Below are 57,671 nucleotides of genomic sequence, written 5' to 3'. Positions count from 1 at the left end.
CCGGGCTGGCGGTATTCCAGGTAACCATTGAGCTCCGCGGCATCCAGGTTGGCGCGCCACGTGGTGCCGTCGCGCAACACGCCGGCGACGACGTTGTGCAGCGTGCGGCCTTGCAATGTGATCTCTCGGGCGCGCAATGCCAACGTGCTGGGCAGGTAGTCCAGCGTCGCCGGGGCTATGGTTGTGGACGCGGCAGGCCCCGGTGTCTTGCGTGGGGGCGCTGGCGGCGTGCCTGTGGCCTGCGCCAGAACATCCTCCCAGGCATCGACGTCGACCTTGTTCTGGTTGATGTTGGCAGCCACGCCCTGTGCAGGCATCGGAGCCGACTCGCCACTTGCCAGCCCGATGCCAATGGCGCCCCTGAGTACCCGCGGCTGGGGCCCGTCCAGTGCGCGCGCATACGTCGCAAAACCCAGTTCGCCCATATCCAGCGTGGCCTGATCGCGCAAGGCCGAGGCACCTGCACTGCCCGCAGCACTGGCCAGACCAGCGAGAGACTCGCGCGTCACCTGGTTTTCAAAGCGTATCGGCAGCGTGGCATCCGCCGGTTTGCCCAGCGGCGCTGGCAGTGCCAACGCCAGTCCTTGCAAGGTGGTTGCGACCTGCAATTCGGGCACCCCGCCGCGAAATGCCAGATTCAGGGTGTAAGCGGTGCTGCCCGTTGCGCGGCTTGCCAGCTGCGAAACCATGCCCAGCTGCGGCGTTTGTTGCAGGCCTTCGGCGGTGGCCGTGCCCTGCGCGCGCACCTGAATGGCCGACTCGGTTGCCGGGGTATTGGGGGCCAGTGCCCGCATGCCGCCGTCCAGCTTGACCGCCCCACCCAGCGCCTGCGCCTGCACGTTGTTGAGCGTGAACCCCGTGTCGCTGAATTGCACGGCGCCGCGCACACGGCTGAGCGTGGGGGTGTCCGGGGTGATGCGCAGCTCGTTGCCTGCCAGGGTGACGTTGCCTTGCACCTTGGATTTGTTGATATCGCTGATGGGCAGGCTCAGGCGCAGCTGGACGTCGGCATTGCCGGTGCCTGTGGCCTGGCCCAGTGCGTTGCTGGTCATGCCCCCGAGCGGAGAGGTGGCCATCAAGGCCAGCAGCTCGGTCAGCGGCCCGCGCGCATCGGCCGTCACGCCCACCACGGTATGGGCGAGGTCGGGAATCTTTGCTTCCACCTTGGACACCCGAAGGCTCTTGCTTCCCGCAAACCCGCCGCTGGCGCCGCGCACCTGCATGGACGACCGTTCGAAGATCAATTCGCCGCCCAGTTCCGTCAGGGCCGGCCATGGCAGGGCCCCCGCGGGCTGCAGGCTGGGCGGCACGTAGGCATAGGTCACATCCTTGACGCGCGCGGCGATGCGGAACTCACCCAGCTTGGGGTCGTTGAACGGCAGGTTGTGCAGATCACCCTTGACCTGGAACTGCACATTGCTGGCGGTGCCCGCCACCACGGCGTCGCGCACATAGTGGCGTGAGTCCTCCGGAATCGTCAGAGGCAGGTAGCGGTGCACCCGCGTGCCATCGGCGCGGCTCAGGTGGCCCGTTAAATCCAGCACCCCCGGGAACCGCGATTGGTGGGGCACTTTGGCCGCATCGCTGGTGTGCCAGCTGGCACGTGCCTGCCCTTGAGCATCTGCGTTGGCAAACAACACATCACCGGTTTGCACCGCGATGCGGTCGCCGTCGATCTGCCAGCGCACATCGGCGCTGAGCCGGTCAAGTGGCAGCACCGGGTCGTCAAAAACGCCGGGCAGGAAGAGCGCGCCAGCGCTGATCGCCACCGTGGCCTTCCCACCGCCCTGTGTCATGTCGATGTCTACGCTGGCCCCGCGCAGCCCCAGGTGAGCGGCTGTCGCATCGGTGATCTCGCCCGCCAGTGCAAGGTCGCGTATCTTGCTTTTGACCTGGTATTGCACAAGGCGATCAAGGGGGCCTCGCCAGGTAGCCTGTATCTCGTCCACCAGCCCTTGGGGGGTGTAGGTCTGCAGGGCCGTGTGGACGGTGGGCCCGAGCGGCAGACGGCTTGCAATTTGAGCGAGTGCGGCCAGGTCCAGCCGGTCTGCGCGAAACTCTCCCTGCTCGGGGGCCTTGCCCGTCGCCGCGCTATGCACCAGCCGCAGGTTGCCGCCGGGCCAGGTCAGACCATCATCGGTCTGGAACTGCAAGCCCTGGGTAGAGAACTCGAAGCCGCCGCTCAGTCGCCGCGCGCCCAGGCGCCCTTCGATGGAGCGCAGCGTCAGCGCTTGCAAGCCCGCGCCCAGGGTGGTGTTCACCTCGGCAAGCGCCAGATCTGCCGTGCCGCCAACTACTTCGCCGCTGCGCACATCGGCCCAGGCGCGCAGTGCGCCATGGCCCTGTGTCACCTCAATGCCCACGTCGGCATGGTGGCGCAGCTGCGAGACATCCACGCGCGAAAAGTCGGCGAAGACCTGGCCATTCCAGTGCTTCCAGTTGCCGTCCCGCGCACGAAGCAGGGGGGCACGGAACAGGCCCACCACGGTGAACCGGTCGCCCCAGGCCGCAGGAGGGGTGGCATCAAGCCGCATATGGTGGTGCCAATTGCCGTTTCGCAGCACAAGGTCTACCTTCTGCAGGGCCAGCTCGGGGGCGCCGCGTTGCTCGTCCGTCCACCGGACGGTGCCGCCGCGGATGAACACCTCGCCTTGCGAGAAAAGCCAGTCCGCCGCAGCGCTGCTGTCGCCTTCGGTCTGCGCAAACGCAAGGCCCGCCACATAGATACGCCCGTCTGCGGTGCGCCTGATATCAAGGTCAGGCCCTTCAATGTAGAGTTGCTCGAACCCTCCGTTGAGCAGTGAGCGCGGCGACAGAGCCACCACCACCCGGGGCAGGTGCAACGCGGTGCGACCGGTTGCGTCGAGCAGCGCAACGTCCGACAGCTCGATCGAGGGGATCAGGCCTTCGGTATGCGCGGCAATGGCGCCGATCTTCACGGGAACCCCCAGAGCCCGTGTGGCATGGGCCTCCAGTTGCGGGCGGAAATCACCGATTCGCGGCACAATCCAGCCATGAAGTCCGCCCCACGCGATGGTCAGCAGCAGCCAGAAAGCCAGCAGCAACCCCAGCAACCACCGCGCAAGACCTGCCATTGTTTTGAGCAGGCGTGAGGGGTGCGTAGTGGGATCGATCATGTTGGGATTGAATGTGGCAGGAATTATGACCCGGGGCATCGGCTTGGGTTCACACCAAACGAGTGCCCCTATGTGTGCTGCGCCTTGCCGTGACTGCCATGCAGACGCCTGGCTCTAGCCCCCTGTGCAACCAGCCCCCGCCTGCCGGGCCCCTGGCTGAACACTCACGCTTTTACCAGCGCCTGCAACGCCGTTACGCCAGCGACCTGGTGTTGCTGCCACCGGGTGCGCCTGTGTTGGCGACCATGGTGCAGGCTTATGACGCGCTGCGTGCCCGGGGCTGCGACACTGGCACGGCGCTGCGGGTGTTGCGGCAATTGGTGATGGAGCGGCTCATTGAGCTCGATTGCGACGCCCACGCCCCGCTCGGTGACATCACCCGTGCCGTTACCGAGCTGGCCGAACTGGCGCTGGACCGCGCATGCAGTCATGCACGCCACGAGCTCGACGAGCGCCACGGCGCCCCGCGCGGGTCCGAGGGGCAGCCTGTGTCGTTGTGGATCATCGGCATGGGCAAACTCGGGGCGCGCGAGCTCAATGTGTCGAGCGACATCGACCTGATCTACGTGTATGAACACGACGGCGACACCACCGGCGCGCCCGATGGTCGCGGCCGCATCTCCAACCACGAGTACTTTGCGCGCGCCGTCAAAGCCATCTACAGCCTGGTGGGGGACACCACCGAACACGGTTTTGTCTTCCGTGTGGATCTGGCCTTGAGGCCTAACGGCAATTCGGGGCCGTCGGCGGTGTCGTTGTCGGCGCTGGAGGAATACCTTCAGGTGCAGGGCCGCGAATGGGAGCGTTTTGCCTGGCTCAAGAGCCGGGTCGTGGCCCCCAGCGACAGCATTGGCAGCCCAGGGGTGCAGGCCCTGCGGGGCGTGGTGTTGCCGTTTGTGTTTCGGCGTTACCTTGACTACAGCGTGTTCGACGCTTTGCGCTCCCTGCACCGCCAGATTCGCGACCATGCCGCCAAACGCAGTGCCGGACACCCGGAGCGTGCCAATGATGTGAAGCTGTCGCGCGGCGGTATTCGTGAAATCGAATTCACCGTGCAATTGTTGCAAGTGGTGCGCGGTGGGCAGTTTCCGGAACTGCGGCGCCGGCCTACGCTGGATGCTCTGCAGCGTCTCGCGCGTGCGGGCCTGATGCCTCAGGAAACGGCCGATGCGCTGGCGCAGGCCTATATTTTCTTGCGGCGGGTTGAGCACCGTATCCAATACCTCGACGACCAGCAAACCCATGTGCTGCCCACGCGCGATGATGATCTGGCCTGGATTGCCCACACCATGGGCTACGCCGATTGCTGCGCCTTCCTGCACCAGCTGGATGCGCACCGCGAACTGGTCGCGCAAGAGTTCGACACCCTGCTGGGTGGCCCGGAGAAGAAGCAGTGCAATGGGGGCGGCTGTGGTGGCCCCCGCGCCGTGACGCAACCGCCTCCTGAGCTGGAGGCGCTGCTCGAACAGCTGCCGCCGGGTTTTCGCGAACGCGTGGCCGAGTGGCGCAAAAACCCGCGCGTGGAGGGCCTGCGCGATGAGGCCCGCGCGCGCCTTTTCCGCCTGGTGCAGCGCACCGCGTTGTGGCTCAAGGAAGGCCGGGTGACCGAAGAAGCCACACTGCGCCTCGTCAACTGGCTGGAGCCGTTGATGCGCCGCGAAAGCTATCTGGCGCTGCTGCTGGAGCGCCCTTCCGTGCACGAGCAGCTGTTGCACCTGCTGGGCGCGGCGCGGTGGCCAGCGCGGTACTTGTTGCAGCATCCCGGTGTGATCGACGAGCTGGTGGGCGACTCCCTTTTGGCAGAGCGTTTTGAGGTGGCTGATTTTGAGCGCGAGCTCACCGTGCGCCTGGCCTCGCTGCAATCCACGGGCGAAGACGACGACGAAACGCTGCTCAATTTGCTGCGCCGGGCGCAACATGCCGAGACCTTTCGCACGCTGGCGCGTGACGTAGAGCGGCGCATCACCGTCGAGCAGGTGGCCGATGACCTATCGGCGCTGGCCGACAGCGTGCTGCGCATCACCGCCCAGTGGTGCTGGAGCCGACTCAAGACGCGCCACCGCGACAGCCCCCAGTTCGCCATCATCGGGTACGGCAAGCTCGGTGGCAAAGAGCTTGGCTACGGCAGCGATCTGGACATCGTCTTCGTTTTTGATGACGACGACGAGCGCGCCCCCGAGGTGTATGCCGCTTTTGTGCGCAAGCTGATCAACTGGCTCACGGTCAAGACCGGCGAAGGCGATCTCTACGAGATCGACACCGCGCTACGGCCCAACGGCAGCTCCGGCTTGCTGGTGACCAGTTTCGACGCCTACGCCAACTACCAGCAGCGGCGCGGCAGCAACACCGCCTGGACCTGGGAGCACCAGGCCATGACACGCGCACGATTTGTGATGGGCACCGAGGCCCTGCGGGCCCGCTTTGATACGGTGCGCGAGGCCGTGATCACCTCCGAGCGTGATCCGCAGGCCCTGCGTGAAGAAATCGTCACGATGCGCGAGCGCGTGCGGTCCGCGCACCCCGTGCAAAGTGGAATGTTCGAGGTCAAACACAGTCCCGGCGGCATGGTGGATGCCGAGTTTGCCTTGCAGTACCTGGTGCTGTCGCAGTCTGCGGCCCACCCCGAGTTGCGCGCCAACCTGGGCAATATCGCTTTGCTGGAGCGAGCGGAGCAGGTCGGCCTGTTGCCGCCGGGCGTCGGCCATGCGGCCGCGAATGCCTATCGCGAATTGCGCCGTGTGCAGCACCGGGCCAGGCTGGACGAAGCCCCGACACAAGTCGCTCCGCCCGCGTTGCAAGCCGAACGGGATGCGGTGCTGGCCCTGTGGGGCGCCGTGTTTGGTCGTTGACCATGGCGCGGTGGATTGACGCCGCCGCGCGCACGCGGGGACTCCCGTGGCGGGGGGCAGACCGACCGGTCCGCATGGCCTCCGTTTCCTTGCTCCGGGTTCTCGGGCGGCTTGAATCACCCGGTCTGACGCCGGTTTGACACCGTACGAAGGCGCCATGGCATTCACTGTCCCGCTGCCCCACAGCGGGAAGCGCACCCCCTAGCCACTGCCCAACATTTGAAACAAAAGTTAATCAACTGATTGATTAATGCGTGTTTTAATTTACCGATGATTTCCCCTCCAGATGCGCCCCACGATGCCTCGGATTCGCGTGCGCGCCTGCTCGATGCCGCGCTGCGGCTCTTTGCGGAGCACGGTTTCGCCAAGACTTCCATCCGCCAGATCGCCGAAGCAGCGTCGGTCAACACGGCGCTGATCAGCTATTACTTTGGGGACAAGAAAGGCCTGTACCGCGCCACTTTCACCGAGCCCATGGGCAGCCCGATGGCGGTCGATGCCTGGCCGACCACGTTGGATGCCTTCATCGAGGTGTTGGTCCGCGGTTTCATGCAGCCCCTGCTGCAGGGCGCTCAGGTAGAGTTGTGCATGCGCCTGCACTTTCGCGAAATGCTGGACCCCACAGGGCTTTGGGAGCATGAGCTGGAGTGCGAGATCAAGCCCGCCCATGCCGCGCTGGTGCAGCTGCTGTGCAAGGAGCTGGGGCTTGCCGGGCCTGATGAAGACGTCCATCGGCTGGCCCTGGCCATCCCGTCACTGGCCTTGCACTACTACGTCGGCCGCGACGTCGTGCAGGCCGTTTGCCCTGGGCTGTCGGACACCGCCGAAGGCCTCGCGCAAACCACCTCACGCCTGATTGACTTCGCCGGCTCCATGGTCGCCGGCGAACGCAAGCGCCGCCGCAGCGCAGCCCCGGCTACCAGCCGGGGTGCTTCTTCCTCACCTCCAACCCTTGGGTGACCTTTGGTTATGCAACGCACCGTTTTCAAACCTTTCGTGGTCCTGGCCCTCACCCTGGGCCTGGGCGCTTGCACGACCACGCCACCGCCAAAGCAGGCGGCAGCAGCCATGCCCCCTGCATGGAAAGCACCCTTGCCCCACGGCGGGCAGGTGGAGCAACTGGCCCAGTGGTGGACCCGCACCAATGACCCCGTGCTGGTTTCGCTCATCGAATCGGCCCAAAACGTCAGCCCTACCCTGGTACAGGCGCGCAGCCGCGTGGAGCAGGCCCGGGCCACGCAGGTGGCCAGCCGGGCCGCCTTGTGGCCCACGTTGGACGCCCAGGCCAGCGCCAGCCGGGGCATCACGGCCCCTCTCACCACCCCGGCCACCACGGCGCAGGCGGGTTTGCAGGCGGGCTGGGAGATGGACGTGTTCGGCGCCAACAGCGCCACGCGTGACGCCGCCACCGAGCGGTTGGCAGGAGCCCGGGCGTTGTGGCACGAAGCCCGTGTCAGCGTCGCTGCCGAAGTGGCCTTGCAGGTCAGCAGCCTGCGCACCTGCCTGCAGCAGCTGGAGGTAGCGGAGCGCGATGCGCAGTCGCGCACCGCCACGGCCCGCCTGTCGCAAGACAGCGAGCGCGTGGGTTTCACGGCCCCCGCCACGGCGGCGCTGGCCTATGCGAGTGCGGCCGAGGCCATGGGCCGCATGGCGCAGCAGCGCATGTTGTGTGATGTGGACTTCAAAAGCCTGGTGGCCCTGACGGGGCAAGAAGAAGGCCGCCTGCGCGAGCAGATCACGGCCGCTTCGGCCGCTGTCACCCATGCAGCCAGCAACGAGGCCCTCTTCACCATCGCCGCATTGCCCGTGCAGGTGCTGTCGCAGCGGCCCGATGTGTACAACGCCGAGCGTGAGGTGGCCGCGGCCAGCGCCGAGGTGGGCAGCGCCCAGGCGCAGCGGTATCCCCGGCTGTCGCTCACGGGCACCGTGGGCTCGGCGTGGAACCGCGCGGCAGGCGCCACCACCGATCTGAGCACCTGGTCTTTGGGCCCCTTGGCGCTGACCCTGCCTCTGTTTGACGGGGGGCGCCGCGCCGCGCAGGTGGATGCTGCCCGCGCCCGTTACGACGAAGCCGTTGCCGTGTACCAGGGCCGCGTGCGCCAGGCGGTGAGCGAGGTCGAACAAGCCCTGGTCCGCCTGCACAGCACCGCCGAACGCGCCGGCAGCGCCCGCGCAGCGGTGCAGGGCTACCGTACGTCGTTCGACGCCACCGAAGCCCGCTGGCGGGCAGGCATGGCCAGCCTGGTCGAACTCGAAGACGCCCGCCGCACCCTGCTGGCCGCACAAACCACGCTGGTGGCATTGCAGCACGAGCGCCAGTCGGCCTGGGTGTCGCTGTATCGCTCAGCCGGAGGTGGCTGGGATGCCACGGCGTCCGGCCCTGCTGCTGACACGCCCGTGGCCGCGCCATCAAGTGCAACGCCCTGATAGGCGCCACTGGCGCATGCACCGCTGAACGCTTGTCGAGGCACCCTCTCAAGCACTTATTTTTGAAAAACGGATATCTTTTATGCCCGCCTTCAAGTTCTCTCCCTCTGCTTTTGCCGTCATCAGTGCCCTGGCGCTGGCGACCGGTGGCGCGCTGGTTTTTTCGGACACATCGCGTGCCGCTGATGAACCCAAGGCGGGCCAGCCCCGCCCCGCGCTGACGGTGACCACCGCGCCGCCGGAGCGCACCCCGGTGCCCCTGCGCCTGGCCGCCAACGGCAACGTTGCCGCGTGGCAAGATGCCAGCATTGGCGCCGACAGCAATGGGCTGCGATTGACCGACGTGCGGGTGAATGTGGGTGATGTCGTCAAGGCCGGCCAGGTGCTGGCCACCTTCTCGGCCGATACCGTGTTGGCCGATGTGGCGCAGGTGCGCGCCAGCTTGCTGGAGGCCCAGGCCAATGCGGCCGAGGCGGCGGCCAACGCCGAACGGGCACTGTCGCTGCAGGCCACGGGCGCCTTGAGCCAGCAGCAGATTCAGCAATACACCACGGCCGAGAAGACGGCGCAGGCCCGCGTCCAGGCCGCAAAGGCCACGCTCAACGCGCAGCAACTGCGGCTGAAATACACCCAGGTGGTGGCGCCGGACAGTGGCGTGATCTCGGCCCGCACGGCCACCGTGGGCGCAGTGGTGAGCTCGGGCACCGAGTTGTTTCGCATGGTGCGCAAAGGCCGGCTCGAATGGCGCGCTGAAGTCACCTCGACCGAGCTGGCGCGCATTCGCCCCGGCGTCAAGGCGCAGGTCACGGCAGCCGGTGGCGCGGTGGCGGAAGGCACCGTTCGCGTCGTGGCGCCCACCGTGGACCCCCAAACACGCAATGCACTGGTCTATGTGGATCTGCCGCTGAACAGCAGTTTGCGCGCGGGGATGTTTGCGCGCGGCGAATTCGCGCTGGGCACCAGCGAGGCGCTCACCGTGCCCCAGGAAGCACTGGTGGTGCGCGACGGCTTCTCGTACGTGTTTGTGGTGGGCGCGGAGCAACGGGTGCAGATGCGCAAGGTGTTGACCGGGCGCCGCGTGGCCGACCGGGTCGAGGTGCTTTCGGGCCTGGACGCCCAAGCGGCTATCGCTGTGCGCGGCGCGGGGTTTCTGAACGACGGGGATCTGGTGCGGGTGGTCAACAAGGCGCCCACCGGTGCGACCTCATCGGCAAGCGATTTTGGTGAAAAAGTGGTTGTAGCGCTTATGCATCAAGCGCAAGTAGCTATTAAATAAGGAGCATTCTCCATGAATGTATCCACTTGGTCCATCAAGAACCCGATCCCGGCACTGATGCTGTTCGTGCTGCTGACCTTCGGCGGCCTGCTGTCGTTCAACGCCATGAAGGTGCAGAACTTTCCGGACATCGACCTGCCCACCATCTCGGTGTCGGTGTCGCTGCCCGGCGCGTCCCCCGCGCAGCTGGAGAACGATGTCGCCCGCAAGATCGAGAACAGCATCGCCACGCTGCAGGACTTGAAGCACATCTATTCCAAGGTGCAGGACGGTGGCGCGACCATCACGGCCGAGTTCCGGCTGGAGAAGCCCACGCAAGAGGCGCTGGACGACGTGCGCTCGGCCGTGGCGCGCGTGCGGGGCGATCTGCCCGGCGATGTGCGCGACCCCATCGTCACCAAGATGGACCTGGCCGCGCAGCCTGTGCTGGCGTTCACCATAGCCTCCAGCCGCATGGACGACGAAGCCCTGTCGTGGTTTGTGGACGATGCCGTGGCCAAAAAGCTCCTCACCGTGCGGGGTGTGGGCGCGGTCACCCGCGTGGGCGGCGTGGACCGGCAGGTGCAGGTGGCGCTCGACCCCGTCAAGCTGCAGGCGCTGTCGGCCACGGCGGCCGATGTGTCGCGCCAGCTGCGGCTGGTGCAAACCGAAAGTGCGGGCGGGCGCACTGATCTGGGGGGCAGCGAGCAGCCCGTGCGCACACTGGCCACGGTGCAGTCCGCACAAGAGCTGGCGGGCCTCACGCTGGCGCTCTCGGACGGGCGCCATGTGCGTCTTGACCAGGTGGCGACGGTGTCGGACACCGTCGCCGAGCCGCGCGCGCTCGCACTGCTCAACGGCAAACCCGTGGTGGGCTTCGAGGTGGCGCGCAGCAAGGGGGCGAGTGAAATCGAGGTGGGCGCTGCCGTGCAGGCAGCCCTCAAGGAGTTGAGCGCGCAGCACCCTGATCTGCAGGTGACCGAGGCCTTCAACTTTGTGCAACCGGTGCAGGAGGAATACGACGGCTCCATGCACCTGCTGTACGAGGGCGCGCTGCTGGCCGTGCTGGTGGTGTGGCTCTTCTTGCGCGACTGGCGCGCGACGTTTGTGTCGGCCGTGGCGCTGCCGCTGTCGGTGATCCCGGCCTTCATTGGCATGCACCTGCTGGGCTTTTCGATCAACGTGATCACGCTGCTGGCGCTGTCGCTGGTGGTGGGCATCCTGGTGGACGATGCCATCGTGGAGGTGGAGAACATCGTGCGCCACCTGCGCATGGGCAAGACGCCCTACCAGGCGGCGATGGAGGCGGCCGACGAGATCGGGCTGGCGGTGGTGGCCACCACGTTCACGCTGATCGCGGTGTTTTTGCCCACGGCATTCATGAGCGGCATCGCGGGCAAGTTCTTCAAGCAGTTTGGCTGGACGGCTGCGCTGGCGGTGTTCGCCAGCCTGGTGGTGGCGCGGGTGCTCACGCCCATGATGGCGGCCTATATCCTGAAACCCGTGGTGGGCGAGCACCGCGATCCGCGCTGGATGACGGTGTACCTGCGCTGGGCCGCGTGGTGCGTCAGGCACCGCTGGATCACGTTTGCCGCCACGGCGGCGTTCTTCATTGGCTCGCTGGCGCTGATACCGCTGCTGCCCACGGGCTTCATTCCGCCCGACGACAACTCGCAGACCCAAGTTTATCTGGAACTGCCGCCAGGCGCCACGCTGGCGCAGACCCGTGTTGTCGCTGAAGACGCACGCCAGCGCATCGCCGGGGTGGAACACGTGCTGAGCGTGTACACCACCATTGGCGGCGGCACGGCCGGGGGAGACCCGTTCATGGGCAGTGCCAACGCCGAGACACGCAAGGCCACGCTCACCATCTTGTTGGCCGAGCGCGGCGACCGGCCGCGCAAGCAGGGTATCGAGAACCAGATCCGCGCCGTGCTCGAAAGCCTGCCGGGCGTGCGCAGCAAGGTGGGCCTGGGGGGCTCGGGCGAAAAATACGTGCTGGTGCTCACGGGCGACGACCCGCAGGCGCTGGCCAGTGCGGCGCTGGCCGTTGAGAAGGACCTGCGCACCATTCCTGGCCTGGGCAGCGTTTCGTCCACAGCCAGCCTGGTACGCACCGAAATCGCCGTGCGCCCCGACTTTGCCCGCGCCGCCGATCTGGGCGTGACCAGCAGCGCCATCGCCGAAACCTTGCGCATTGCCACCGTGGGCGACTACGACGTGTCGTTGCCCAAGCTCAACCTCGCCTCGCGCCAGGTGCCGATCGTGGTCAAGTTGGAAGACCAAGCGCGCAAAGACCTGTCGCTGCTCGAGCGGCTGGCCGTGCCTGGCAGCAAGGGCCCCGTGATGCTGGGCCAGGTGGCCACACTGGAATACAGCGGCGGCCCGGCCGTGGTGGACCGGTATGACCGCGCACGCAATGTCAACTTCGAAATCGAACTGTCGGGATTGCCGCTGGGCGACGTCACCAAAGCCGTCCAGGCGCTGCCGGCCATCAGAAACCTGCCGCCAGGGGTGCGCCAGGCCACGGTGGGTGATGCCGAGGTCATGGGCGAGCTGTTCGCCAGCTTTGGCCTGGCCATGCTCACGGGGGTGGTGTGTATCTACATCGTGCTGGTGCTGCTGTTCAAGGACTTCCTGCACCCGGTGACCATCCTGGCGGCACTGCCGCTGTCGTTGGGCGGGGCCTTTGTGGGGCTGCTGATTGCACAAAAGAGCTTTTCGATGCCGTCGCTCATCGGGCTGATCATGCTCATGGGCATCGCCACCAAGAATTCGATCCTGTTGGTGGAGTACGCCATCCTGGCGCGGCGCGAGCATGGCATGACGCGCTTTGAGGCGCTGATCGACGCCTGCCACAAGCGTGCGCGCCCCATCATCATGACCACCCTCGCCATGGGGGCCGGCATGCTGCCCATTGCCGTGGGGCTGGGCGCCGCCGACGCCAGCTTTCGCTCGCCCATGGCTGTGGCGGTGATTGGCGGGCTCATCACCTCCACCCTGTTGAGCTTGCTGGTCATACCGGCGGTATTTACCGGCGTGGATGACCTGGGCCAAGCATTTGGACGCGGGGTGCGGCGCCTGCGTGGGGGGCGGGCTGCTTCACCGCAGTCGCAACCGTCACAACCAGCGCTACCGGGGGAGCATTGAATGCCTCTCAGACTGCGGGCAACCCGTTGAAATACGGGCCAAACACCCGGGTCGTCCCCCTTTCAATGCACGGTAGTTGTTAGATAATGTAACGAACACCATGAACCTCGTCAGCCTCAGCATTGAGTCCATCCAGATTGGCCAGCCGCTGCCTTTTGTGCTGCGGGGGGCGGATGGCGCGTTGCTGGCGCACAAAGGGTTTGTGATCCGCAATCGCGAAGAGCTGGCCAAACTGGTGCTGCGTGGGCGCGAGCTGTGTGTGGACACGGATGAGTCGGGCGACAGCCATCGGGCCTACCTTGCGCAGCTGCAACGCATGTTGATCGCCGACACCTCGCTGGGCGAGATTGCCGCGATGAAGATGACGGCGGGTGAACAGACCGCCGGCACCCGTGCAGGCAAAACCCTGCCCGCCTGGGCCGAGCTGCAGCTGCGGGCCACACAACTGCTGCGTTCTCCCACCGCCAGCGATTTTGGCGGCCGGTTTCAGGCCCTGCACGACGAGTTGGCCCGCCACTGTGAACAAACGCCCGATGCCACCTTGCTGGCGCTGATCTACCTGTCGGCGCAGGAAACACGCATGTACAGCGCGACCCACGCGATGCTGGTCAGCTGCGTGTGCATGGTGGTTGCACGCGAGATGCTGCTCTGGCCCGTCGCGCAGGTGCGGCAAACCGGGCAGGCTGCACTCAGCATGAACATAGCCATGACCGAGCTGCAAGATCATCTGGCCCGGCAGACGCAGCCCTTGACCTCGGCACAGATCACGGCGGTGCAAGAGCATGGAGCGCATTCGCAGTCCCTGCTGCGCCAATTGGGCGTTGCCGACCCGGTGTGGCTCGAGGCCGTGGGGGCCCACCACCATCGCGCGCCCGGGCCGTTGGCCAAGAAGTCCGTCGCCCAGCAGATCGCCCGCCTCATACAGCGCGCCGATGTGTTTGGCGCGCGGCTTGCCCCGCGTGCATCGCGCTGGCCGATGCCGGTGACTGCAGCCATGCAGGCCAGCTATTACGACGAAGAGCACAAGGTGGACGAGGCCGGCGCAGCGCTGGTCAAGACGCTGGGCGTGTACCCGCCCGGCGCCTTTGTGCGGCTGGCGAGCCATGAGGTGGGCGTGGTCATCCGCCGGGGCACCACAGCCACCACCCCGCGCGTGGCGGTGGTGACCAACCGCGACGGCATGCCCACGGGCGAGCCCATACCTCGCGACACCGGCATGCCCCCCTGGAAGATCACCGGTGTCGTGGCCTTCAAGGACATCCGGGTCTCACTCCCGCTCGACCGGCTGCTGCAACTGGTCTGACAAGGCCTGACCGGGCTGCCTGGCGGCACGGCTGGCGCCGCGCGCAGGTATTCGTGCCTTGAACCATGGCAGTTCTGGCACTGCACATCCCTTACAACCCGCCTCATTTTGGCCATTCCCGCTGGCAGCAGACCACTGCCTGCGCGCGCGTCGGAAATCTGAATCCAAAGCCCTTGCATGCGTGTATACCAATGAGTACAAATAAAAACTCATGTGGACATAAAATAATGAAACGGTTAAATTGGGCTTGCAACCCCACCCAAAGCCCTATGAAAAATCCCTCACGCCGCTTTCTGATCGCAACTTTGATGGCCACGTTGTGGATGCCGTTGGCACTGTTTACGCCGTTGGCGCCGCTTGCACAGGCGGCTGAAGCCACGCAGACGTGCCCCGCTACGCTGCAGCACACCTTCCCACGCCTTCAGGACGAAAAGCCCCAGTCGCTATGCCAATACGCTGGCCGCGTGGTGCTGGTGGTCAACACGGCCAGCTTCTGTGGCTTTACTGGCCAGTACAAGGGGCTGGAAGAGCTGTATGCCCGCTACAAGGACAAGGACAAGGGCTTGGTGGTGCTGGGCTTCCCGTCCAACGACTTTGCCCAGGAAAAAGGTAGCAACCAGGAGATCGCCGACTTCTGCGAAAACACCTTCGGCGTGAAATTTCCGATGTTTGCCAAGAGCAGCGTGAAAGGCCCCAGGGCCTCGCCGCTGTACCGGCAGCTGGCCCAGCTGTCAGGCACTGCGCCGCGCTGGAACTTCCACAAATACCTGCTGGCCCGCGACGGCACGCTGGTGGACAGCTATTCGAGCCTGACCGGGCCTGACAACAAGGGCCTGGTGCGGGCCATTGAACAGCAGCTGGCCCGGCCCGTCCCCCGGTGAGTGTGATGACTTCTTTACGTTTCTTTAAAAAAAATACAGTGGGGCTCTGGAACTTCGCTGTGATGGAGCCACTCTATCCATTGCGCAAGACGATTGCGCAGCGTACAGTTTTAACGTTGCGAAGCCTTTCGAACCCTCGGGTTTCGACTGACCTCCTGGAGCGCTTCTCCTCCCTCCCTCTCTTATTCGTTTCGGGACGCTTCGCAACCTTTTTATTCCGTGCACCGGCCAGAGGGAGCCGGTCATGAAAATCGCCATCATCGGCTCTGGCATCTCCGGGCTCTCCGTCGCGCACCAGCTGCGCGGCCAGGCGGACATCACGCTGTTTGAGGCGGGCGACTACTTCGGCGGCCACACCCACACCGTTGATGTCACCCTACCCGATGCGTCAGGCACCACGGTCACCCATGGCGTGGACACTGGCTTTCTGGTGTTTAACGAGCGCACCTACCCCCATCTCATCCGCCTGCTGGCCGAGCTGGGCGTGGAGACGGCCCAATCCGACATGTCGTTCTCGGTGCAGGTGCCGGGCGCCCTCGGTGGCCCAAGCCGTGGCCGCACCCTGGAGTGGAGCGGCACCAACCTCAGCACCGTGTTTGCCCAGCGCTCCAACCTGGTCACCCCCCGTTTTCTGGGCATGCTGCGCGACCTGTTGCGCTTCAACAAGCTGTGCACGCGCATGGCAGAAAAACAGGCCGACGCCGCGCTGATGCAGCCGCTCTCGGACTTTTTGCGCGAGCACCGCTTTGGCGATGCGTTCCGCGACTGGTACTTCCTGCCCATGCTGGGCTGCATCTGGAGCTGTCCCACCGACCAGATGCTGAAATTCCCCGTGGCCACCATGATCCGGTTCTGCCACAACCATGGCCTGATCCAGGTGAGCCACCGCCCCCAGTGGTGGACGGTGGCTGGTGGCGCACGCCACTACGTGGAAAAGATCGTGGCGGGCATTGCCGACAAGCGCCTGAACACCCCCGTGCGCCGCATCGAGCGCGATGCCGCCGGTGTGCGCGTGGTGACCGCAGGCCACACCGAACATTTTGACAAGGTGGTGCTGGCCACCCATTCGGACCAGTCGCTCGCCCTGCTGGCCCAGCCCACGCCGCACGAGCGCGCGGTGCTGGGTTCCATTCGCTACCAGGCCAACCGCGCCGTGCTGCATACCGATACCTCCGTGCTGCCCGAGCGCCGCGCCGCCTGGGCCGCGTGGAACTACGAACGTGCCCCGCAGCGCAGCCGCGAGTCGGCCCGCGTGTGCCTGCACTACCTCATCAACCAGTTGCAGCCCGTGCCTTTTGCGCAGCCCGTGGTGGTGTCGCTCAACCCGGTGCGCGACATTGCACCCGAACATGTGATCGGCAGCTACGAATACGCCCACCCGGTGTTCGACATGGCTGCCATCCGCGCGCAGCAGCAGGTGGGCAAGCTGCAGGGGCAGCAGCACACCTGGTTCTGCGGCGCCTGGACGGGCTATGGCTTCCACGAGGACGGCCTCAAATCGGGCCTGGCCGTGGCGGAGCAACTGCTGGCAGCCCTGCCAGGGCCCCTGGCGGAGGCTGCGTGAGCCACGCCCCAGCCACGCCCGCAGCGCCCCTCATCGGCTTTGGCCAGGTGCGCCACACGCGGCTGCGGCCCCGGCGGCATGCGTTCGCGTACCCGACGTTTTTCCTGATGCTGCCCATGCGCAGCCTGCCCGGCCTGCGCAGCGCGCTGGCCGTGAACCGGCGCGGCGCCATCAGCTTTCATGACGTGGACCACGGCGACGGCCGCGGCGCTGCGCAGGGCGGTGCGCTGGCGTGGCTCGATGAGCTGCTGCGCACCGAAGGCATCCCCGACGCCACGGGCGAGGTCTGGCTGCACTGCTACCCGCGTGTGCTGGGCTACACCTTCAAGCCCGTGAGCTTCTGGTACTGCCACCGTGCCGACGGCAGCCTGCGCGCCATCGTGGTGGAGGTGAACAACACCTTTGGCGAGCGCCACTGCTACTTGCTCGATGCCCCGCACTACGGCGTGGAACAGCAGGCGCGCAAGGTGTTCCATGTGTCGCCGTTTTGCGAGGTGAACGGCGGCTACCGCTTCCGCTTCATGCGCACCGAGGCGGGGGCGCAGGATGCTGGCCGCACCGTGGTGCGCATCGACCACGACGACGACACCGGGCCGCTCATCCAGACCAGCGTGAGCGGCACCCTGCACGCCATCACTGCACAGACGCTGCGCCAGGCGCTCTGGGGCTACCCCGCCATGACACTGGCCATCATGGCCCGCATCCACTGGCACGCACTGCAGCTGTGGCGCAAGCGCGTGCGTTTCCATCGCAAGCCCGAGGCGCCCGCCGCCGCCGTGACCCGTTGATTTCCATGACGAACGAGAACGCCATGAACTCCACCACCGCCCCCCGCTCTGCCCAGACCCTGCCTGCGGGCACCCCGGCCGCAGCCCGCACCGCGCTCAAGCTGTTGCAGCGCCTGCAGCACGGCCACCTCACGGTGCAGCTGCCCGACGGCACCCTGCAGCACTTCGGGCACGGCGATGGCCCGTCGGCGGCCATCACGCTCAAGAACTGGAACGTGTGCAGCGCCGCGCTCCGATCGGGCGACATCGGCTTTGCCGAGAGCTACATCGCGGGCGACTGGACCACCCCCCACCTCACCGACCTGCTCAGGCTCTTTGTCGCCAACCGCCAGCACGTGGAAGGCGTGATCTATGGCACCTGGGCCGGCCGCCTGCTGTACCGCATCAAGCACCTGCTCAACCGCAACACGCGGGCCAACAGCCAGAAGAACATCCACGCCCACTACGACCTGGGCAATGCGTTCTACGAACTCTGGCTGGACGACACGATGAACTACTCGTCCGCCTGGTTCGAGGGCGATGCAGGCGGCGACATGCGCGCTGCCCAGCACGCCAAGGTGCGGCGCGCGTTGCGCATGGCCGGTGTACAGCCAAACTCCCGGGTGCTGGAGATTGGCTGCGGCTGGGGCGCGCTGGCCGAGATGGCGACCACGGAATTTGGCGCATCCCTCACTGGCGTCACGCTGTCCACCGAGCAGCTCGCGTTTGCCCAGAAGCGCATGGCGGCGCATGGGGTGCAAGCCAAGGCGGACTTGCGCCTGCAGGACTACCGCGACATCCACGACGGCCCGTACGACGCGATCTGCTCCATCGAGATGGTCGAGGCCGTGGGCAGCGAGTACTGGCCCACCTACTTTCAGTCGGTGAACCGCCTGCTCAAGCCCGGCGGCAAGGCGTGCATCCAGAGCATCGTCATCGACGACAGCCTGTTCGACCGCTACATCAGCTCCACCGACTTCATCCAGCAGTACATCTTCCCCGGCGGTTGCCTGCCTTGCCCCCGGGAGTTCCGCCGCGAGGCCGCGGCGGCAGGGCTGCGTGTGGTGGACGAGTTTGCGTTTGGCCAGGACTACGCCGAAACCCTCAAGCGCTGGCGCGAGCGCTTCCTCGCGCAGCGCACGCAGATCCTGCAGCTGGGGTTTGACGAGCGCTTCATGCACATCTGGGAGTTCTACTTGGCGTACTGCGAAGCGGCATTTGCGATGAGCAACATCAACCTGGTGCAGTACACGCTGGCGAAGGATTGATTGCTATGAAAAACATAGCTGTTACCGCTTTATGGATAAGCGCTGGAGCCTTTTTTTATTCAAATTCCGCTATCGCACAGGCCGTGCCGATGGCCCAGGCGGCAGAGCAGGCCACGGCCGCGCCGCTGTCGGACGTGCGCCTGGCGGGCCAGGGCGTGCTGCGGTTTGTGGGTTTCGAGATCTACCGCGCACGCCTGTGGGTTTCACCCGGTTTTGATGCCGACCACTACGCCGCCCAGCCGCTTGCGCTGGAGCTGACCTACCACCGCGATTTCACGGCGCAGGCCATTGCCAAACGCTCGCTCGAAGAGATGCGGCGCGTGGGCCGCTTCACGCCCGAGCAGGCTGCCCGCTGGCAGCAGGCGCTGCAGGCCGCGCTGCCGGATGTGAAGTCGGGCGACCGCCTGCTGGGCATTCACCAGCCGGGCGTGGGTGCGGTGTTCAAGATGGCGGGGCGTGTCGTCGGTGAGGTGCCGGACGCCGAGTTCTCGCGCCTGTTCTTCGGCATCTGGCTCTCGCCGCAGACCTCCGAACCCGGGCTGCGCCAGGAGCTGCTGGCCGCCACCCGCACTGCAGGCCAACCATGACCTCCATGCAGCCCATCCGCGCCAGCGACGGCCTGGCCTATGGGCTGCTGGGCCTGCCGTTGGCGTTTGTGGCGCTACCGCTGTATGTGCTGCTGCCCAACCACTATGCGCGCGAGTTCGGCATGCCACTGGCCACGCTGGGCTCGGTGCTGCTGGTGGCGCGGCTGTTTGATGCGGTGTCCGACCCGCTGCTGGGCCGCCTGTCCGACTACCTGTTCGGCCGCTCGGTGCGCGCCGTGCTGGCGGTGGGCGCGGTGTCGGCGGGGGTGCTGGCACGGGGGCTGACCAGCCTGTTCTTTCCCCTGGTGCGCGGGGCCGATGCGCTGGTCGCCTGGGCGCTGGTGGCATTGCTCATCACTTACACCGCCTACAGCCAGCTCAGCATTGCACACCAGTCCTGGGGCGCACGCCTGGGCGGCGACGAGCTGCAGCGTGGCCGCATCGTGGCCTGGCGCGAGGGTGCTGCACTGGTCGGCGTGGTGCTGGCATCGGTGCTGCCCGCGCTGCTGGGCCTGCCGGTGATGCTCAGCGTGTTTGCCATCACCCTGCTGCTCGGCTGGTGGGCGTGGACCCGAGCCCCGCGCCCCGCAAACCATGCGGATGAGATGGCGGGGGTGTACCGCCCCCCGCAGCGCGCCAGCCTGTGGCGGCCCTGGGGCCGCCCTGCCTTCCGCCGCCTGCTGGCGGTGTTCATGCTCAACGGCATTGCCAGCGCCATACCGGCCACGCTGGTGCTGTTTTTTATTCAGGACCGGCTGCAGGCCCCGCCCGCGCAGGAGCCCATGTTCCTCGCGGCCTATTTCGTGTGCGCTGCGCTGTCCATCCCGCTGTGGCTGCGTGCCGTGGCGCGCTGGGGCCTGGCGCGCACCTGGTTGGCGGGCATGCTGCTGGCGATTGCCGTGTTTGTGTGGACTGCGTTTCTGGGCGCGGGTGATGTGGTGCCGTTCCTCGTCGTCTGTGCGCTGTCCGGCGTGGCCCTGGGCACCGACTTGGCCCTGCCCAGCGCCCTGCTGGCTGGCGTGATTGCCGCCGAGGGCGACAGCGGCCAGCACGAGGGCGCGTACTTTGGCTGGTGGAACTTTGCCACCAAGCTCAACTTGGCACTGGCGGCAGGCCTGGCGCTGCCCCTGCTGGGATGGCTGGGCTACAGCCCCGGAACGCGCAGCGATGACGGTTTGCAGACCCTCGGCCTGGCCTATGCGGTGCTGCCCTGCGTACTCAAGTTCACCGCTGCGGCCGCGCTCTATCTCCTCATTCTGCGGCGCCCGCGTGGCGCGGCGATTGTTTGAATTCGAACCGACCAAGGCCCACCACCATGATGCAAAGACGTCTCCTCCTTTCGGCCGCTGTGGCCGCACCCGTGGTGCTGTCTGGCTGCGCCAGCCAGAACCTCGATGGCTACGCCAGCGAAAAACCGGTGCTGGACCTGGCCCAGTATTTCAACGGCAAGATCGACGCCTACGGCATCTTCCAGGACCGCAGCGGCCAGATCGTCAAGCGCTTCACCGTGGTCATGGACTGCACATGGAAAGGCAACGAGGGCGTGCTCGACGAAGCCTTCACCTACTCCGACGGCACCACGCAACGCCGCATCTGGCGGCTGACGAAGCATGCCGACGGCCGCTACACCGGCACCGCCGACGATGTGGTGGGCACGGCCAACGGCCAGACGCGGGGCAATGCCTTCCGCTGGAACTACACGCTGGCGCTGCCCGTGGAAGGGAAGGTCTACAACGTGGACCTGGACGACTGGATGTACCTCATTGACGACCGCGTGATGCTCAACCGCGCCACCATGAGCAAGTTCGGATTCCGCCTGGGCGAGATCACCCTGTCCTTCACCAAACGCGCACCATGAGCCTCAATCCTCCCCTGCGCGACTGGCATGGCTGCCGGGCCTGGCTCATCGGGGCCAGCAGCGGCATTGGCCGGGCCACAGCGGCTGCGCTGCATGCGCGCGGCGCGCAGGTCATCGTGTCGGCCCGCAGCGGCGATGCGCTGAACGCCTTTGTTGTGCAGCACCCCGACAGCACGGCGCTGGCTTTTGACACCGCCGAACCGGCACAGGTGCAGGCCGCCGCCGCGCAGGTGCTGGCGGGTGGTGTGCCCGACATGGTGTGCTATTGCGCGGGCTACTACCGCGACATGCGCGCCACCGACTTCGACCTGGACGTGATGCTGCGCCACGAGCAGATCAACTACAACGGCGTGCTGCATGTGCTGGCTGGTGTGTTGCCCGCCATGCTGACCGCAGCGCAGGCCGGGCGCCCGGGCCATGTGAGCCTGATCAGCAGCGTGGCGGGCTTTCGGGGGCTGCCCAAGAGCCTGGCCTATGGCCCCACCAAGGCGGCCCTCATCAACCTGGCCGAGGCGCTCTACCTGGACATGCATGACCTGGGCATGGGCGTGAGCGTGATCAACCCGGGCTTTGTGGCCACGCCGCTCACGGCGGGCAACGACTTCACCATGCCGGCCCTCATCTCACCCGAGGCAGCGGCGGCGGCCATCGTGCAGGGCTGGGAGCGGGGGCATTTCGACATCCACTTTCCCAAGCGCTTCACCCGGGTCATGAAACTGCTGCGCGTGTTGCCGTATCGGTGGTACTTTCCGGCCGTCCGCAAGTTCACGGGACTCTGATCTTCTATGCAGCCCCTTTACACAGCACCCGCCACGGAAGAAGCCGTCACGCGCGTCATTGCGTTCTTTGAAAACCTGTCGCCCGCCGATGTGGCGACCATCGGCCAGTTCTATGCGCCCCAGGCGCGCTTCAAGGACCCGTTCAACGAGGTGCAGGGCGTGCCTGCCATCCAGGGCATCTTTGCCCACATGTTCGAGGCACTGGAGCAACCGCGTTTTGTGGTCACGGGCCGCGTGGTGCAGGGCTCACAGTGCTTTTTGACCTGGGACTTCCTGTTCGCGTTCAAGGACTTTCACAAGGGTGTGACGCAGACGGTGCGTGGTGCCTCGCACCTGGTGCTGGACGAACAAGGCCTGGTGACGCTGCACCGCGACTACTGGGATGCGGCCGAAGAGCTGTACGAAAAGCTGCCCGTGGTGGGCGCACTGATGCGCTGGCTCAAGAAGCGCGCCAACAGCTAGGGATGCTCTTCAGCCGACAGCCCGGATGCGCGAATGCCCGGGCAAGGGCACGGCGCGTTGCAGTACCCCTTCGGCCAGCCACAGCGCACTGTTCCACGCGCGCTGCGCCACATAGGGCAGGGGCAGCTGCTGGTAGTCGTCGTTGAAGACCTCAAAACTGTAGTTGCCCTGATAACCCATGCCATCGAGCGTGCGCACCAGCTCGGCCAGCGCCCGGCTGTGCACGCCCTCACCCGGGAACACGCGAAAGTGCCGCGCGGTCTCGATGCGCTCCTGCACCGTGCGCGTTTCCTGCCACATGAAGTCCGACAACTGCACAAGGTAGATCCTGGCGGGGTCCACGTCCGTGAGCGCCGAGAGCGGCGTGCTGGTGGCGAACTGGTGGTACGAATCAATGGCCAGCCCGAGGTTGGGGCAATCAGCCTGCTCCACGGCTGCCCAGGCCTGGTGCACTTCGTTGATGTGGCGGCCCCACGAGAGGCCTTCAAACGCCACGCGAATGCCGTGTGGCAACGCCAGCAGGGCCAGCTTGCGCAGGTCACGCGCAACGGCTTCGGCATCCGCCGTGGCGTGCGATGACGTGGAGCTGCAGGCCAGCAGCACGGGCGCGCCCAGGTCGCGCGCCATCAGGATCATCTGCTTGGCAATGTCCACCTTGTAGCTGTGCAGATGGCCCGACAGGCCTTCAAAATCGCGCAGCACCTGAAAGCCCGTCACCCGCAGGCCGCTGTTGCGCACGGCGTGCACGGCGGCCTCAATGCCCTGTGGGTGGCCCACGATGTCGCGCGCGGCCAGCATGATCTGGCCAAAGCCTGCCGCCTTGACGGCGGCGAGCTTGGCCTCCAGCGGGCCGGCCAGGCTGATGGTGTCCATGCCGAAGTCGGCGACGTTGCGTTGCATGGTGGATGTGCGCATGGGGCAGTCTCCAGGCTCAGCGGGCGCTCCGCACCAGCTCGAAGCTGGGTGCGCCTGCATCTGCGCGGGTGAGGGCGCCGCGCGTGCCGGTGTGTACGCCCGTGGGGGACTCGACAAAGTCCACACCGCGCGCACGCAGCGCTTGCACCGTGGCCAGCACGTCGGGTGTGCCAAAGGCCACGCGCTGCAGCAGTTCCTCCGGGTCGGCATCGAGCGCATCGACCAGCGGCTCGATGAGCTGCCAGTGCAGCGTGCCGCAAGGGCTGGCCAGGATGCGGCCGTGTGTGAGCACACCAAACGACAGCTCGGGCGACAGCTCGGCAAAACCGAACAGCTCTGCGTAGAAATGGATCCAGTCCTGCGCGCGGCCCAGGCCGATGTACTGCACCACGCCAAACAGGTGCAGGCCCTGCAGCGCGGGCGGGCGCGGGTTGACGGTGGGGATGGGCACAAAGTCCACGTCGTAGATCGAGAACTCCTTGTACCGATCCACAAAGTAGATGCGGCTCGCCCCCACGCCATGAATGGCGGGGATGTTCAGCTCCATCACCTCGACCTCGGTGTGCACGGCCCAGGCGCCCAGTTCGAGCACCCGGCGGTAGGCGGCGGCTGCGTTGTTGACGCGGAACGCAGCAGCGGCGAGCACCGGCGCTTCGGTGAGCGCGGGCGGCGCCTGTACGCTGGTGCGCTCATTGTCCTGGTGGGCGTTGACGATGATGTTCATGTCGCCCTGGCGGTACAGCAGCACCTCGCGCGAGCGGTGGCGCGCCACGGGCTGAAAGCCCATGCGCTCCAGCGCCTGGCCCAGCACCTGCGGGCGGCTGGTGGCGTATTCGATGAACTCCACCCCTTGCAGGCCCAGGGGGTTGGGCATGTCGCCCAGCGCTTCACGGGTGGCCATCATTGGGGTGCTCATCGGTTTAACTCCTGGGGGCTGGGTGACGTTGGTAGGGGGAGATTGGAGCGGCGACCTAGCGGGCGCTGACAAGTCGGCGAAAGTGGGCGTCCATGCGGCTTGCGTCAGGGGTCACGCCGTTGAACAGCTCAAAGGCACCCACGGCCTGGCCCACGGCCATGCCACCGCCGTCCGACACGCTGCAGCCGATGCCGCGCGCCGCCTTGAGCAGGGCCGTATCGAGAGGGAAATACACCACCTCGGACACCCACATCGCAGGGTGCAGCAGGTGCACGTCCAGCGGCAGCCCCGGCAGCTTGTCCATCCCTGTGGGGGTCGCGTGAATGAGGCCCGTGGCCTGCGCCATTGCGGCATGGATGTCAGCGGCTTCGGCGCGCTGGCCATACAGTGCGTTGACGTCGCGGGCCAGTTGCGCGGCCCGCGCGGGCTGCGCGTCCACGATGCTCAGGTGTCGGGCGCCCAGGCGCAAAACGGCGTGTGCAATGGCGGCACCCGCGCCGCCTGCGCCCAGCAGCACCACACGGCTCAGGTCTGCGTGGGGCAGGCTGTGGGTGAAGCCCCAGGCCCAGCCCGATCCGTCGGTGTTGTGCCCCACGAGTTGGCCGCCTTGCACGACCACCGTATTGACTGCGCCCATGGCGCGGGCCTCTTCGGAGAGCCCGTCAAGATAGGGAATCACCGCTTGCTTGCAGGGGTAGGTCACGTTGCAGCCTGCGTAGCCCATGATGCGCACCGCCGACAGCAAGGTGGGCAGCTGTGCGGGTGTCGAGGCCGAGCGGTCAAGGTCGATCAGCTGGTAGTGCAGGCGCATGCCATGGTGGCGGGCTTCTTCTTCGTGCAGTGCGGGCGATAGCGACTGCTGGATGCCGGCGCCAATCAGCCCTATCAGCACCTTGCGGGGACTGGCGGAGTGCGTGGTGGACGCCGCGGGGGTGACCGCGGGATCAAGGAGCTGTGTGCTCATGGGGAAATGGGTGGGAGCGCCTCCGCCTGGTGGGTTGCACGGCGCGGCGACGCGGGGGTTGGAATGCGGGTTACTTGGTGCCACGCAGCTTGGCCAGCGTGGCGTACACCTCTTTGACGGTGTCGGCTCCGACCTTTTCGCTGTGTTTTTCCACCACGGGCTTGACCTTGGCGCGCAGCTTGTCGATTTCGGCAGGCGAGAACTCGCTGACCTGCATGCCCGCCTTCTTGAGGTCTTCCAGCGCCACATCGGCCTGCGAACGCGAGACGCTGCGCTGGAACGCCGTGGCTTCGGCCATCGCTTCGGTGATGGCCTTCTGGTCGGCGGGGGAGAGGCTGTCCCAGAACTTCTTGCTGGCGATGACGGCCTGCGGGTTGTACATGTGGCGCGTGATCGTCAGGTACTTTTGTACTTCGGAAAACTTGGAGGCCAGGATGGTGGCGAACGGGTTCTCCTGCCCATCCACGGCCTTTTGTTCCATGGCGGTGTAGAGCTCGGGGAAAGGCATTGGGACGGCGTTGGCACCCAGCGCGTTGAACATGTCGATATAGATGGGCGACTGGATCACACGGATCTTGAGACCGGCGAGATCTTCGGCCTTGGTGATGGGCTGCTTGCTATTGGTCACGTTGCGAAAGCCGAGCTCCCAGTAGGCCAGGCCCACGAGATTTTTGGACTGCAGCTTGTCCAGCAGCTTCTTGCCAAAGGGGCCATCGGTCACGGCATCAGCCTCTTGCGGCGACGCGAACAGGAAAGGGAAGTCGTAGATGCCGAATTCCTTGGCCTGGGCGGACAGGATGCCCGCATTGAGCACGGTCATCTCCACGGTGCCGCCCTGCAGGGCCGACACCGTTTGCAAGTCGCCGCCCAGCGTGCCACCTGGGAAGAGCTTGACTGCGATGCGGCCATGGGTTTTGGCCGCCACGAGGTCGGCGAACTTTTGCGCGCCCTGGGCCTGCGGGTGCTCCTTCTGGTTCTGGAAGGCGAACTTGATGGTGCGTTCCTGTGCCTGTGCGGCAGGGATCAGCGCGGCAGCAACCAATGCGGCGGCGAGCAAGGTTTTCAACAATGTCATGGAAGTCTCCTTGGTTTTTGGGTGAGGCACGGATGGGACGGGTGTGAGCGACAGGTGTTCGCGCAGTGGATGGTCAGCCACCGAGCCAGTGCAGCGGCACCATGACGATGGAAGGGAAAAACACTAGAAGGAACATCACCGCAAACTGGGCCAGAACAAAGGGGCCGACGCCGCGCGTGACCTGTGACATGGACATCCGCCCCACCCCCGCCACTACGTTGAGCACGGTGCCCACGGGCGGTGTGATCAGGCCAATGGCGTTGTTGATGATGAACAGCACGCCGAAATAGACCGGGTCGATGCCTGCCGCCTTGACCACGGGCATCAGCACAGGGGTCAGGATGAGAATGGTGGGCGTCATGTCCATGGCCGTGCCCACCACCATCACCAGCACCATGATGGCGATGAGCAAAAGTGTCTGGTTGCCCATGAACGGCTGCAGCATGTCGATGACCTTGGACGGCAGGTCGGCCACGGTAATGAGCCAGGCCGACACCATGGCAGCCGCCACCAGGAACATCACCACGGCGCTCGTTCGGGCGGCGGACTGGAAGATGTGGGCCAGATCGCGCAGACTCAATTCGCGGTACACCACCATGGACACGAACAACGCATACACCGCAGCCACCACCGCGGCTTCGGTGGGCGTGAAAACCCCCATGCGCAAACCGACCAGGATGATGATTGGCAGGCCCAGCGCCCACACCGCTTCGCGCAGGGCAGACTTCAGCTCGGAACGCGTGGCGCGCACGGGCGGTTTAACGTCTTCGCGCCGCACGAGCCACCACCAGGTCATCGCCAGCGCCAGCCCGAGCATCACGCCGGGAACAATGCCCGCGAGAAACAGCTTGCTGATGGACACGTTGGCCGCAACGCCAAAGATCACGAACCCGATCGATGGCGGGATGACCGGGGCGATGATGCCGGCCGCTGCGATCAGCCCGGCCGAGCGCTCCTTGTGGTGGCCTGCGGCCACCATCATGGGCAGCAGCAGCGACGCCAGCGCGGCAGCGTCGGCCACCGCCGAGCCCGACACCGCAGCCAGGATCACCGCAGCCATGATGGCCACATAACCCAGGCCGCCGGGCACGTGGCCCACCACCGCGAGCGCCAGCTTCACGATGCGTTTGGACAGCCCCCCCACGTTCATGATTTCGCCCGCCAGCATGAAAAACGGCACGGCAAGCAGCGGGAAGCTGTCTGCGCCGTTGATGACGTTCTGTGCCAGGATCTGCGCGTCGAACAGGTCCAGATGCCACATCAGCGCCACACCGCTGATGAGCAGTGCATACGCGATGGGGATGCCGACAGCCATGGCGATCAGCAGGGAGCCCAGGAAAATGGTGACGGTCATGGCGAAGTCGTTGCGTAGGGAGTGTGGTGGTGCCGGGCCTCAAAGGCGGCGGCCATCGGAGGTCGTGGCCTGTGGGCCTGCACTGACGCGGTGAGACACCTCGGTGTGGCCGCCGTGGGGTACACCGATTTGCTCAAGGGCCGCTGTTTCTTCGCTTTCACGCACCATGACAAGTTCGTGCTCGGCCAAGGGCACGAACAAAGTGCGCAGCAGGTCGTGCAGCAAGATGGCGATGCCCGACCCGCCCATCAGCACACCGCTGGCATAGAAGATACCGACCGACGCACCGGTGACCGGCGCCTCGGTCTCCCAGTTGATGAGCATCTGCGCCCAACTGCCTGACAGCAGCAACCACGACACGTAAATCATCGCCACCTGCGCCACCACGAGGCAGGCTTTTTTGCCGGTGGCGGGAAGCCGCGACACCAATGCGTCGGTGCCCAGGTGGCCATGCTCGCGAAGTGCCACCACGGCGCCCATGAAGGTCAGCCACACAAACAACCAGCGCGAAAGTTCTTCAGACACCGTGATGCCGGAGTTCATGGTGTAGCGCAGCACCACGTTGCCAAACACCAGCACCACCATGATGGCAAGGCATACCCCCGACAGGATGTCGAGCGCCCGCGTGTACCCCCGCAGTGCGCGATCAGCCAGTGCAAACATGGTGTCTCCCATTGAGTCTCAGCAATGAAAGATATTTTGTACGAACTGGTTAGTATTTAATCTGGGGCAAACCCTGTAGGCGGCCGTTGTGGTTGCTATCCGGGGGGGCGAAGCTCAGGGGCGTAGAAAGCGAACAATCATTTCAATGATCGACTCGCGCCGCTGCGCCGTAGCGGCAGGGGTGTTGAGTGGGCGCTTGAAGATGGCGCCAAAGGTGTGCTCATTGGCCACATTGAAGAAACACAGCGCCGAAATCGATCGGTGCAGGTCGACCGGGTCCACGCCGGGACGGAACACCCCGGCGGCCAAACCCCGCTGATACACGTCACGCACCGCATCGATGACGGGAATGTTCAGCTCCTGGATGGTGGTGGAGCGGTTGATGAACTCACCCCGGTGGATGTTTTCGTTCATCACCAGGCGAATGAAGTCAGGGTTGGTCAGCTGGTAGTCCACCGTGAAGCCCACCAGCGTGCGCAACGCTTGCTCAGGGGCCAGGTCGTGCAGGTGCAGTTCGGTTTCAATGCGGCGGATGCGGCGGTACGCCTCCTCCAGCACCGCCACGTACAGACCTTCCTTGCTACCGAAGTAGTAGTAGATCATGCGTTTGCTGGTGCGCGTCAGCGCGGCGATCTCGTCAATGCGCGCGCCTGCCAGCCCCTTGTCGGCAAACTCCGCCGTGGCCACCTGCAGGATGTTGGCCATGGTGCGGTCAGGGTCGTTGGTGCGCACGCGCTCGGCCGCCGGTTTGGCCGCCGTGCCGCGAGTCGCGCGTTTGAGGGGCGGTGACTCAGGGGTCTTCAACGTGTCTTGAACCAGTTCGTTCATAAGCCGCCGAGCATACGGTAAGCCCACTGAACCATGAGCGGCATGGGGCCTGGCGCGATGGCGAGTCGGCAGGCCGCCACATCTGCCACTCCGACCGCGCCGGGTTACGAGGGCAAGGTGTCCGCGAAACTCGGGCGCAGCATCAGCTTGTCCAGCAGCTTGCCCAGGTTGGGGTGCTCGGCGCGCCAGGCGATGTCGGGGAAGCGGAACTCCAGCCAGCCCAAAGCGCAGCCCACGGCGATATCGGACAGGCTCAGGTGGATGCCGCTGCAAAACGGTTTGTCGCCCAGGCCCTGGCTCATGGACTTGAGCCCATCGTTGACCTTGAGCATTTGGCGGTCGATCCAGGCCTGGCTGCGTTCGCTGTCCTTGCGGTGCGCCCAGGTGGCTTCGAGGCGGGCCAGAATGCCCGCATCCACCACGCCGTCGGCAAGCGCCTCCCAGGTTTTGACCTCGGCGCGTTCGCGGCCCTGGGGGGGAATCAGCTTGCCCACGGGCGACAGGGTGTCGAGGTATTCCACGATCACGCGCGAGTCAAAGACGGCTTCGCCGCCTTCCATCACCAGGCAAGGCACCTTGCCCAGCGGGTTGGACAGGGAGATATGGGTGTCGTCTGCCCAAACGTTTTCTTGTACGAACTGGTAGTCGAGCTTTTTTTCAGCCATGACAATCCGCACTTTGCGAACGTAAGGACTGGCAGAGGCTCCGATCAATTTCATGGTTTGTTTTCCAGTGCGCGGGGTGGTGCGGGGTGAGCTGAACACAGTGACTTTGATTCTATCGACAGCGACCCTTACCGAGACTGACGGTGGCGCGGCAGCCACAACCTACAATGGCGCGCCATGAGCCTGTCCACCATTACCGCCCTCTCGCCGCTTGACGGCCGCTATGCCCCCAAACTCGCCGCGCTGCGCCCCATCATGAGCGAACACGGCTACATGCACCGCCGCGTGCAGGTGGAGGTGGTCTGGTTCATTGCGTTATCTGACGCGGGGTTTGACGAATTCAAACCCCTGACCACCGGCGCCAGGGCGTATCTGCTGGGGTTGGTGAAAAACTTCTCGGAGGCCGACTCTGCGGCCATCAAAGAGATCGAAAAAACCACCAATCACGACGTCAAGGCGGTGGAATACTGGATCAAGAGCAAATTCGAAGCCCGCCCCGAGCTCGAAAAAGCCGCCGAATTTGTGCACTTTGCCTGCACCAGCGAAGACATCAACAACACCAGCCATGCGCTGCAACTGCGCTCGGGCCGCGACCAGGTCGTGCTGCCAGGCCTGGACCGCATCGTGCTCAAGCTGCGCGAAATGGCCCACGCCTTTGCCGACGTGCCCATGCTCAGCCGCACCCACGGCCAGACGGCCAGCCCCACCACCGTGGGCAAGGAAATAGCCAACGTGGTGATGCGCCTGCAGACGGCCTGCGAGAAGATCGCCGCCGTCAAGATCATGGGCAAGATGAATGGCGCCGTGGGCAACTACAACGCCCACCTGTCCGCCTGGCCCGAGTTCGACTGGGAAGCCTTCAGCAAGAAGGTCATCGAAACGCAAGAGCCCCTGGGCCTGGGCCTGACGTTCCAGTCCTACTCGATCCAGATTGAGCCGCACGACTACATGGCCGAGCTGTTCGACGCCGTGGCGCGCGCCAACACCATCCTGATCGACCTCTCGCGCGACATCTGGGGCTATGTGAGCCTGGGCTACTTCAAGCAGCGCCTCAAAGCTGGCGAGATTGGTTCCAGCACCATGCCGCACAAGGTCAACCCCATCGACTTTGAAAACGCCGAAGGCAACCTGGGCCTGGCCAATGCGCTGCTCAAGCACCTGTCAGAAAAGCTGCCCATCAGCCGCTGGCAACGTGACCTGACCGACAGCACCGTGTTGCGCAATATGGGCGTGGCCCTGGGTTATGCCGCGCTAGCCTACGCGTCGCTGCTGACGGGCCTGAACAAGCTCGAACTCAATGAAGAAGCCCTGGACGCCGACCTAGATGCTGCCTGGGAAGTGTTGGCCGAACCCATCCAGACGGTAATGCGCCGCTTTGGTGTGCAAGGTGCCTACGAGAAACTCAAGGAAGTGACCCGTGGCAAAACCGTGACCGCCGAAGCGTTGCATGGCCTGATCCGGTCGCTGGAGATTCCGCAGGCAGAGAAAAACCGCCTGCTGGCCATGACGCCTGGCAGCTACACCGGCAAGGCCAGCGAGCTGGCGCGCAGGGTCTGATGAGACCCGCCTGCATTCATTTGCGCATCGCCATGGTTTGGAGGTACTAGGGTGATGCACTTCTTCAAGTTGCGTCTATGGACCAAGGAACTGGCCCTCTCCATTGGGGTTATGATTCTCATCCTGGCCGTTGCGGTAGCACTTTACGGACCATACCTGGATAATCCATTTGTATTCGATGACGGGAATCTCTTCTTCACATCGCGGTTGACGACTGCTGCAATCGCTCCTTGGGAATTAGGAACCAGATCGTTACCTTATTTCACTCTGGGATGGGTCCAAACCCAAATAGGTAGTATGGCGGCGCATCGGCTGGTGGGCTTGGCGCTACACGCTATGGTTGGATGGCAACTTTATCTGCTACTGTTTCAAATGCTGACACGAAACGTATCCGAAGCCATAAAGCCGGCCCCGTCCATGCAAAAGGCAAGATTGACTGCAACTGTGATTGCCATCTTGTTTGTGGCGCATCCGGCGGCAGTTTATGGTGCAGGCTATCTTATTCAAAGAACAACCGTGATGGCCGCATTATTTGCCGTGCTTAGCTTGCGGTATCTTTTGAGAGCATTGGATGAAAATAATTATACATATGCACTGCGCGCTGCGCTGGTAGCATCGCTCGCAATTCTCTGTAAAGAGCATTCGGTAACACTACCTTTCGCAGCGCTTTCTCTTATCCTTCTTGTAGATAAGCCCGGTCGCCCGGCGTTAATGATTTTGGCCATTTATATGGGTGCAAGCCTTCCAGCCATTTCCCATGTGGTAGCGGTGGGCCTAGGGTTTGTCGGGCAGCCTTACGAGCCTGGGTTGAAAAATATTGAGAATGAAATTCATGGGCTGCCTATATTCTCCAGTAGAAATGAGCAGTGGTTATTTTCGGTCTCCATGCAGGCGAAACTGTATTTTAGCTATTGGATGCAATGGTTGATGCCATCTACTGAACGCATGTCTGTGGATTTGCGTGTTGATTTTATGCAGCCGTGGAGCCCTATTTTGGGGGTGTGTCAATTGGGTGTGTTTATTGCGGTGCCCATCATAGCCTCTGCGGTTGCTTTTTTTGGAGGAAAATATAGATTAATCGCTTTTGGCATTGTTTTTTGCTCTTTGTCTTTTATGGTTGAGTTCAGTCTTATTAGGTTTCAGGAACCTTATGTTCTATATCGCAGCTATATTTGGGCAATAGGTTATGCCGTAGTTGCTTCAGCCGTGATCTGGAAATTGCCTGCACACTGGATTTTTGGAGTCTTCTTAATTACATTTCCTCTGATTTTTATACAGGCACGTGACCGTTTGGAGAGCTTCTCTTCGCGTAGTGCGCTTTGGGAAGATGCTGGGGCCAAGCTTCAAAAACCTGAAGTAGCTGGAGCTAGCCGTATTTTTTTTAATCGTGGAAATGAGCGATTCCGCAATGGTAATGTAGATGGCGCTTTGTTGGATATTAATAATGCCATTGAATTAAATCCCTTAAATTCTGATTATTATGTTGCGCGTGCAACGACACTCATTCAGATGGGCAGGGCTGGGGACGCACTGTTGGATCTGGATGTGGCTGATCGAATTAATCCAAATGACGGAAAAAAAATCTGGTATCAAAAATTTCGAGCTCTTTATGCGTTGAAAAATCCTGCAGCAGAAGAGGCACTGCAGATGGCAGCGCGGCTTGGTAGTTTTCAAGCCCGCTACTTCATAAGTAAGCGCCGAAGTAAGACGGCGAACGTCGAAGTAATGCTAGAAGAAGCTCGGTAACATTAATGGCCATCAAATCCACCATCTTCAAGGCGAACCTGCAAATCGCCGACATTGACCACGGCTACTACGCCGACCATGCGCTCACGCTCGCCCGCCACCCCAGCGAAACCGACGAACGCATGATGGTTCGTCTGGCGGCACTGGCCATTCAGGCGCACCAGCTCAATGACCTGTGCAATGGCGATGCAACGCTGGGCTTTGGCGCTGGTTTGTCCGACCCGGATGACCCGGACGCCTCGCTGACCGACTTCACGGGCCGCAAGCGCGTGTGGATCGAGGTCGGGCAACCCGAAGACAAGCCGCTGACCAAGGCCTGCAGCAAGGCCGATTCAGTGATCGTTTATTGCTTCAACCATGCGGCCGAAGTGTGGTGGAAGGGCATCGAAACCAAACTCTCGCGGCTGGACAAGCTGCAGGTCTGGCGCGTGCCCACCGAGGCCGCACAGGCCATGGCCGCGATGGCAGAGCGCAGCATGCAGTTGCAGGCCACCCTTCAGGAAGGCGCGCTGACGCTGAGCAGCCACTTGGGCAGCGTGCATGTGGAGCCGTTGCGCTGGAAGTGAAAGATTTTTGGTCAAATCGCATGATGAGGTAGCTATCTCAGATGGTCAGATGGGGCATCAGCCTCTGCACCAGCACTGGGATTGCCCCCTCTCCCGCAAGGGGAGAGGGAGTGGGATCCATTTGAGGAAAGTATTCGGGCGAAATTGGGCTCTTCTAGCGAATGCTAGTGATGCACTCGATAAATGTCGTACGTCGAAATCGCCGTCTTCAGACGTGCGGCGAGTTCCATCACTACTATTCGCTAGAAGAGCCCGAAATTGGCTTCTAGCGCTTGATGCATAAGCGCTAAAAGCTATCAAATAAGTAGTGAATTCGATGCGGCGTACGCCTGCATCAGGTGCGTGGCATGAGCGCACCGCATTGCCAGCATTGTTCAAAGCCGCCCTCCACGAACTCTCCACAGCGGCAGGTCCATTGGCGCTGTGGCAGGTTTTGCAGCTCCTGCAGCAGCGTCCGCGCGCGGTAGGCGTGTTCGTCATGGTCGAGCCAGATCTCCGGCAGGCACTGATCGGGCGGCAGGTGGCCCGCTGCGGCGCCCAGGTATTGGCGCTGCACGGACGCCGTCATGCCCGCCTCGCACAACAGGTCTGCCCACAGCGTTGCAATGGCAATATTGGGGGCTTGGGTCAGGCGCAGCATGGGCCCACCATAACGGTTTGCTGCGCTGGCGCATAGGCCTGCGCACTGCGCTGGTTTTTGGGCGCCGGTCAGGTGCCTGGGGTGGGTGCCGGCCGGGCTGTGACGCCTTCTGCAGCACGCTCTGCATAGCGGTTAAAACGCCACGCAGAATGTTCCATCGTGATGCGGCGCCACACCGCGCGTTTGTCGGCGGGCCCCATGCCAGGCCACAGCTGCACCTCATCAAACGTGCGCCCACACCCCTTGCACAAATCGTCGCCCTGGCTGGTGGAGCAGATGGCAATGCACGGCGTGTCGGGCGTGGTGTCGTACCAGGCCAACCATGCGGCCAGGGCGTCGGGGGGCAATTGGTGGTCCTCGACGTGGTCGGTGTGCTCGAACGCCATCAGCGCATACACCTTGGCCAGCGCGCGTGTTTCGGGCGCCAGGGCCACTCCGTCGGGCGAAGGCGCCCGCGCGCGCCAGTGGTTGACGGCTGCTTCGATGTCGGTGATGTGGATGGCGGCCATGGCGGGAGGCTGTCGAGGGGGGCTGGATCATAAGCTCCCGAGTCGGCGGTGTGCGGCGCTATCGCCTTAAATCTTAGCCACCGCAGGGCTGTACTTGCGCCGGGGCGCTGGCGATGTTCCAATCGGTGCCTCGAAGGGGAGTAGCTCCCGACTTGTGCTGCAGCGGACCAAACCTTGGTTGCGACGGTGGCGCAAGGCATCGGAAATGTCGTCAATACGAAGCTTTGCTTCCGGCGTTCCGGGTTCAGGCACATGCAGTGTGCAGAACCGAGCAAGACCTTTGATGGGCCCCGTGTGGGCTGATCAAGGCCGTCCCTTCGCTTGCCATGCCCCTTTTCTCACGGGCAAGCCGCCTCGATCAACCTGCCGCAGGCCCTCTTTCTGACGGGCGGACTCTTCGCTGACACATGGCGGTGGGTTCCTCTTTTTGCGCCTTTGATATTGAGGAATTTATGGAATTTTTGGCTTCGCCCGAATTCTGGCTCGCACTCGGCCAGATCATCATCATCGACATCCTGCTGGGTGGCGACAACGCGGTGGTCATTGCCCTGGCCTGCCGCAAGCTGCCCCCCGCCCAGCGCACCAAGGGCATTCTCTGGGGAACCGCTGGGGCCATCGTGCTGCGCGTGGTTCTGATCGCTTTCGCGATGACCTTGCTGGCCCTGCCCTTCCTCAAGTTTGTGGGGGCCATGCTGCTGGTGTGGATCGGCGTGAAACTGCTGGCGCCTGACGAAGAAGGTCATGGCGATGTGCAAGGCAGCGACAAGCTGCTGGCGGCCATCAAGACCATCATCGTGGCCGACCTGGTGATGAGCGTGGACAACGTGATCGCCATTGCGGGCGCTGCGCAGAACGCGGGCGAGCATTCGTTCCTGCTGGTCGTGCTGGGGCTGGTGATTTCGATCCCGATCATCGTGTGGGGCAGCCAGCTGGTCATCAAGCTCATGGAGCGATTCCCGCTCATCATCACCCTGGGTGGCATGCTGCTGGGCTGGATCGCAGGGGGCATGCTGGTGACCGACCCCGCGCTGGCCAATCATGACAAGTGGCAGTGGATGCTCAAGATGCCGCTGGACGCGACCTCCGGTGAAGTAACCGATCTGGTCAAGTATGGTGCCAGTGTGGCGGGTGCCTTGCTGGTGTTGGCGGCAGGCAAGATCATTCTTGCGCGCCGTAAAACGGGCAGTGCTGCTGCGCCAGGACACTGATTCGCTCGAACAGCATTGCACATGCGATCGCCATGCGGCGATGCGCTCACACCGGGAGTTGGTATGGACAGAGTCATCGTTTATGTGGACGACGCGGCCCACGCGCAGCAGGTGCTGGCCCCGCTTTTGGGCCGTGAGGCCAGCGCCCGCACCCACTGGGTGCTGGTGGCCTGCGCTCCGCGCATGACCCACCGCATCAGCAAATGGGTGAGCCACAGCACGCGAGAAAGCTGGCGTGCCAAGTGGGCGGACAAACTGTTTGACCAGATTGTTCCCACCTTGCAGATGTCCGCCGCCCAGGTGACCACGGTGGTGGCCAAGGGGCCTTTGGCCGAGCTGACCAGTCAGTTGCAGGCCGAGGGCCAGACACCCGCAGCGGTGGTGGATGCCCGGCGACCCAAGGTCGATGCGCCCGCACCGCCCACTATCGTGGCGGTGGGTATACCGCCGGAGCGGCGCTGGTCGTCGCCATTGCCAGGCTCCCTGGGCAGTGTGCTGGCGGGGTGTGGGGTGCTTTGGGTGCTGGCGCTCGAATAACAAGCCGCTCGTAACGCGCCACGCGCAGACCTGCCGCGCAGGCTGTGGCGATGTGATGCAGGGGCCTTCGCGGTGGGCGCTGGACGCGGCGGGATGCGCCACGATGGGGTTGCAGCATCGGGAGCCAGTGCTATTCTTGCTGCATGAAAATTCTTCTCAAATGGCTCCTCAGCGCTGCGTCGCTGCTGTTTGTTGCCTATATCTACAGCGGCGTGGAGGTGAAGAGCTTTACCTCGGCGCTGATTGCGGCCTTTGTCATCGGGCTGTTCAACGTGGTATTGCGCCCGGTGCTGGTGGTGCTGACGCTTCCGGTGACCATTGTCACCGTCGGCCTGTTCTTGTTTGTCATCAACGCGCTGATGTTCTGGGCCGCCGCCAGCGTGCTGGACGGCTTTCATGTCACGGGGTTCGGCGCCGCGCTGTTGGGCTCCCTGATCTATTCGGCGCTGGGCTTGCTGATCGAATCAGCGCTCGGCGGCTTGTTCTTTAAGAAGTGACTGCATGGTGCGCAACCGGGTGTCGATGATAGACGCCTCGATGTGGTCCACCGACGCACCCCCACGGCGAGCCATGTCCTGCCCCGCCTTGAACCGATCCACCGCAGCGGCATAGTCATAGCGCGCCGCTTGCGCTTCGGCTTCCGCCCGAATGCCGCGCAAAGACTGCCCCTGGGCTTGCCATACCGCCGCCAGCAGTTGCCAGGCGGTGGCGTCTTTCGGATGGGTGGTCACCCAGGTCTGAAGTGCCGCAGTGACTTCAACGGCGCGCCCGGCCCTCAGCAGGGCCTGTGTGCGCAATATCAGTTCAGCCCTTTGACCGTAGCGGCCGTCCGTCTGGGCAGACTGGGCTGCGGCCCCCCCTGAATCTGGTGTAGAGACCGATGGGGGCAGCGCAGCCAAAGCCTGCGTCGCGTCACCTGCTGCCAGTTCTATCTCGGCGTTCAACAGGCGCAAAAGCCGCTCTGCGCGAGGGTCTTGTCGGGCTAGATCGTCCACTTTTTTGGCCATGACCCGTGCAGCTGCCGGGTCGCGCAACTGGCTGTTGGCCAGTGCAGCGGCGTAGAGCACCGCGACGCGGCGCGGGGCGGGCAGGGTGGAAAACCCTGTGCCTTGCGGTTCGGCGATCCACTGGCGCAGCGTGTCTACACCGGGGTTTGAGAGCACGCGGGCACGTGCGGCAATCATGGCGTGCTCCAGCGTTGGGGGCTTTGCCGCCAACGAAGCCGCTGTGCCAGGCGGCACCCGCGACTGCATGTCTGCCATCCGTTCGGTGGTCGAGGGGTGGCTGCGCAGGTAAGGCCACGAGCCGTTGTCGTTGAGCCGGTTGGCCTGCTGCAGTTTGTCGAACATGGTGACAAACCCGAGGGAGGAAAAACCCGCTGGCGCCATCAACCCATAGCCGATGCGGTCCGCCTCACGCTCCATGTCGCGCGAGAAGTTGAGCTGGTTTTGCATCGCAAGCGCCTGTCCGCCCACCATCAGTGCCTGTGTGGCGCCGGGGTTTTTGCTGGCCGCTAGCGCTGCGAGCACCATGGCACCCAGCAAAAGTGGCGTCTGTTTGCCTTGCTGGCTGATGAGCCGCGAAATGTGCCGCTGGGTGACGTGGCTGAGCTCATGGGCCAGCACGGAAGCCAGCTCATCACGGGTAGCCACCACGCCGATCAGGCCCAGATGCAAGCCCAGGTAACCGCCCGGCAACGCAAAGGCGTTGACCGTGCGGTCGCGCCCCAGAAGGATCTCCCAGGCAAACCGCTCGTCCAGCTCGGGCGAAAGCTCCCCCCGCGCCCTGGATGCCGCCAGCAACGGCTGCCAGATGCCCTGCACATAGTCGCCAATCACCGGATCGTCGATGTAGTCGGGGTCGCGGTACAGCTCGCGAATGATGCGGTCGCCCAGGCGGCGCTCTGCGCTGGTCGTGAGATCGCCGCCGTCGCCGAGGGTGGGGAGGTTGGTTTGGGCCATGGCTGGCGCAGAATACGCGACCAGATATGCTCCCAAAATAAGAGCTGTCAGCGCTTTATGTATAAGCGATAGAGCCATATTTTGTCAAAATTACCATCAGAACGAATCCAACGGGATATAGCCCATGGGTTCGGCAGTTTGCGCATCCAGCAGCACGGTCCAGGCATTGTTTCTCCCCACCAGAGGCAGATAACGCAACTGATCCACCGTTTTGCCCGAGTCTTTGATGGCTTGGTTGATTTGTACCGTTTGTTCGGCAAACCGCGTGGGCAGATCCGATGCAGGTTTTGATTCTTTGAGGATGTCTGCGACGCTGTTGGCATAAGGTTGCCAGAGATCACTGCGTGCAGACAGTGGCGCGCCACCGACAGCCGCCATGGTCGCATCAAATGATTCCGCCTGGTCTTTGAACGGGCGCAGTGCAATCGGGGTCGGGCCGGTGAGGGGTAACTTCTGCAGATCTGCCGGTGCTCTGGCGAGCAAGGTCGGGTCCACATCAACTGCATGGACCACGCTCATGCGGCTGTATTCAAAAACCAGATGGACTGGCCGAGCCACAAACACGGTCCACAGCCCATAACTCAATGCCGCCAGCTGCAGCAGCCCCACGAGCGTGAAATCTGTCACCAACTCACGCCGCGGCTTGGCGCGGTTGAAGATGATCAGCGTGATCAAAGGGCCCATGACCACATCCACACACACCACCAGCATAAAAAGAGACCGCCCGCCCGAGATTTCGCGGTAGGGGTACGGATACCACCAGCCAAACACCACCACAGCGGCCAGCGCCGCAATACACAGGCTGATGCCCAGATGAATGCCACTGGCACGCAAGCGCCCTTTCCAATTCTGCATGGTCGTATGATGCTTTCGTCTGAAGATTGTTCAACCCACGCTGGTCATCCACCGTGAAATTACCGCATGTCTGCACTTACCCACTTTGATGCCCAAGGCCAAGCCCACATGGTCGATGTGGCGGCAAAACCCGCCACCCATCGTATTGCCATTGCTTGCGGACGTATTGAGATGCTGCCAGAAACGCTGGCGCTGATTGAAGCAGGAACGGCGAAAAAAGGCGACGTGCTGGGAATTGCCCGAATTGCGGGCATTCAGGCTGCAAAGAAGACCAGCGATCTCATCCCGCTGTGCCATCCCCTGGCATTGACGAGAGTTGCTATTCAATTTGAAGCAGCTAGCGACCGCCAGTCAAGCGCTACAGGCATATTTTGTACTGCAACTGTAGAAACCGTGGGCCCTACCGGTGTGGAGATGGAGGCCCTCACGGCAGTTCAGATCGCGCTGCTCACCATTTACGACATGTGCAAGGCCGTGGACCGGGGGATGTCGATCCACGATGTGCGGGTGGTGGAAAAGCATGGGGGGAAGTCGGGGAGTGTTATTTTTGCGGCGCCCTCGCCAGCACAACCTAGTTGTATTTCGGAAAAATAACGGATTGAAGTTCAGGCCATTCATTCTGTCCGGCGGCAAGCCATTCCGAACGGGCGCTGGAGCATATCGCTTCCTTATGCAAGCTGCACAGTAGCTTCAGGGTATGAAGGCTGGATTCTGGTTGGCCATTTAGTGCGGCAGCATATGCGTAGCGCAGCAAAGCAATTGAACTGGGGTAACGCTCAGCGTTACGCTTGAAAAGATCAACATCTTCTTGGCTCATGTTCTTTGTTGGTCGTCTACGTGCAACGGTATTCATCGCAGAAATCTGATCCAATAAATTCCAGCGAGGCTGAAAAGGTGCGGCATGCGTTTCGTATTTTTGTAATTCAAAACTTAGATTGCGCGAATCATCCTCCCATTTGAAGTATTCAAATGTTATTTGCAAAAATACCAAAAAACAAAGTATTGATAAAGCCAAGATGAATTTATTATGTATTTTTATTGCATTTTTTGTTTTAAAAATGAAATTATTTTTCGAGGTTGCCATGCCGCAAAGAAAACCGGTTGGAATAAGAAAATATGTATAAAGCAATGGCAATTCAACAAGTGCGTGACCGAGAATACAGGCGAGTCCTAAAACTGCGGACCAAGAGTTGATAGAGCCCCGGGTTGTTGGTAAAATATCAAGAAAATGATTTTTTATTAAAATAATGATAATTAATGTGCATGGGATGCCCATCCAGAGCATTAGGTCGAGAATTATATTGTGAGAACTTGAGAAGAATGTATGCGTGGGTTGGTAGCCCAGAGCCGTCGCTTGCTGTGCCATGCCAATTTGACCGAACCCCCATCCGAACCATGGGTGTATTGCGATTGCATCGAGGCTTGAAAGCCAATACGTTATTCGAATGCCTGGCTCCGATGACCGTGTGAGCGACGATTGTGCCGCATCTGTTATTAATAATATTTTATTTAAAAACGGCCAAAATGCCACAAGTAAAAAATATAATATTATTACTATAAAAAAAATCCACTTTGTTGTTCGGATCGGTTTTTGCGGACGTGCAAAGTGATTTATAAAACCAGCCAAAACAAGGCCAATTATTACGCTGCGCGACTGCGTCATGGCTAAGCCTTGGCAGAAAATGGTGACCAATAGGGTGGCGGTCACGGCACTTATGCTTCTCGATTCGTATAGAAAAAAAGATCCTATTATGGAGAGAAGAAATAATGTCGCTAGATGGTTGGGTTGCGCTAGGTTTGCAAATGGGCGGCCATTTTTTGGAAAATCGACAATGAACAATCCGAAGAGGGATAGATCAAGCCATTGGTGGTTGGCAATCGCGAATGATATAAGACCAGCGAAAATCCATGCGAGCCAAAAAGAACGCATGCCGTTATTTCCGAGGTTGGAGCATTCTTCGGATGAGAAATGGTAGCCTACTAATGTCGTGGCGCCAAGAAGCAGCCAATAGATAGACGCTAGCAATGCATCGCTCTGAAATTTAATTTCGCCAATGAGCAGTTGTAGCAGGGCAATAGAGACGCCAAACAATGAGGCAACGGTGATCCACGGTATTTTTGGTGATGTATCTATGTACTGACGCCAAAGTGCCCACCCCACGAGTGGGCATATGGCAAGCACAGACAACCATTCCTGATGAAAGCTAAGCCACGGCGAGTAATGATTGGGTAGCAAAAGTGCAATGCACAAGAGGCTTGCAAACCAGGTAGTCGCCCATTTTTTGACTTGTTGATGCACAGAAATAATAGGTATGGCTGAAAACAAAAAAGCGATGCGGCTATTGCCACATCGCTTTTATTCACATTGCTGCTTCAGCAGCGCGATAAATTAACCGCGGCAAGAACCTGGCAGGTACTTGCTAGGCATTGGGTTGGTTGCGCCTGGGCCGCAGACCCATTTGAAAATTTGAACGCCTACATCGGCGTTATCAAGCGCTCTTGGAGTTGCCCCACCAATGAAAGGCGTCAGTTGAATAGTCTTACCAGCAGCATCTTTCAAATCTGGAACTACGCTGACCGCCCGGGTTGTAACCGTGATCAGGCCATCGTCGGTTGAAACGATGCTCAGAACGTATTTTGTTGGCGAGCTATTGTCTGTACCTGCTGTATTGGCTTCACAACCCCATTCGTTGGCAGCAGGCAGCACAGTCGAAGAAGTGGTCTGAACGGTTTCAGTGATGCTTGTTCGGCATTGTGATGCAGCCAAAACAACTTCGGACACCTTGGCACGGATGGTGTAGTCCTGATACGCAGGCAGAGCCACGGCGGCCAGGATACCGATGATCGCAACCACGATCATCAATTCGATCAGGGTAAAACCCTTCTGGAGAGAGCGCTTCATGAAAAACTCCTAGGAAAAATTGCAAATGCTCCCTCTACCAGCAATTGCTGTGCCAGAGTTTGCCAGCTGCTTTGCCAATGTCTGGCGCTTGGGCGTTAGTGCGAAAAAAAGGCCTGCTGGGCCTGTTAGGCGAGACGTACCTCAGACGCCTTCACTCCCTCTCGCCCGTTCGGGCTGAGCCTGTCGAAGCCTTGCACGCACGGGGCAAGCCCTGGCTTCGACGGGCTCAGCCCGAACGCATGCCGGGTATCTGAGGCATGTAACCCATCAGGCTGTTGGGTGCCGGAGCGGCCACAGAATGATCTTCAAAGAGCCGAGGTTGTCAGCAATCTGCTTGCATCTGTAGCCTGAAATTTACATTTTTGTCGCTCATGAATGTCACTGCGACGGGCTTTGAACAGGCTTTTACACCTCCAGCACTTGGCCCACTGCCAACCAGCGGATGTCATGTGCTGTCGCGCTTGCCTTGCGAGGTGCAGCATCAAACTCTCGGATTTCGTCCATGATCAGGCCGGTTTCTGACGGTTTGGTATGGGTGATGTAAATCGGGTAGCGGCTGGTTGGCGAGATGTGCGCCAATTCTCTGGCCAAGGTTTCTGGCGAGAGGTGTAGGCTGCGACCGGCCAGATTCCGTTCGCGGTTGCTGAAGGCGGTTTCTATGACGAGATGGGCCACGGGCATGGCGTTAACGCGTTCCCAAAATGCTGGGTTACCTTCTGTGTCGCCGCTGAATACCCACCAGCCTGACTTTCCTCGAGCCGCAAAACCGACGGCAGGCACGGTGTGGCGCGCGGGGAGAACCTCGATATCAGTGCCTTCCACCGTCAACAAGTCGCCGGTGGCGAAGGGGTGATACGTCAGAAACGGTGCCGCTTGCGACGGGATCGCACTGAAATCCGGCCAGATGACGTCATTGAAAACATGGGTCGCCAGCGCTGCGATGGTGGCGGGCAGTGCGTGGATTTGTACGGGAGTACGTCGAAAAGATGACACCGCATCGAGCATGAGGGGCAGAGCGGCGATGTGGTCCAGGTGCGAGTGCGTGAGAAAGACGTGATCGATCTTGCCCATTTCTTCCAGCGTGAGATCGCCTACGCCCGTGCCCGCATCAATCAGTATGCGTTCACCCATCAAGAACGAGGTGGTCCGGCAGTCTTTGGCGATGGCGCCGGAGCAGCCCAGCACGCGAACCTTCATGGGAGCCTTTACTTCGTTTCAAAATTGGTGGCGCCGTCCCAATCGGGGTCGTTGGGCTCGGACCGCCGTTGGGCTACCCGTCTCACATAAAGTTCATGCAACCTTGAGGTGGGCCCTAACAGGGCCAGTTGTGAGAGGAGCTGATCACATTGTGCCCACTGTTGCTGCCGGTATGACGTAAGAAATGGCGCCCAGATGGCCAAGTGTTCGGCACGCCGAGGCTCCAGATCTTGCAGGGTGGAGAGCGGCTGGTAAATGGCAACCGCCTGCGCCTTGCCTTTCACCCGCACAAGATCCATTTGTTGCCACGCGAATTGCGGCGCGAGTGATTGGGTCGATTCACTAACAACGATGGAGCTGCCATAGTGTTTGGATAGGCCCTCCAGCCGAGAACCCAGGTTCACCGCATCGCCTATGACGGTGTAGCTGCGCCGTATGTCCGAGCCCATGTCGCCGACGCACATGATGCCGGTGTTCAGCCCGATACCCACGCCGATCTCGGGAAGGCCGCGAGCGCGGTGATCAAGGTTGAGTTCGTCGACGGCTTGGGCCATCTCCAGGGCCGCCGCCACCGCCAGGTGGGCGTGGTCTGGGGTGGTGATGGGCGCCCCCCAGAAGGCCATGACGCAGTCACCCATGTATTTGTCAATGGTGCCCCGGTGGGCGCGAATGATGTGGGTGAGCCGACTGAATACCTCGTTGAGCAAGGCCTGTAGTGGTAGCGGCTCCATCTGCTCCGACATCGCCGTGAATCCACGCATGTCGCAAAACATGACTGTCAACTCCCGGTTGGCGGCCTGCATGGTGTATTTTTCGGGCTGCTTGAGCATCTCATCGACGAGCTCAGGAGGGACATAAGTGGCGAATTGCGCGGCCAATTCCCGCTTGGAGCGACTTTCCACAAAGTAGCCGTAGGCCATGTTGAGCGCGAACGCGAGCATGGACATCACGACTGCGGTGGCAAGCGGCAAAGCCAAGCCTTGTGCCACGTAGAGCCACAGGTTCAGCCCTACCAACGTGCCCACAACCCCGGCGCTCAACAGCACCGCAGCGGTGGCAGAGAGCAGTGGTAACACCACCGCCAGCAGCAAGCCGGCGCCGACCACCTGCAGCACGTCGAAGCCGATGGCGTAGTCCGGGCGCACGATGCTTTTGCCGTCCAGAAATGCCGAGAGAACATTGGCGTGTGTCTCCACACCGGGATAGGCCTTACCCACTGGCGTGACCCGCAAATCCAGAAGCCCCGGTGCCGTCGATCCGACCAGCACAAGTTGGTCTTTGAGCTGCCCGGCGGGGAGTTTGCGTTCCAGGACATCGGAGGCCGAGATGTAGGTGAACGAGCCCCCTTTTGCGTCGCCTGGGCCTCTGTAAGGGATGAGGGTTGCCAGCTGATCGTCTACCGGGAGTACCAATGCGCGGCCGTCCTGGCGCAAAGCGATGCCCTGCAACGCATCCTGGGTTCCGTTTGGGGTGACGTTGGCAAAGTCTGGATGAACACCGGGGCGACCGATCACGGTGCGAAACATGGCCAACGCCAGAGATTCGTAGTACTCACCTTGGTATTCCGCCAGCAGCGGCAAAGACCGCACGACTCCATCGCCGTCCGTGACCGAGTTAAAAAAACCCGCTGCGGGCGCAGCGCGAGCCAGGCTCTCGATATTGCTGCTGTACCCTTTCCAACTACTGGAAACGAGTGGAAGACCGCGCAGCTGTGTCTGGTTGATTGCAGGTGGGGGGAGAACCCCTTTTTTGATACCGTCGCGATCATCGCCAGAGAAGTAGTAGCCCAACACCACCGAATGGTCTTGGAGCGACTGGGCAAACAGTGCGTCGTAATTCAGGCTGGGCGCAAGGCGTGCCAGTTGCGCTTTGAATTTCGGCTGGTCGCGCAAAGGGCCGTCGGCCAACTGCTGCAGTGTGGAGAGGCCCGATGTTTCATCCGCTTCGGCGAAAAGAACATCAAACCCGACGACAGCCACCTGCTGGCGTTCGAACAGTTCGCGCGTCAGTTCCGCAAGTTTGTCTCTTCTCCAAGGCCACTGGCCAATGCGGCCCAGGCTCTTTTCATCGATATCCACAATGACGATGCGCTCGTCGCGTGTGCGAGGCATCGTGACCCGCAGCCGCGTGTCGTAAATGATGTTGTCCAGCCGCTCAAGGACCTGAAGGTGAAGAAAACCGGCAATGTGCAAGACCGCAAAAAAAAGCGGAATCAGGGTGACCGCGATGCGGCGCCAGTGGCGCTGAAGCGGCTGCGGTAGGCGTTGCCACATAGGCCCTGCGTAGGTAGAGCAGGTGTGCGAGGAGAGAGACGCCTGCGACAGCCTCGCTTTTGTCAGCTTTGCTCGAACTGCATCTCTGTACCGGCCAGCTCAAGCCGGTCCCCGTGTTTGAGTGGCACGGGTGACTCGCCGATGGCTGCGCCGTTGAGCATGGGCATGTCTGGCCCTTCGACATGGGCCAGCACAAAACCATGATGTCGCTTGGTGATGGATGCGACAGCAACGCCCGGTTTGCCAATGGTTGTCACCACTTTTTGCAGCGATACCTCACGGCCTGCAGCGGCGCCCGACATCACCCGGATCACTGCGGTAATGGGCGCTGGGGCCGGTGCAGGCGTCGCGGGACGGGCCGCTGCACCGATAGGCGGCACCATGCCCGGTTTGAAAATCATGGTTTTCTCGAAATTTTCACCTTCGGCTTCCTGGAGGAAGCGGATCTTGTACTTGCCCACCTCTACCGTATCGCCATTGCGCAGGTCCTGCCGCTTGACGGCCTTGGCATTCACATAGGTGCCGTTGGTGCTTCCAAGGTCTTCAATTTCGACCTCATGCCCCGCCATGTGGATCACGGCATGTTCTCCACTCACTGCGAGGTTGTCGATCACGATGTCGTTGTATGGGCGCCGTCCGAGCGTGGTCCGCTCTTTAGTGAGCTGCACTTCCTTGATGACGACGCCGTCAATTGAAACGATCATTCTGGGCATGATCTACTCCTGATGTGATGAGTTGTTGTAGTTCGGGCCTCTCATGAGGCGCCTAGCAATCGAGACATAAGGCTGCGTTTCTTGCCTCCCGCCGCAGCCTGCACCAGCAGCACGCTCACGTTATCACGCCCGCCGTTGGCGTTGGCAGCGTCCACGAGCAGTGTCGCTTTTTCCTCTAATGGAATGGGTGTGCGTACCAACTCTGCAATATCCATGTCCGGGACCATGTCTGTCAGACCATCTGAGCAAAGCAGGAATAGATCATTGGGCGCCACCTGGAACTCATTGACTTCCATGAGCACATTGGGCTCGACCCCTAGAGCCCGGGTCACCAGGTTGCGATTGGAAGAAAGCGCAGCTTGTTGTGCCGTCAAGATGCCCGCGTCAACCTGCTCCTGCAGCCAGGAATGGTCGCGTGTGATTTGTTGCAGCGAACCATCGCGCAAGCGGTAACAACGCGAATCCCCGATGTGGCCCAGGATGAGACGGCTGCCATGAAATACGGCGACAACCAGTGTCGTCCCCATGCCCGCATATTGCGGATTGGACAGCGACGCGCCCAGGATTGCGTGATTGGCGTTCTCAACGCAAATCTCCAGTGCCCGGCGAACATCGGTCGATTGGGGTGTCGTGCCTGCCTGACCCAACCAACGAGCCATTTCCGAGCGGATAAAGGTCGTCGCCATTCCGCTGGCGACTTCTCCGGCGTTGTACCCGCCCATGCCGTCCGCAAGAATGGCTACTTGTGCGTCCGTGTCGACGGTGACCGCGTCTTCGTTGTTCGTGCGCACGCGCCCCTTATCGGTCAGCGCGGAAAATTCATAGCTCATGGATGTTGCGGCGAGCGTCATTGGGCGCCTGAAATCGGCAGGGCTGCCGCACCCCTCAAGACGGGGGGCTCCATCACGGTTTCCTGAAAATCCACCATCTCATGCCCAGATGCATCGCGGTGCGCATCATAGACGACTGCTTCGGCGGTGGGCATCTCCTTTTGTGCCGCACTTGGTCCGGCGGCGGCCTGCCGCAGAGCGGCTGCAAACTCAAGCCCGGTCTGGTAACGCGCTTCGGGCTTCTTTTGCAGTGCCATGGCAACGGTCTGTGCGACGTCCGAAGAGAGCTCAGGGCGCATCTGGCGAATGTCCGGGGCTTCGACGCTGGTAATCTTGTGCATCAGCTCCGTCAGGGACTCACCGCGCAGCGGCAGGGAACCCGTGAGCAACTGAAATACGGTGACTCCCAGCGAATACAGATCAGAACGGCCATCAATCTTTTTGCCAGCCAGCTGTTCGGGGGACATGAAACTGGGGGTTCCCAGAACGAGCCCTGTTCGTGTTCTGCTGGAGTCGGTGATACGCGCAATGCCGAAGTCCGTCACCTTCACTGCGTCTGTGGCCGCATCGAACATGATGTTGGCGGGTTTGATATCGCGGTGCACGACATGGTGGGCATGCGCATAGTCCAGCGCATCGGCGACCCGTGCAGCAATCGAGAGCACGGTGGAGACGGGCAGCAGCGCGTGGTGGCTGCATGCATGGGTCAGATCACTGCCTTTGAGAAACTCCATGGCAATGTAGGCAAGGTTGCGCTCTTCGCCCGCATCAAAAATCGTCACGATGTGGGGGTGTTGCAAGCGTCCGGCAGATTCGGCCTCCCGAAAAAAGCGGGCGCGGGCGTCGATCAGTGCATCGCCTTCGAATTCTTGTCCCAGGGCGAGTGTCTTGATGGCAACGACACGCCCGATCTTGGGATCACGCCCCAGGTACACGACGCCCATGGCGCCTTTGCCGATCTCCCGGTCAAGCTGGTAGCGTCCAAGCATGGACGGTTTCAGTGCATCGCCCGCCGCAAGCTGGGGGCCTACTTCGACGGGGGGCTGCGTCGAAATGGGTGGTGTGCTGCTGGCCGTATCTGCCGTCTGCGCATTTGCCCGTGCGCGCGTGTACCGGCTTCGCGCATCCTTGTAGTGACGGTTGTGCCGCAGGATATGTTCATAAACAACCTTGGCTTTGGCAAACTTGCGCTTGCGTTCGAAATCTTCTGCCAAGTGGTACAGGTTGTCGAGAAGCGCATCGCTTGGGGGAACTTTGCGCAGGCGTTCAAAGGCTCTCTCCAGATGGCCTTGCCCCTGCAGTGCAAGCCCCATCATCCGGTCAGCTTCTGCTGCGTCGGCCGGAGAGTGCGCTGCGCGACGGCCTTTGTACTGAAGCAGGGCGACAACTATCACCCCCGCCACCAGCGCGACCATGGCCAATACCAGCGGCACCCAGATTCCTGCGAAGCGAAGCAGGCTGGTTTCAAGGCCGACAAGGACAAGCAGCAGCACCGAACCAGCCGCCAGGCTGCGCAGGGCCGAGGTGCCAACTGCCATCAGTGCAATCAAGAACAGCACTGCCGCCACCGCCACCCCGCACGCAGCGCTGGCCCAAGCGGGTGCGCGCACGCCCAGGCCCTGGCGCAAGGAGGACACAGTTTGTGCGAGGAGCTCGATGGGGTACGCAGCCACGCCATTGCGCTGCGCCCAAGGCACCGCGAGAGCGCCAGAGCTTGCGCCCACGAGCACAATTTTGTCCTTGAAGGTGCCGGGAGGTGTCTTCCCCTCCAGCACGCTGACAAAGGATGAGGCCGGGAAGGCCGGCGAACCATCGGGCAATGTCTGAGCGCGGGGGCGCATGACGGCAGCGCTGTTGGTGGGGATGCTCAACCCGCCCACCAGCAGGCCTGGAGGCGACGTTTGAATGCGCAGGTCACTCGGGCCCAGATGCAGGCTATGTTGCGCGGCCAGCAATGAAAGGGCGGGTACGCCGGCGTTGTCGTACTGCAGCAGCAATGGAATCTGGCGCACCTGTCCGTCCATATCTGCGTCGGCGTACAGATGCCCTACCCCGGCGGCCACGGCTCCAAATGCGGCCACTGGATGTTGCGCTGATTGGACCTGTGTTGCATAGGAGCCAGGGTTTGGCAGCGTGCTACGAACCGCATAGGCCGGTAGCGCAGTGGGTGTGCCGGTATCGGCATACCGTGATGCCAGAAGCACGTTGCCTGCCTTTTGGATAGCGCTGGCAAGGCGGGCATCGGTATCCAGTGCCGCGTCGGCCTCTGATGCGATAAGGCTGACTTCGGCTGCCAATGGGGATTCGTCCGAGGCGGTTGCCAGGGTCTGTCGGATCCTGCGCACGTAGGCCAGGCCTGTGTTGTCGTGCGCGGTAGTGAGGTCGGGGGTGTAGACAATGGTCTTAGCCCCAGCGGCGGCGAGGCGGTCGATCAGGCGCGCATGGATGTCGTTCGACCATGGTCCCTCGCCCAAGGCCGCTAGGCTCGCCTCGTCAATGCCAACAATGGCAATCTCTGCAAGGGGTGCAGGGCTGGAGACGCTGTTCGCTGCGTCATACAGTGCGTATTCCAGCCGTTGGGAGACACCCGTGGCGGCGCACATCACGGCTGCCACCACTGCGATCAATGCACTCAAAAAGCCGTCGGTACGCCACACATTGAGCCGCCGCGCCGAGGTTCTTCTTCCCACTTGCTGTTGTTCCACTTCGTATTGAGTGGTCCTTAAAGCAATTTATGCGCCCAGGGCGCAAAGCGCCTGACGCAGGGTCATCACGGAGTGCTAAGGGCGAATTTGTGACAGTTTGTGTCGGGTTGTGGCCTCATACACAGCGGCTTTGGGTCGGTATTGTTGCCATTTTTGTCACACCGAAGCGGACCTCGGTGTGACATCTGTCGGCTTCAGGTCGCGGACTCGTTCTGCGGCTTGGGGCGCCACAGTTTGCCGACCCCGACTACCAGTGCTGCGCCCAAGGCCGCAGCGACATAGTGGAGGGCTGGATGGGTCACTGCGTAGTCATGCAAGATGGCATCGCTGGCGATGGTTTCGCCGCCCACCCAGCCGATCAGTGCCGCGCCCAGCACGATGATGACGGGAAACCGGTCCATCAACTTGATCATGAGCGTGCTGCCGAAGATAACCAGCGGGATACTGATGGCCAAACCCAGCACCAGCAAGATCACGTTCCCGTGTGCGGCGGCGGCGACTGCAATCACGTTGTCCAGGCTCATCACCAGATCGGCAATCAGGATGGTGCGCACCGCTGCCATCAGGCTGCCATACGTCTTGCTTTCACCCTCGGATTCTTCATCGCCGCTGAGCAGCTGATAGCCGATCCACAGCAGCAGGCAGCCGCCCACGATTTGCAGAAAGGACAACTCCAGCAGCTTGGCCGCTACGACGGTCAGTAGGATACGCAGGACCACGGCAGCGCCAGAGCCCCAGAAGACGGCTTTTCTTTGTTGATGGGGGGGGAGTGATCGGGCTGCGAGGGCGATGACCACCGCGTTGTCACCCGAAAGAATGATGTTGATCCAGACTATCTTCACCAAGCCGATCCAGAAATCAGCACTTTGCACAAACTCCATGACGCAACTCCATTGTTATGAATGCAAGAAGCGCCCGGAACCAGGGTTCCGCGCGCTTCATTTTTTATCGGAGCCACCAGTCTAGCGGGATGGCCCGCTCGACGCGTCCGTAATTGTGCTTACGGACCCGGCTGATTGACGGCTGATTTACTTCAGCTGGGCTTTGAGCAATTTGCCCAGTTCCGAGGGGTTGCGCGTGATGATGAAGCCCGACTCTTCCATGATGGCCAGCTTGGCATCCGCAGTGTCGGCTCCGCCAGAGATCAGCGCGCCGGCATGGCCCATGCGCTTGCCGGGAGGTGCGGTCACGCCGGCGATGAAACCAACGATAGGCTTCTTCATGTTGGCCTTGCACCACAGAGCGGCTTCGGCTTCATCGGGACCGCCGATCTCGCCAATCATGATGACGGCATCGGTGTCGGGGTCGTCGTTGAAAGCGCGCATCACGTCGATGTGCTTCAAGCCATTGATCGGGTCGCCGCCAATGCCCACAGCGGTGGACTGGCCCAGACCCACTTCGGTCAACATGGCCACGGCTTCGTACGTCAGCGTGCCCGAGCGGGACACCACGCCGATGCGGCCCTTGCGGTGGATGTGGCCAGGCATGATGCCGATCTTGATTTCATCGGGCGTGATGATGCCGGGGCAGTTGGGGCCCAGCAGCAAGGTCTTCTTGCCACCAGCGGCTTCCTTGGCCTTCATCTTGTTGCGCACTTCGAGCATGTCGCGCACTGGGATGCCTTCGGTGATGCAAATCGCCATGTCCAGGTCGGCTTCAACGGCTTCCCAGATCGCGGCAGCGGCGCCTGCAGGCGGCACGTAGATCACCGACACGGTCGCACCGGTCTGCGATGCGGCTTCCTTGACGGAGGCGTAGATCGGGATGTTGAAGATCGACTCGCCAGCCTTCTTGGGGTTCACGCCTGCCACGAAGGCGTTCTTGCCGTTCGCGTATTCCTGGCACTTTTCGGTGTGGAACTGGCCCGTCTTGCCCGTGATGCCCTGGGTGATGACCTTGGTGTCTTTGTTGATGTAGATCGACATGTGTGTTCTCCGGGCTTACTTGACGGCAGCAACGATCTTGGTCGCAGCTTCGGCCATGGTGTCTGCGGCAATGATGGGCAGGCCAGACTCGGCCAGCAGTTTCTTGCCCAGCTCTTCGTTGGTGCCCTTCATGCGCACGACCAGTGGCACGGACAGGTTCACGGCCTTGCAGGCGGTGATCACGCCGGTGGCGATGGTGTCGCACTTCATGATGCCGCCGAAGATGTTGACCAGAATGCCCTTGACGTTCTTGTTGCCGAGCATGATCTTGAAGGCTTCGGTGACCTTCTCGGCCGTGGCGCCGCCGCCAACGTCCAGAAAGTTGGCCGGCTCGCCGCCAAACAGCTTGATGGTGTCCATGGTGGCCATGGCCAAGCCAGCGCCGTTCACCAGGCAGCCAATGTTGCCGTCCAGGCTGATGTAGGCCAGGTCGAACTTGGAGGCTTCGACTTCGGCGGGGTCTTCTTCGTCCAGATCGCGGAAGGCCACGATTTCTGGGTGGCGGAACAGCGCGTTGGGGTCAAAGTTGAATTTGGCGTCCAGCGCCATCAGGTTGCCCTTGGAGTCGCAGTTCAGTGGGTTGATTTCCACCAGCGACGCGTCGGTTTCCATGTAGCACTTGTAGATCTTGGCGAAGATGTCTACGGCCTGGTCGATGGAAGCGCCGGTCAGGCCAATGGCTGAGGCCACTTTCTTGCTTTGCTCGGCGGTGATGCCGGTCAGCGGGTCGATCATCTCGGTGACGATCTTCTCGGGCGTGGAGTGGGCCACTTCCTCGATGTCCATACCGCCTTCGCTCGAAGCGATCAGAGCCACCTTTTGCGTCGCGCGGTCGGTGACCAGCGATACATACAGCTCGTTCTTGATGTCGGCGCCGTCTTCGATGTACAGGCGGCGAACCTTCTGGCCTTCGGGGCCGGTCTGGTGCGTCTTGAGTTGCATGCCCAGGATTTCGCTCGAAATGCGCTTGACGTCTTCAATGGTCTTGGCAACCTTCACGCCGCCGCCCTTGCCACGGCCACCGGCGTGGATCTGGGCCTTGACGACCCACACAGGGCCGCCGAGTTTCTGGGCTGCTTCGACGGCTTCTTGCACCGTGAACGCGGGAATGCCACGCGGAACGGGCACACCAAAATTGCGCAAGATTTCCTTGCCTTGGTATTCGTGAATCTTCATGAGGTCTCTCTCAGGGAAGGGTGGTATTTACCCGTTTACCATGAACAGTTGTCTGGCCGCGGGCTTGGGACATGGCAGCCTCGGAATGTATCATGCTGCAATGCACCATGCTGGTGTCAAGCTGACGGCCCCCTGCCGCGATGCCGCCACCAAGTTCATCATTCCCCCATCGGCAGACGTTGCCGCCTTCTTGCAGGAGCACCCCATGTCCAAAATCTTTATCGATGGCGAAGCCGGTACCACGGGCCTGCAGATCCGCGAACGGCTGCAAGCCATGCCGCAGATCGAACTGGTCAGCATTGCGCCCGGACTGCGCAAGGACCCCGCCGCCAAGCGCGATCTGATCGCCGGGGTGGACCTGGTCGTGCTGTGCCTGCATGACGACGCTGCCCGCGACACCGTGGCCATGGTGGACGGTATCGAGCAGGCCATCGGCCGCAAGATCAAGATCATTGACGCGAGCACCGCCCACCGCACGGCGCCCGGCTGGGTGTTCGGTTTTCCAGAGCTGGCGGTAGGGCAGTCGGCTGCCGTGGCCGCCGCCACGCGTGTGGCCAACCCCGGCTGTTATGCCACGGGCGCTATCGCGTTGCTGCGCCCCTTGGTTGATGCGGGCCTGATCCCCGCCGATTTTCCATTGGCACTGCCCTCCGTCAGCGGTTACTCGGGCGGCGGGCGCGCCATGATCGAGGCCTACCAGAAGGGTGAAGCGCCGCTGTTCGAGCTGTATGCGCTCGGTCTGGCGCACAAGCACTTGCCTGAAATCATGCACTACACCGGCATCACGCGCCGGCCCATCTTCGTGCCCGCCGTGGGCAACTTCGAACAAGGCATGCTGGTGCAGTTGCCTGTGCACCTCGACACCCTGCCCGGCGCCCCCAAGGCCAGCGACCTGCACGACGCGCTGGCCGCGCACTACGCCAAGAGCAACACGCCCGAGCAGTGGGTGAGCGTGTTGCCCGCCACGGCCGACGGCAAGCTTGACGCCCTGGCACTCAACAACACCAACAAGCTGGAGTTGCGTGTGTTCGCCAACGAAACCTACCGCCACGCGGTGCTGGTGGCACGCCTCGATAACCTGGGCAAGGGCGCCAGCGGCGCCGCAGTGCAAAACTTGAAGCTCATGCTGGGCCTGTGATTTTCTGCACGGTCCGCTGCGGGCGACCTGTCCTTTAGGGACGTCGTCAGCGGGTCCATCCGTCCATAATCGCGCCAGCCCGGGCCCTTGCCCGGCACCGAAAGGCGTGGCATGAAGAACATGGCATTTCCCGGGCGGGTGGCTGCAGCGGCGTTGCTGGCCTCCCTGGCAGCCCCCGCAGGGGCTGATACGCGCGTACCGACACAAGATATCAAGGGGCTGACAGATCCCGCCGGCTTGAAGCGCTACGCGGGCGCGGTGCTGCTGTACCGCGATGACGCCGCCTACGACGAAGTGCGGTTTCCTGCGGCCAAGGTCGTCAGCCAGAGCGACGACAAGCTGGTGGCCCCCCGCAACCTGGAGCGTGCTGGCCAGCGCACGGCGCTGCAGTACGTGGCACCCGCCGGGCGGTCTTCGCTGGAGGTGCTGCGCGGATACCAGCAAGAGCTCAAAACCGCCGGGTTCGAGACCGCCTACGAATGCGCGGGCGACGCCTGTGGAGGCTCCAACATCTTTACCTACAGCCTGCCGCGTTCGCTGCTGCCTGCGGGATGGGCGGGCAAGGTGGGCGACAACAGCCCTGCGGCCTGCGCTGCCGGCGGCACCGCAAGTGACCTGCGTTATGCGCTGTTGGACAACAAGACCACGGGTGCAATCCTGGCGGTGCTGACCTGGAACCCCGACATCACCTCAGCCTATTGCGACGAGAAAGAGTTTCAGAAACACACCACCATCACCGTGGTGCGCGTGGAGCCCAAGGCACGCGAGCAGCAGATGGAAACCCTGTCTTCCAGCGAGATTGCCAAGGGGCTCGACGCCAACGGCAAGGTCGCCATCTACGGCATTCTTTTTGACACCGGCAAGACCGACATCAAGGCACAGAGCAAGGCTTCACTCGATCAGATCGGCGGTTTGCTCAAGCAGCAAGCGGGCCTCAAGCTCCATGTGGTGGGGCATACCGACAACGTGGGCAACTTGCCCGCCAACCTCGACCTGAGCCGGCGCCGCGCCGATGCTGTAGCAGCCGCATTGGCCAAGGACTACGGCATTGCCCGCGACCGCCTGACCGCCAACGGCGTGGCCAGCCTGGCGCCAGTGGCCTCCAATGGCAGCGATGCGGGCCGGGCGAAGAACCGGCGTGTCGAGCTGGTTTTGCAGTAGCAACAGCAACAGCCCTTAACGGTTGGCCGGTTGGCCATTGGTTTGCCGTTTGCTATCTATTGAATAGCTGCTAGCGTTTGGTGGGTAAGCGCTAAGGCCCCAAAAGACTTGAACTCTTACGGCCAGCGCACGGCTTGTCAGGCGTCGTCGTCATTCACCGCGCTGCGCAGCACGCGCCGCACCACATCGCCCGAGAACCCCCGCGTGAGCAGAAAACGGGTCTGCTTCGCGTTCTCTTGGGGGGTTTGTGGTGGTGCCGTGAACTTGCGTGCCCACACGCCTCGGGCGCGGTCTAGCTCACTGGCCTGCAGCTGCGCCACGGCGTCCTGAATGGCCTCGCCAGCCAGGCCCTTGGCCTGCAGTTCCTGGCGGATGCGCGCTGCCCCCATGCAGCTGGCGCGGCGGTGGAGCACAGATTCCAGCACACGGGTTTCGTTGATGAAGTCCTTGGCCTGCAGTTCATCCAGCAGGGCCGCCAGATCGTCGCCGTCCTGCACATGGGCCGCCAGCTTGGTCATCAGCTCGGCGCGCGAATGTTCGCGTTGGCTGAGCAGCCGCAGCGCGCGGCCTTTGAGTGAAAGGGTGTCAAAGCCCATGGGATTGCAGCGCGGGCACGAAAGCTATGAAATCGATAGCTACTAGCGCTTTATGGATAGGCGCTAGATGCCCATTTCATTCATATTCTTGCAGTGCCTCATCGCGCTTTGGCCTGTGGGTTACTTGTCTTCCTTGTCCGCTTTTTCCGCTTTCTCGGCCTTTTCTGCCTTGCCCGGTTTGGCGGCAGGGGCGGCCCCGGCCAGCGGTGGCAGCAGGGCAATGTTCAGGCTCTCGCGCACCTTGTTCTCGATCTCGTGCGCCAGGTCGGGGTTTTCGCGCAGGAACTCGCGCGCGTTGTCGCGGCCCTGGCCGATCTTTTCGCCGTTGTAGGCATACCAGGCGCCAGCCTTCTCGACGATCTTGGCGTTCACGCCCATGTCGATGATTTCGCCTTCGCGGCTGATGCCCTCGCCGAACAGGATGTCGAACTCGGCGGTCTTGAAGGGGGGGCTCACCTTGTTCTTGACCACCTTCACCTTGGTTTCGTTGCCGATGGCTTCGTCGCCCTTCTTGATGGTGCCGGTGCGGCGAATGTCCAGGCGCACCGAGGCGTAGAACTTGAGCGCATTGCCGCCGGTCGTCGTTTCAGGGCTGCCGAACATCACGCCGATCTTCATGCGGATCTGGTTGATGAAGATGACCATGCAGTTGGTCTTCTTGATGGTCGAGGTCAGCTTGCGCAGCGCCTGGCTCATCAGGCGGGCCTGCAGGCCGGGCAGGCTGTCGCCCATTTCGCCTTCGATTTCGGCCTTGGGCGTGAGGGCCGCGACCGAGTCGATGACGATCAGGTCCACGGCGCCCGATCGCACCAGGCTGTCCACGATTTCAAGCGCCTGCTCGCCAGTGTCGGGCTGGCTGATCAGCAGGTCGGACAGCTGCACACCCAGCTTCTGGGCGTATTGCACATCGAGGGCGTGTTCGGCATCGACGAAGGCGCAGGTGCCGCCCTGCTTTTGCATCTCGGCAATCACTTGCAAGGTCAGCGTGGTCTTGCCCGACGATTCCGGGCCGTAGATCTCGACCACACGGCCGCGGGGCAGGCCGCCCACGCCCAGCGCGATATCGAGGCCCAGCGAGCCGGTGGAGACGACCTGGATGTCCTCGATCACCTCGCCTTCACCCAGGCGCATGATCGTGCCCTTGCCAAACTGCTTCTCGATCTGGGCGAGCGCGGCGGCCAGGGCCTTGGCCTTTTCGGTGTTCACGGGCAATGCGGGGTTGGTGCCTTTGACTGCGACGTCCATGAGTAACTCCTGAGTAAAACGATAAGGGGTGGCCTGCCAGCGGGTCAAAATTAAACTGTTATTAACAACAGTGCTGGTTGCTTGACCAGTAATGTAGAGGCACCCATGCGTCGAGTAAACTATTTTTTAGTCAGTTTGCCTGACGTTATGCGCACCCTCGCCGCACCGTTTTCCGGGGCCCCAGATTCCAGGCGTGTGGGTGTTCTTTTCTGCCCTTCGCCAAGGCCATTTGCATGAAGACCAGCCTTCCCATCGCCCTCGCCACGCCGGACGACGCATGGCGCCAGACTCACCTGGGCCGCTTGCTGGGCCACGCGATGCGGCGTTTTGATGCCCGTGTCTTGCAGCTCATGGCGCGCAATGTGGATGTACCCCTGGCGCTCTCCAACCTGGCGGCGCGTGATCAGGTCGGGGCGGCGCACATCCACCTGACGCGGCACCTGGCGCTGGGCGGAGACCGGCTCACCGACCTGGCGCAACGGGCGGGCATGACCAAGCAATCCATGGCGCAGTTGGTGGATCAGTGTGAGGCGTGGGGGTTGGTCACCCGCGAGGCGGACCCCC

The 57,671-nt window shown here is 62.5% G+C and carries 50 protein-coding genes (2 of these 50 cut by a window edge); 25 read left to right on the top strand and 25 right to left on the bottom strand.

Annotated features, from left to right (window positions below):
- On the bottom strand, positions 1-3,137 hold the 5' portion of the coding sequence (locus KI609_RS22190) for a YhdP family protein (RefSeq protein ID WP_226445684.1). The gene continues 1,021 nt to the left of window position 1, outside the view; 3,137 of the gene's 4,158 nt are visible here — the first part of the coding sequence; its start codon is at positions 3,135-3,137; its stop codon lies beyond the left edge, outside the window.
- Positions 3,138-3,235: 98 nt separating this feature from the next.
- Between KI609_RS22190 and glnE the strand changes: the two genes are divergently transcribed.
- From glnE to KI609_RS22115, 15 genes are all read left to right on the top strand, one after another.
- The gene (gene glnE / locus KI609_RS22185) at positions 3,236-5,986 is read left to right on the top strand and encodes a bifunctional [glutamate--ammonia ligase]-adenylyl-L-tyrosine phosphorylase/[glutamate--ammonia-ligase] adenylyltransferase (protein ID WP_226445683.1); all 2,751 of its coding nucleotides are present in this window, start codon (positions 3,236-3,238) and stop codon (positions 5,984-5,986) included.
- Between the two features lie 270 nt (positions 5,987-6,256).
- Positions 6,257-6,946 carry a CerR family C-terminal domain-containing protein gene (locus KI609_RS22180; protein WP_226445682.1) on the top strand — a complete coding sequence of 230 codons (690 nt, stop codon included), beginning with the start codon at positions 6,257-6,259 and terminating at the stop codon, positions 6,944-6,946.
- Positions 6,947-6,955: 9 nt separating this feature from the next.
- Positions 6,956-8,413 (top strand): efflux transporter outer membrane subunit, encoded by a 1,458-nt coding sequence (locus tag KI609_RS22175; RefSeq protein ID WP_226445681.1) that lies wholly within the window; start codon positions 6,956-6,958, stop codon positions 8,411-8,413.
- Positions 8,414-8,495: 82 nt separating this feature from the next.
- On the top strand, positions 8,496-9,689 hold the full coding sequence (locus KI609_RS22170) for an efflux RND transporter periplasmic adaptor subunit (protein WP_226445680.1): 1,194 nt from the start codon (positions 8,496-8,498) through the stop codon (positions 9,687-9,689).
- 12 nt (positions 9,690-9,701) lie between these two features.
- Positions 9,702-12,818, top strand: coding sequence for an efflux RND transporter permease subunit (locus KI609_RS22165; RefSeq protein ID WP_226445679.1), 3,117 nt, complete (start codon positions 9,702-9,704; stop codon positions 12,816-12,818).
- A gap of 100 nt (positions 12,819-12,918) precedes the next feature.
- Positions 12,919-14,121, top strand: coding sequence for an HD-GYP domain-containing protein (locus tag KI609_RS22160; RefSeq protein ID WP_226445678.1), 1,203 nt, complete (start codon positions 12,919-12,921; stop codon positions 14,119-14,121).
- A 269-nt stretch (positions 14,122-14,390) separates the two neighbouring features.
- Positions 14,391-15,002 carry a glutathione peroxidase gene (locus tag KI609_RS22155; protein ID WP_413463352.1) on the top strand — a complete coding sequence of 204 codons (612 nt, stop codon included), beginning with the start codon at positions 14,391-14,393 and terminating at the stop codon, positions 15,000-15,002.
- Positions 15,003-15,246: 244 nt separating this feature from the next.
- Positions 15,247-16,566, top strand: a complete 1,320-nt coding sequence (locus KI609_RS22150; RefSeq protein ID WP_226445677.1) for an NAD(P)/FAD-dependent oxidoreductase — start codon at positions 15,247-15,249, stop codon at positions 16,564-16,566.
- Positions 16,563-17,354, top strand: a complete 792-nt coding sequence (locus tag KI609_RS22145) for a DUF1365 domain-containing protein (protein ID WP_226445676.1) — start codon at positions 16,563-16,565, stop codon at positions 17,352-17,354. Before KI609_RS22150 ends, KI609_RS22145 begins: the two co-directional genes overlap by 4 nt.
- Before the next feature lie 23 nt (positions 17,355-17,377).
- Positions 17,378-18,601, top strand: a complete 1,224-nt coding sequence (locus KI609_RS22140; protein ID WP_226450568.1) for an SAM-dependent methyltransferase — start codon at positions 17,378-17,380, stop codon at positions 18,599-18,601.
- An 89-nt stretch (positions 18,602-18,690) separates the two neighbouring features.
- Complete coding sequence (locus tag KI609_RS22135; protein ID WP_226450566.1) at positions 18,691-19,188, top strand: chalcone isomerase family protein; 498 nt, start codon at positions 18,691-18,693, stop codon at positions 19,186-19,188.
- Complete coding sequence (locus tag KI609_RS22130; RefSeq protein WP_226445675.1) at positions 19,185-20,477, top strand: MFS transporter; 1,293 nt, start codon at positions 19,185-19,187, stop codon at positions 20,475-20,477. The genes KI609_RS22135 and KI609_RS22130 overlap by 4 nt, the downstream gene beginning before the upstream one ends.
- A gap of 26 nt (positions 20,478-20,503) precedes the next feature.
- Positions 20,504-21,046, top strand: coding sequence for a DUF3833 domain-containing protein (locus KI609_RS22125; protein WP_226445674.1), 543 nt, complete (start codon positions 20,504-20,506; stop codon positions 21,044-21,046).
- The gene (locus KI609_RS22120) at positions 21,043-21,825 is read left to right on the top strand and encodes an SDR family NAD(P)-dependent oxidoreductase (protein WP_226445673.1); all 783 of its coding nucleotides are present in this window, start codon (positions 21,043-21,045) and stop codon (positions 21,823-21,825) included. The genes KI609_RS22125 and KI609_RS22120 overlap by 4 nt, the downstream gene beginning before the upstream one ends.
- 6 nt (positions 21,826-21,831) lie before the next feature.
- On the top strand, positions 21,832-22,287 hold the full coding sequence (locus KI609_RS22115) for a nuclear transport factor 2 family protein (RefSeq protein WP_226445672.1): 456 nt from the start codon (positions 21,832-21,834) through the stop codon (positions 22,285-22,287).
- A 9-nt stretch (positions 22,288-22,296) separates the two neighbouring features.
- Here KI609_RS22115 and KI609_RS22110 read toward each other — a convergent pair whose 3' ends face one another.
- The 8 genes from KI609_RS22110 to KI609_RS22075 form a co-directional block, all read right to left on the bottom strand.
- On the bottom strand, positions 22,297-23,202 hold the full coding sequence (locus KI609_RS22110) for a sugar phosphate isomerase/epimerase family protein (protein ID WP_226445671.1): 906 nt from the start codon (positions 23,200-23,202) through the stop codon (positions 22,297-22,299).
- A gap of 16 nt (positions 23,203-23,218) precedes the next feature.
- Entirely contained in the window at positions 23,219-24,118 is a 900-nt protein-coding gene (locus KI609_RS22105; RefSeq protein ID WP_226445670.1) for a VOC family protein, read from the bottom strand.
- A 55-nt stretch (positions 24,119-24,173) separates the two neighbouring features.
- Positions 24,174-25,082 carry a shikimate dehydrogenase gene (locus KI609_RS22100; protein WP_226445669.1) on the bottom strand — a complete coding sequence of 303 codons (909 nt, stop codon included), beginning with the start codon at positions 25,080-25,082 and terminating at the stop codon, positions 24,174-24,176.
- Positions 25,083-25,152: 70 nt separating this feature from the next.
- Positions 25,153-26,157 carry a TRAP transporter substrate-binding protein gene (locus KI609_RS22095; RefSeq protein WP_226445668.1) on the bottom strand — a complete coding sequence of 335 codons (1,005 nt, stop codon included), beginning with the start codon at positions 26,155-26,157 and terminating at the stop codon, positions 25,153-25,155.
- Between the two features lie 73 nt (positions 26,158-26,230).
- A complete protein-coding gene (locus KI609_RS22090) occupies positions 26,231-27,511 on the bottom strand; it encodes a TRAP transporter large permease subunit (RefSeq protein WP_226445667.1) in 1,281 nt (426 codons plus the stop codon).
- A gap of 39 nt (positions 27,512-27,550) precedes the next feature.
- Positions 27,551-28,174, bottom strand: a complete 624-nt coding sequence (locus KI609_RS22085) for a TRAP transporter small permease (protein WP_226445666.1) — start codon at positions 28,172-28,174, stop codon at positions 27,551-27,553.
- Positions 28,175-28,288: 114 nt separating this feature from the next.
- Entirely contained in the window at positions 28,289-29,002 is a 714-nt protein-coding gene (locus tag KI609_RS22080; protein ID WP_226445665.1) for a TetR/AcrR family transcriptional regulator, read from the bottom strand.
- Between the two features lie 104 nt (positions 29,003-29,106).
- Positions 29,107-29,721, bottom strand: coding sequence for a glutathione S-transferase N-terminal domain-containing protein (locus KI609_RS22075; RefSeq protein WP_226445664.1), 615 nt, complete (start codon positions 29,719-29,721; stop codon positions 29,107-29,109).
- A 123-nt stretch (positions 29,722-29,844) separates the two neighbouring features.
- Here KI609_RS22075 and purB point away from each other — a divergent pair, with 123 nt between their 5' ends.
- From purB to KI609_RS22060, 3 genes are read left to right on the top strand one after another with little or no spacing between them, the layout of a single operon-like run.
- A complete protein-coding gene (purB, locus tag KI609_RS22070) occupies positions 29,845-31,224 on the top strand; it encodes an adenylosuccinate lyase (protein ID WP_226445663.1) in 1,380 nt (459 codons plus the stop codon).
- 54 nt (positions 31,225-31,278) lie between these two features.
- Positions 31,279-32,970, top strand: a complete 1,692-nt coding sequence (locus KI609_RS22065) for a tetratricopeptide repeat protein (RefSeq protein ID WP_226445662.1) — start codon at positions 31,279-31,281, stop codon at positions 32,968-32,970.
- Between the two features lie 5 nt (positions 32,971-32,975).
- The gene (locus KI609_RS22060; protein ID WP_226445661.1) at positions 32,976-33,536 is read left to right on the top strand and encodes a YaeQ family protein; all 561 of its coding nucleotides are present in this window, start codon (positions 32,976-32,978) and stop codon (positions 33,534-33,536) included.
- Between the two features lie 334 nt (positions 33,537-33,870).
- Here KI609_RS22060 and KI609_RS22055 read toward each other — a convergent pair whose 3' ends face one another.
- Positions 33,871-34,176 (bottom strand): DUF2007 domain-containing protein, encoded by a 306-nt coding sequence (locus KI609_RS22055; RefSeq protein WP_226445660.1) that lies wholly within the window; start codon positions 34,174-34,176, stop codon positions 33,871-33,873.
- A 68-nt stretch (positions 34,177-34,244) separates the two neighbouring features.
- Entirely contained in the window at positions 34,245-34,685 is a 441-nt protein-coding gene (locus tag KI609_RS22050) for a DUF3717 domain-containing protein (protein ID WP_226445659.1), read from the bottom strand.
- A 452-nt stretch (positions 34,686-35,137) separates the two neighbouring features.
- Here KI609_RS22050 and KI609_RS22045 point away from each other — a divergent pair, with 452 nt between their 5' ends.
- The 3 genes from KI609_RS22045 (at position 35,138) to KI609_RS22035 (ending at position 36,927) form a co-directional block, all read left to right on the top strand.
- Positions 35,138-35,893, top strand: coding sequence for a TerC family protein (locus KI609_RS22045; RefSeq protein WP_226445658.1), 756 nt, complete (start codon positions 35,138-35,140; stop codon positions 35,891-35,893).
- A gap of 63 nt (positions 35,894-35,956) precedes the next feature.
- The gene (locus KI609_RS22040; RefSeq protein WP_226445657.1) at positions 35,957-36,430 is read left to right on the top strand and encodes a hypothetical protein; all 474 of its coding nucleotides are present in this window, start codon (positions 35,957-35,959) and stop codon (positions 36,428-36,430) included.
- 143 nt (positions 36,431-36,573) lie between these two features.
- Positions 36,574-36,927, top strand: a complete 354-nt coding sequence (locus tag KI609_RS22035; protein WP_226445656.1) for a phage holin family protein — start codon at positions 36,574-36,576, stop codon at positions 36,925-36,927.
- Here the strand turns inward: KI609_RS22035 and KI609_RS22030 are convergent.
- Together KI609_RS22030 and tfpZ are read right to left on the bottom strand one after the other, a co-directional pair.
- Positions 36,895-38,469: a M48 family metalloprotease gene (locus KI609_RS22030; protein WP_413463351.1), complete on the bottom strand. Its 1,575-nt coding sequence runs from the start codon at positions 38,467-38,469 to the stop codon at positions 36,895-36,897. The two genes, KI609_RS22035 and KI609_RS22030, sit on opposite strands and share 33 nt — an antisense overlap.
- An 18-nt stretch (positions 38,470-38,487) precedes the next feature.
- Entirely contained in the window at positions 38,488-39,246 is a 759-nt protein-coding gene (gene tfpZ / locus KI609_RS22025) for a TfpX/TfpZ family type IV pilin accessory protein (protein WP_226445654.1), read from the bottom strand.
- A gap of 66 nt (positions 39,247-39,312) precedes the next feature.
- Here tfpZ and moaC point away from each other — a divergent pair, with 66 nt between their 5' ends.
- Complete coding sequence (gene moaC, locus KI609_RS22020) at positions 39,313-39,840, top strand: cyclic pyranopterin monophosphate synthase MoaC (RefSeq protein WP_226445653.1); 528 nt, start codon at positions 39,313-39,315, stop codon at positions 39,838-39,840.
- Here moaC and KI609_RS22015 read toward each other — a convergent pair.
- From KI609_RS22015 to sucC, 10 genes are all read right to left on the bottom strand, one after another.
- The gene (locus tag KI609_RS22015; RefSeq protein ID WP_226445652.1) at positions 39,818-41,572 is read right to left on the bottom strand and encodes an O-antigen ligase family protein; all 1,755 of its coding nucleotides are present in this window, start codon (positions 41,570-41,572) and stop codon (positions 39,818-39,820) included. The genes moaC and KI609_RS22015 overlap by 23 nt on opposite strands.
- A 63-nt stretch (positions 41,573-41,635) precedes the next feature.
- Positions 41,636-42,148 (bottom strand): pilin, encoded by a 513-nt coding sequence (locus KI609_RS22010; RefSeq protein WP_226445651.1) that lies wholly within the window; start codon positions 42,146-42,148, stop codon positions 41,636-41,638.
- Between the two features lie 405 nt (positions 42,149-42,553).
- Positions 42,554-43,345 carry an MBL fold metallo-hydrolase gene (locus KI609_RS22005; protein ID WP_226445650.1) on the bottom strand — a complete coding sequence of 264 codons (792 nt, stop codon included), beginning with the start codon at positions 43,343-43,345 and terminating at the stop codon, positions 42,554-42,556.
- Between the two features lie 8 nt (positions 43,346-43,353).
- A complete protein-coding gene (locus KI609_RS22000) occupies positions 43,354-45,618 on the bottom strand; it encodes a CHASE2 domain-containing protein (RefSeq protein ID WP_226445649.1) in 2,265 nt (754 codons plus the stop codon).
- A gap of 62 nt (positions 45,619-45,680) precedes the next feature.
- Complete coding sequence (locus tag KI609_RS21995; RefSeq protein ID WP_226445648.1) at positions 45,681-46,331, bottom strand: FHA domain-containing protein; 651 nt, start codon at positions 46,329-46,331, stop codon at positions 45,681-45,683.
- 41 nt (positions 46,332-46,372) lie between these two features.
- Positions 46,373-47,161, bottom strand: a complete 789-nt coding sequence (locus KI609_RS21990; RefSeq protein ID WP_226445647.1) for a Stp1/IreP family PP2C-type Ser/Thr phosphatase — start codon at positions 47,159-47,161, stop codon at positions 46,373-46,375.
- A 17-nt stretch (positions 47,162-47,178) separates the two neighbouring features.
- Positions 47,179-49,851 (bottom strand): CHASE2 domain-containing serine/threonine-protein kinase, encoded by a 2,673-nt coding sequence (locus KI609_RS21985; protein WP_226445646.1) that lies wholly within the window; start codon positions 49,849-49,851, stop codon positions 47,179-47,181.
- Positions 49,852-50,060: 209 nt separating this feature from the next.
- Positions 50,061-50,747, bottom strand: coding sequence for a TerC family protein (locus KI609_RS21980; protein WP_226445645.1), 687 nt, complete (start codon positions 50,745-50,747; stop codon positions 50,061-50,063).
- Positions 50,748-50,894: 147 nt separating this feature from the next.
- Positions 50,895-51,791 (bottom strand): succinate--CoA ligase subunit alpha, encoded by an 897-nt coding sequence (gene sucD, locus KI609_RS21975; RefSeq protein ID WP_226445644.1) that lies wholly within the window; start codon positions 51,789-51,791, stop codon positions 50,895-50,897.
- 15 nt (positions 51,792-51,806) lie between these two features.
- Positions 51,807-52,967 (bottom strand): ADP-forming succinate--CoA ligase subunit beta, encoded by a 1,161-nt coding sequence (gene sucC / locus KI609_RS21970; protein ID WP_226445643.1) that lies wholly within the window; start codon positions 52,965-52,967, stop codon positions 51,807-51,809.
- Positions 52,968-53,172: 205 nt separating this feature from the next.
- Here sucC and argC point away from each other — a divergent pair, with 205 nt between their 5' ends.
- Together argC and KI609_RS21960 are read left to right on the top strand one after the other, a co-directional pair.
- On the top strand, positions 53,173-54,105 hold the full coding sequence (gene argC, locus KI609_RS21965) for an N-acetyl-gamma-glutamyl-phosphate reductase (RefSeq protein ID WP_226445642.1): 933 nt from the start codon (positions 53,173-53,175) through the stop codon (positions 54,103-54,105).
- A gap of 111 nt (positions 54,106-54,216) precedes the next feature.
- Positions 54,217-55,266, top strand: coding sequence for an OmpA family protein (locus KI609_RS21960; protein WP_226445641.1), 1,050 nt, complete (start codon positions 54,217-54,219; stop codon positions 55,264-55,266).
- Between the two features lie 137 nt (positions 55,267-55,403).
- Here KI609_RS21960 and recX read toward each other — a convergent pair whose 3' ends face one another.
- Positions 55,404-55,862 (bottom strand): recombination regulator RecX, encoded by a 459-nt coding sequence (gene recX, locus KI609_RS21955; protein WP_226445640.1) that lies wholly within the window; start codon positions 55,860-55,862, stop codon positions 55,404-55,406.
- Between the two features lie 120 nt (positions 55,863-55,982).
- Positions 55,983-57,107: a recombinase RecA gene (gene recA / locus KI609_RS21950; protein ID WP_226445639.1), complete on the bottom strand. Its 1,125-nt coding sequence runs from the start codon at positions 57,105-57,107 to the stop codon at positions 55,983-55,985.
- A gap of 233 nt (positions 57,108-57,340) precedes the next feature.
- On the opposite strand from recA, the gene KI609_RS21945 reads away from it, so the two are divergent.
- On the top strand, positions 57,341-57,671 hold the 5' portion of the coding sequence (locus KI609_RS21945) for a MarR family winged helix-turn-helix transcriptional regulator (protein WP_226445638.1). It continues 176 nt past the right edge of the window; the window shows 331 of its 507 coding nt (coding positions 1-331); its start codon is at positions 57,341-57,343; its stop codon lies off the right edge, out of view.

It is taken from the genome of Acidovorax radicis, assembly GCF_020510705.1.
GTDB lineage: Bacteria > Pseudomonadota > Gammaproteobacteria > Burkholderiales > Burkholderiaceae_C > Acidovorax > Acidovorax radicis_A.
Note: the sequence above shows the minus strand (reverse complement) of the source record. Positions and strands in the feature narration are given on the sequence as shown.

What these genes read in the sequence shown, in the direction of transcription:
- glnE (WP_226445683.1), top strand. Translation starts at nt 3,236, where the DNA reads ATGCAGACGCCTGGCTCTAGCCCCCTGTGCAACCAGCCCCCGCCTGCC.
- KI609_RS22180 (WP_226445682.1), top strand. Translation starts at nt 6,257, where the DNA reads ATGATTTCCCCTCCAGATGCGCCCCACGATGCCTCGGATTCGCGTGCG.
- KI609_RS22175 (WP_226445681.1), top strand. Translation starts at nt 6,956, where the DNA reads ATGCAACGCACCGTTTTCAAACCTTTCGTGGTCCTGGCCCTCACCCTG.
- KI609_RS22170 (WP_226445680.1), top strand. Translation starts at nt 8,496, where the DNA reads ATGCCCGCCTTCAAGTTCTCTCCCTCTGCTTTTGCCGTCATCAGTGCC.
- KI609_RS22165 (WP_226445679.1), top strand. Translation starts at nt 9,702, where the DNA reads ATGAATGTATCCACTTGGTCCATCAAGAACCCGATCCCGGCACTGATG.
- KI609_RS22160 (WP_226445678.1), top strand. Translation starts at nt 12,919, where the DNA reads ATGAACCTCGTCAGCCTCAGCATTGAGTCCATCCAGATTGGCCAGCCG.
- KI609_RS22155 (WP_413463352.1), top strand. Translation starts at nt 14,391, where the DNA reads ATGAAAAATCCCTCACGCCGCTTTCTGATCGCAACTTTGATGGCCACG.
- KI609_RS22150 (WP_226445677.1), top strand. Translation starts at nt 15,247, where the DNA reads ATGAAAATCGCCATCATCGGCTCTGGCATCTCCGGGCTCTCCGTCGCG.
- KI609_RS22140 (WP_226450568.1), top strand. Translation starts at nt 17,378, where the DNA reads ATGAACTCCACCACCGCCCCCCGCTCTGCCCAGACCCTGCCTGCGGGC.
- KI609_RS22135 (WP_226450566.1), top strand. Translation starts at nt 18,691, where the DNA reads ATGGCCCAGGCGGCAGAGCAGGCCACGGCCGCGCCGCTGTCGGACGTG.
- KI609_RS22130 (WP_226445675.1), top strand. Translation starts at nt 19,185, where the DNA reads ATGACCTCCATGCAGCCCATCCGCGCCAGCGACGGCCTGGCCTATGGG.
- KI609_RS22125 (WP_226445674.1), top strand. Translation starts at nt 20,504, where the DNA reads ATGATGCAAAGACGTCTCCTCCTTTCGGCCGCTGTGGCCGCACCCGTG.
- KI609_RS22120 (WP_226445673.1), top strand. Translation starts at nt 21,043, where the DNA reads ATGAGCCTCAATCCTCCCCTGCGCGACTGGCATGGCTGCCGGGCCTGG.
- KI609_RS22115 (WP_226445672.1), top strand. Translation starts at nt 21,832, where the DNA reads ATGCAGCCCCTTTACACAGCACCCGCCACGGAAGAAGCCGTCACGCGC.
- KI609_RS22110 (WP_226445671.1), bottom strand. Translation starts at nt 23,202, where the DNA reads ATGCGCACATCCACCATGCAACGCAACGTCGCCGACTTCGGCATGGAC.
- KI609_RS22105 (WP_226445670.1), bottom strand. Translation starts at nt 24,118, where the DNA reads ATGAGCACCCCAATGATGGCCACCCGTGAAGCGCTGGGCGACATGCCC.
- KI609_RS22100 (WP_226445669.1), bottom strand. Translation starts at nt 25,082, where the DNA reads ATGAGCACACAGCTCCTTGATCCCGCGGTCACCCCCGCGGCGTCCACC.
- KI609_RS22095 (WP_226445668.1), bottom strand. Translation starts at nt 26,157, where the DNA reads ATGACATTGTTGAAAACCTTGCTCGCCGCCGCATTGGTTGCTGCCGCG.
- KI609_RS22090 (WP_226445667.1), bottom strand. Translation starts at nt 27,511, where the DNA reads ATGACCGTCACCATTTTCCTGGGCTCCCTGCTGATCGCCATGGCTGTC.
- KI609_RS22085 (WP_226445666.1), bottom strand. Translation starts at nt 28,174, where the DNA reads ATGTTTGCACTGGCTGATCGCGCACTGCGGGGGTACACGCGGGCGCTC.
- KI609_RS22080 (WP_226445665.1), bottom strand. Translation starts at nt 29,002, where the DNA reads ATGAACGAACTGGTTCAAGACACGTTGAAGACCCCTGAGTCACCGCCC.
- KI609_RS22075 (WP_226445664.1), bottom strand. Translation starts at nt 29,721, where the DNA reads ATGAAATTGATCGGAGCCTCTGCCAGTCCTTACGTTCGCAAAGTGCGG.
- purB (WP_226445663.1), top strand. Translation starts at nt 29,845, where the DNA reads ATGAGCCTGTCCACCATTACCGCCCTCTCGCCGCTTGACGGCCGCTAT.
- KI609_RS22065 (WP_226445662.1), top strand. Translation starts at nt 31,279, where the DNA reads ATGCACTTCTTCAAGTTGCGTCTATGGACCAAGGAACTGGCCCTCTCC.
- KI609_RS22060 (WP_226445661.1), top strand. Translation starts at nt 32,976, where the DNA reads ATGGCCATCAAATCCACCATCTTCAAGGCGAACCTGCAAATCGCCGAC.
- KI609_RS22055 (WP_226445660.1), bottom strand. Translation starts at nt 34,176, where the DNA reads ATGCTGCGCCTGACCCAAGCCCCCAATATTGCCATTGCAACGCTGTGG.
- KI609_RS22050 (WP_226445659.1), bottom strand. Translation starts at nt 34,685, where the DNA reads ATGGCCGCCATCCACATCACCGACATCGAAGCAGCCGTCAACCACTGG.
- KI609_RS22045 (WP_226445658.1), top strand. Translation starts at nt 35,138, where the DNA reads ATGGAATTTTTGGCTTCGCCCGAATTCTGGCTCGCACTCGGCCAGATC.
- KI609_RS22040 (WP_226445657.1), top strand. Translation starts at nt 35,957, where the DNA reads ATGGACAGAGTCATCGTTTATGTGGACGACGCGGCCCACGCGCAGCAG.
- KI609_RS22035 (WP_226445656.1), top strand. Translation starts at nt 36,574, where the DNA reads ATGAAAATTCTTCTCAAATGGCTCCTCAGCGCTGCGTCGCTGCTGTTT.
- KI609_RS22030 (WP_413463351.1), bottom strand. Translation starts at nt 38,469, where the DNA reads ATGGCTCTATCGCTTATACATAAAGCGCTGACAGCTCTTATTTTGGGA.
- tfpZ (WP_226445654.1), bottom strand. Translation starts at nt 39,246, where the DNA reads ATGCAGAATTGGAAAGGGCGCTTGCGTGCCAGTGGCATTCATCTGGGC.
- moaC (WP_226445653.1), top strand. Translation starts at nt 39,313, where the DNA reads ATGTCTGCACTTACCCACTTTGATGCCCAAGGCCAAGCCCACATGGTC.
- KI609_RS22010 (WP_226445651.1), bottom strand. Translation starts at nt 42,148, where the DNA reads ATGAAGCGCTCTCTCCAGAAGGGTTTTACCCTGATCGAATTGATGATC.
- KI609_RS22005 (WP_226445650.1), bottom strand. Translation starts at nt 43,345, where the DNA reads ATGAAGGTTCGCGTGCTGGGCTGCTCCGGCGCCATCGCCAAAGACTGC.
- KI609_RS22000 (WP_226445649.1), bottom strand. Translation starts at nt 45,618, where the DNA reads ATGTGGCAACGCCTACCGCAGCCGCTTCAGCGCCACTGGCGCCGCATC.
- KI609_RS21995 (WP_226445648.1), bottom strand. Translation starts at nt 46,331, where the DNA reads ATGCCCAGAATGATCGTTTCAATTGACGGCGTCGTCATCAAGGAAGTG.
- KI609_RS21990 (WP_226445647.1), bottom strand. Translation starts at nt 47,161, where the DNA reads ATGAGCTATGAATTTTCCGCGCTGACCGATAAGGGGCGCGTGCGCACG.
- KI609_RS21980 (WP_226445645.1), bottom strand. Translation starts at nt 50,747, where the DNA reads ATGGAGTTTGTGCAAAGTGCTGATTTCTGGATCGGCTTGGTGAAGATA.
- sucD (WP_226445644.1), bottom strand. Translation starts at nt 51,791, where the DNA reads ATGTCGATCTACATCAACAAAGACACCAAGGTCATCACCCAGGGCATC.
- sucC (WP_226445643.1), bottom strand. Translation starts at nt 52,967, where the DNA reads ATGAAGATTCACGAATACCAAGGCAAGGAAATCTTGCGCAATTTTGGT.
- argC (WP_226445642.1), top strand. Translation starts at nt 53,173, where the DNA reads ATGTCCAAAATCTTTATCGATGGCGAAGCCGGTACCACGGGCCTGCAG.
- KI609_RS21960 (WP_226445641.1), top strand. Translation starts at nt 54,217, where the DNA reads ATGAAGAACATGGCATTTCCCGGGCGGGTGGCTGCAGCGGCGTTGCTG.
- recX (WP_226445640.1), bottom strand. Translation starts at nt 55,862, where the DNA reads ATGGGCTTTGACACCCTTTCACTCAAAGGCCGCGCGCTGCGGCTGCTC.
- recA (WP_226445639.1), bottom strand. Translation starts at nt 57,107, where the DNA reads ATGGACGTCGCAGTCAAAGGCACCAACCCCGCATTGCCCGTGAACACC.